The following is a 57,671-nucleotide window of genomic DNA, read 5'->3' as shown; positions in this document are numbered from 1 at the left end:
ATTGCAGGATCAGATAAAGAGTATTTTGTATCATTTTCCTACTATGCAGCATCTTTTCTTTGATAATAGAAATAGTGATATGCACGAGCAGATAAAGAAAAAAGCATTTATCGTCATAAGTGGTGATAAAGGAATGGCTGGTGCATATAACCATAATGTATTAAAGGAAGCCAAGAGATTGTGCGATGAGTCACAGGAATACAAGATATTTGCAATAGGAGAAACTGGCAGACAGTATTTTACTTCACTTGGTTATAATGTTGAGGAGTCATTCAGATTTTCAGCTAATAATCCATCAGTTCACAGAGCCAGAGTTATAACAGAAGACATAGTTGAGCGTTATAAAGAGGAAGAAATGGACGAGGTGTATATTGTGTATACACGAATGGAACGAGGAATGAAAGAAGAGGTCGAGGTTGAACAGTTACTTCCTCTTAAGACCAATCAGTTCATTAAGGAAGAGTTAGTTGATAATGTAAAAAAGGGTAAAAGTAATGGTACTCTTGAAGATTTTGAAGGCTCAGATGATTATTTTGTAATATATCCGTCACCAAAGGTTGTTCTTAATGATCTTGCATACAATTATGTAACAGGATTCATATATGGAGCACTTGTTGAGGGCTTTGCGACAGAAGAAAATGCACGAATGGTTGCTATGCAGGCAGCTACAGATAATGCAGAGGCTATGCTTAAGGAATTATCAATTGAGTATAACAGACTTCGTCAGGCAGCTATAACACAGGAGATTACTGAGGTTATAGGTGGTGCTAAGGCTCTTAAGAAGAAAAAGATGAAGAAAGCAAAGGCGGGAAAATAGCCGCAAGATATAGCAGAAAGAGGTGAATTCAGGTGGAAGAGATGAAAGGAAAGATAGTACAGGTTTCAGGACCTGTAGTCGATGTCGAATTTGAGGGCAGTTATCTTCCAGCAATCAAGGATGCACTTTATGTAATACAGGATGGGAAAAAGAAGACAATGGAGGTATCACAGCATATAGGTAATAACGTTGTAAGATGTATTATGCTTGCAGCTAGTGAGGGCCTTTGTAAAGATATGGAGGTAACAGCTACAGGAAGCGGTATATCTGTACCTGTAGGTGAGAAGACTCTGGGAAGACTTTTTAACGTCCTTGGAGATACCCTTGATAATGGAGAAAAATTAGATGAAGAAGAACACTGGTGTATACATAGAAATCCACCAACATTTGCAGAGCAGAGCCCTGTTGTAGAAATGTTACAGACAGGTATCAAGGTTATTGATCTGCTTGCACCATACGCTAAAGGTGGTAAGATTGGTCTTTTCGGTGGTGCTGGTGTTGGTAAGACAGTTCTTATTCAGGAGCTTATCAGAAATATAGCCGCTGAGAGTGGTGGTTATTCAATATTTACAGGTGTAGGAGAGCGAAGCCGTGAAGGTAATGACTTATGGACAGAGATGAAAGAGTCCGGAGTTATTGATAAGACAGCTTTGGTATTTGGTCAGATGAATGAACCACCTGGAGCAAGAATGAGAGTTGCAGAGACAGGTCTTACAATGGCTGAATATTTCAGAGATGTTAAGAAGCAGGATGTGTTGTTATTCATTGATAACATTTTCCGTTTCGTTCAGGCTGGTTCAGAGGTTTCAGCACTTCTTGGACGTATGCCATCAGCCGTTGGTTACCAGCCAACTCTTGCAACTGACTTAGGTGAATTACAGGAGAGAATTGCTTCAACAACAAGAGGTTCTATCACATCAGTTCAGGCTGTATATGTACCAGCCGATGACCTTACTGACCCAGCTCCTGCAACAACATTCTCACATTTGGACGCAACTACAGTTCTTTCAAGAAAGATTGTTGAACAGGGTATATATCCTGCCGTTGACCCACTTGAGTCAACATCAAGAATTCTTGAACCAGATGTTGTTGGTGAGGAACATTACAACGTAGCAAGACGTGTTCAGGAAGTTTTACAGAAGTATAAGGAATTGCAGGATATCATTGCTATCCTTGGTATGGAAGAACTTTCAGAAGATGATAAGCTTACTGTATACAGAGCAAGAAAAATCCAGAGATTCTTATCACAGCCTTTCCATGTAGCTGAGAACTTCACAGGTACACCAGGTAAATACGTTCCAGTTGAAGATACTGTTAAGGGCTTCAAGGCAATACTTGATGGTGAAATGGACGAATATCCAGAAGCTGCATTCTTTAATGTAGGTACTATTGAAGATGTTAAGGCTAAGGCTGAAACATTAAAGTAGCTAAAGCTGGATCTGCTTCACAAGACAGGAAAGCAGACAGCTTTCTATGTCGTAGAAGTGTAGTTTTTGCTTTGTAATAAACAATGAGGTAAATACCTCTGCTCGCCAGAGGACTCGCATTTTTACTTCGTAAAAACAAGGAGGTATGAGTTGAATACATTTTCATTGAAATTAATAGCCTGCGATAAGGTATTCTACGATGGACCTTGTGAAATTCTTATATTTGATGGTTTCGATGGAGAGATGGCTATTATGGCTAATCACGAGCCTATGACCTGTAGTGTTGAAACAGGAGAATTAAGATTCAGAGTTCCAGGAGAAACTGTATGGCAGGAAGCTATAGTTTCGACAGGACTTCTTAAAGTTGAACACAACAAAGTTGATATAATAGTGTATTCGGCTGAAAGACCTGAAGAAATAGATAAGTTCAGAGCTGAGGCGGCGCTTGAAAGAGCGAGGGAACAGCTTGCACAGAAACAGAGCATTATGGAATATCACGTATCGACAGCCTCTATGGCGCGAGCTATGGCACGACTTCGTGGTGTTAAGAACCATGATGTATAGAAAGTTAATATATTATAATATGTACAGGGCTTGCAGGGCAGAAAATGTACCAGCAGGCGGTGTATGTAGATATTAATAAAATGTAAAGACACCATTCATTAGCGTGAAGTTAATGGGTGGTGTTTTTAAATGACTAATATATTAGCTATTATTGACAAAAATTAACTAAATAGCTAATATATTAGCTATGAATAATATATTAGATTTAATGAAAACTCCAAAAGATGTTAATAATGATATTGTAAAGAGAATGAGAGCAAGAAGAAAAGAACAGAAGCTTACGCAGGCAGAGCTTAGCAGGCGTGCAGGTGTAAGTTTAGGTTCTTTAAAAAGATTTGAACAGACGGGAAATATATCACTTGACTCCCTTATTAAGATTGCTTTTGTTCTGAATTGTCAGGAAGATTTTGAAAGTCTTTTTGCTAAAAAAGGATATTCGTCTATTCAGGAGGTTATTGATGGTCAGCGTTAAGAAGCTTGATGTGTGTATTGCCATAGTGGGTAAAAGTGGAATGGGAGCACTTGAGTATTATCCAGAAAATATATTTTTGCAAAAAGAAGAACAGATGTCATTAGATGAGATAGCCAAAGAATGTGAAAGAATATTTGAAACTAATAATTCAGAAAGTCTTGATACCATATTTCAAATGGGAGGTTCATCAGGTGGTGCAAGACCCAAGGTATACTATGATATAGACGGAGAAGAATGGATAGTAAAATTTCCGTCATCGTATGATAGCAAAGATATAGGACAGCAGGAATATGAATATTCGTTATGTGCAGGAAGATGTGGTATAAATATGCCAGAGACACGTCTGCTTAATTCTTCAATAGGTTCAGGATATTTTGCGGTAAAGCGTTTTGACAGACAGGGAGATAAGAAAATTCATATGGTATCAGTGAGTGGTTTACTGGAAACTTCGCATAGAATACCGAATCTTGATTATAACCAGCTAATGAAGCTGACATTTATACTTACAAAAAGTTATGAAGAAGTTGAAAAAATGTATCGCCTTATGTGCTTTAATGTATTTGCACATAATCGTGATGACCATTCTAAGAATTTTTCTTTTATTTATAATGATAATGAGAAAGTATGGGAATTATCACCAGCATATGATTTGACATACAGTAATTCTATAGGTGGAGAGCACGCAACTATGGTAGATGGTAATGGGCGTAATCCGGGTATGAAAGAGATACTTCAGGTGGCGGAAAATATTCAACTTGATAGCAGGAGGGCAAAGAAAATAGCGGAAAATATATATGAAATAGTAGCAAATGATTTAAAAGACTATATTAATCAATCTTACAAATAAGTATTAATTCCTATTGCACAAATATAAATACAATGTTATATTAGTATTAGAAAATATTGTAAAGCGTGAGTTATATACAAATGATAAACTATACCAATGTATATAGCGAATAGGAGGTGCAGCGTATGCCAGTTATACAAAGTCCGGGACAAAGAATTAATAATATGAGAGTTATAGAATTTCCATTATGGCTCAGAATTGTCTGCTATATTATAGCGATAATATTTGTATTATGGATACTTCGTTCGGTATATAAGTACATTGTATATCAGAAGCTTATAGCTAACAGAAAGAATGAAAATGCAGTTCTGATATCCAAAGTCAAAGAAGCATACCGCGAAGTAAAGGCATATAACACATCGTTAGGTTCTAACAGACCAGCACCGGGGTATGGAAGCACATCTAATAGGGGAATAGCCTATAGATTGTATTTTGATGTCAATGGGAAAGATGTTGAACTTGATGTAGATGAGAAGACATTTGACAACATTAAAGAAGGAGATAAAGGAGTACTAGATTATAAAGGCTGTGAGTTTTATTCATTTACAAAGGAATAGAACTTTCAGGAGATGTTGATGTCATCAATGAAAAGGAGGATTTTTATGGGGAAAGCTAAGAGCGGTAAGAGCAATGTTTTAAAGGTAGTATCAATTGTGGCAGCGATAGTAGTGGCAGTCGGCATAATAGCTGTATTTGTAGCACCATTGATACCTGTAAGGAAGGTAGATGAAAGTGCGTACAAGAAGCTGGATAACAACGATGTATATGAGCGTGCATACAATATATATGGCGTGCAGATATATAAGGACAGGGATAAGGCACTTGCACAGTTTAAGGCAGATTATAATGATGCTTTAGTGTATTTGGACGAAAAGCTTGGTCTGGGTGAGTTTAACACAAGCTATGATATGCTTTCACAGTATGGCGAGAATGGATGGCAGTATACATTTTCGGCTGATGAGAAGAGAGAGCTTGGGGAAGAAAAGGTCAATGAACTTAAGCAGAAGATGGCAGGAATTTCAGCATTTTGTGATATGTATGAGAATACAAACTGGCGTTATTATGTCGGACTGCAATAAGCAAAACAGGGGGTGATGCTTATGAAGAAAGGAAAATTATCAATAATAATACCAATATGTGTATTGCTGGTAGTAATAATTGCTGTTGTTTCGTGCATTAATTTTCCAGTTAAGATAAATATTAATTCCAATATAGCAGAAATGACAATCACAAGCGGCAAGGATGGAGTCAGAAAAGATATAGATACATCTGATACTGCACAGCTGGTTAATATGTTAAATGGTCTTAATGCGAAGACTTATTCGCTTATTTCAACAATAAAAGGAGATGCTTTAAAGACAGGCTGGGTGTATAGAATAAGCTATACTGATACAGATGGTAATAAAAAGACAATTACTGTATCATCTGGTGATATTGTATATAATGGAAAGCGGTACATAGTAAGGGATAATTCGCTTGAAAATGTATTGAAAGAACTTAATCGTTTATATACAACTAATGATTAAGCTATAGATATTTTAGATGTAAATAGTCTTTTTTTGTTTCTTATAGTCTTTTTTTGTAAGGTATATTGTTATTGAATTAATGACGTGATAAATTATACCTATATAATTAAATATTCGTATTGTTATGAACATAATTTCACACAATATAAAAGCAGAGTAGAATAGATAGACAGGGGTAGATTGTGATGAATATAGCTATATGTGATAATGAGGAGATGTTCGTAAAGAATATAAGTGGGCTTTTAGAAGAATATCTTAATGAGAATAAATTGCAATATAGTATAGATATGTACAGTTCGGGCAGTGAGCTGATTGGTTTAAAAGATAAGATAGTGAATTACGACATAGTATTTCTGGATATTAATATGACGGGAATAGATAATATTAAAGTAGCTGAATGGATAAGAATGTATTCGGATAGAGTTATAATAATATCTATAACCTTAATGTCAGATTATAATATACAGGGTTATAAGTATGATGTGTTCAGATGTGTATTGAAGGATAGTATGGATTTAAAGGGTTCAATCTATGAATGTATGAATGCAGTATTATATAAGCTGAATTACATTAATTCTGATAAGAGAATTATCAGTTGTGACTCTGGCAGTAAAGAGGTTGATGTCAGTAAGATTATCTATATAGAAAGCAGTGGTCATAAAGTTACATATCATATACACGGTAAGGAATTTGGTGATTATGTTGTCAAGAGCAAGCTTGATGACATAGAGAATGAATTAAAGGAATATAAGTATCTTTTAAGGGTACATCAAAGCTATATAGTTAATATGATGTATGTTAATAACATCAGCAGTTATCGTGTGTACCTAAAGAATGGCATAGATTTGGGAGTTCCGAAATCACGATATAAAGAAGTTAAGAAGAGAATACTGGAATTTAAAGAAAATAATTAGCGGTTAAAAGTTTAAGCGAGAATATTACTTGATAATGAAATAGTGGTATTTAATATCAGATATATATTGGTCATTATAGATGACTATATATATCTGATTTTTTTGTGGTTAAATTATTCTAATAAAATGTAATAGTAAATATAGTCGTTTTTTGTCTGCTATAGTCGTTTTTTGCAAATAGGGTTGTATGAAGTAAAATAATGTGATAATTTTGGGACATAGAAGCAATGTGTGTGAGAAACGGAAGATAATAGATTAGTTGAGAGATAATAACAAGACGGAAGATGAGTCGGAAAAGGAGCAGCTTATGAAGAAATTAACATTAATAGCAGATGTATTATTAATAAGTTTATCAGCAGGTTTATTTTTGCCAAATTCTACAATCAATATGGCAAAGTATCAAAGTGATAATAATAAGAGCTTGATAACAGAGAAAGATAATATTACACCAGAGGAAGTTATGGATAATCAGATACCTGATGAGCTTTATGATGTAGGTAACGAAGACCAATGGTATATAAGTCAGGCTGTTCGCAGAGCAGTTGATAAAGAAGAAGCAGATAATAATGCAGAATTATTTAGAAAAGATGATACATCAATAGTAAATTGCAGAGAGATAAAAGACAAAGAAGACAATATATTAAGATACATATATAAATACAGTGATGGTGGATACTGTATTAGCGGCAGTGATATAGGGTACAGGAGTGCATCATATACGCAGCTTAAATATGAATATTATATTCCAACACAATATGGAATTAAGATGAGTGATGAAAGCTGGTATCAGTTAGATGAACTTGATGATTTATCAAAGGAAGATTGTTTGGCAGATGTTAGTAATATTCTTGCAGAATTAGAAATTGAAGTATGCGATGAGCCAGATATATATGTTATAGATGTTGATAGTCAAAAGAAAGTTAAAGCTAAATTACAATTGACAAGTGAATTAGACGATTGGACTAAAGATGATGAATGTTATTGTATGATATTTAAAAGAAAGCTTGATAACCAGACAATGTCAGATGTGGCATTTGATAATATTTTAAAGAGTGGTGTACCAACACAGGTTAAAGTTATATATGGAAAGCAGGGACTTATCTATCTTGATACATCTTATCAATATGATTTTATTACAAAGGAAGATGTTAAGGATAAAGTTATAAGTTATGATACTGCTGTAAATATTGCAATGACAAAGTATGATTATGTGTCAGAACAGAATATTATTCGGGCAGAATTACAATATATACCTCAGGTAACAGGTGGCGATGGCATAGATTACAATACCAGATATGAGATAGCTCCATATTGGGTGATTGTTATTGAAATACCATCTGTTATAGGAGAAAATGCATCAAAGAACGAAATTATATTTGTTAATGCGATAGATAAAACTGTGTATAAGGATACATTTTCAAATGTTATAAGGTGATGTATTAGGGGTGAAATGTTTATACCGTATTGTCATATCTAGTTAGAGGCTAGTGATAGTATATTGGGAATTGTATTCTTTTATACGAGATACAGATATAATGCAATTAATGGGGAATTCCTAAATATTGCTATTATATATCAAAATGCTATGAGAGGGGTGAATAAAGAAATAGAAATGTAGAAGGGTATTGCACAATTGCATGTGCAATCAATTGTAACTTGCCTATTTTAGGTTATGATGAGGGATAGGTGTAACTAAATTTATAGAAATTGGAGGTATTAGAATGGTTAAGAACAAGTTAGTTAGAAATGCAGTTGCAGTTGTAGTTGCATTAGGGGTAATTGGAACAATTCCAGTATTTGCAGAAAGTTATGATATGGAAGATGGACACGCTTATAATAATGCGACAAGTTCAGGAGGCATAAAGTGTTGCGATGCCGGAACTATTAATGATAGGAGTGGGGAATATGCTTCTTTGTATTTGCGTACAACATATCAGGATGGACAAGAGTCCGATTATTGGTCAGGAGTGGTACAGGGGTCGGTACACGAAAATACTGGCTGGGATTGGGCAGAAGATTATTATAGTATACATCGTTTGCACAGAACAAGTTCAGGGGAAGCAAGAGATAGAGTCGAATTATCTTCTTGCTGGTAATTAAATGAAAATATGACTTAGCTTCAATAAATAATGTATTGAAGCTAAGTTATACCTATATAAGGGAGGGGGTGGAGCTTATGAAAAAAGTATATATTATATTACTGCTTCTGGTAATGACGATAAGTGCTGGTTGTGGAACAGGAACAACATCATCTCATAATACAGAGGCAGATATAGAATTAGATAAGCCAAGTGTAACAATAACGGAAAATAATACATTGGGTAAAGATGTATCTGATATTGAGAGCGAAAAGAATTCATCAGACAACAGTGACGATAGGATTATAGATAGTGGATTTTGGGTAAATGAGTTAAAGACAGATAATGGAATGGTGTGGAAATATACTCCATTAATTAGTCCCAAAGTTGCTGGGGTATTTGATTGTGAAGATGACGCTAAATTTGTATTTTCATATGAATATTCTGGATATAATCGTCCAGATGGCACAAAGACAGCAACATTAAAGAGTTATGGATGTCAATTTATATATGTGAGCAATCCAATGTTGGGATATAATGCTGATGAAGAGGTATATCCAACACAGGAAAAGCAGATTAAAGAAACCTTTTCATTAACAGCTAATAATGGAATTAACAAATTGGGTATATATGATGTGGGATGTATAACTTTTGCGTTGTATAAAGATTTATATCCCGAATATCCAGAGATGAAACTGCAAGTGTACGGAATACCTAATAATCTGATAGAGCAGAGGTTTGGCGATATAACTAAATGCGATGGAAGAGCATATAAGGATTTTTTGGTGAAAGACTGTCCAAATGAAGATTTTGTAAGTTGTGTATATTTAGGAGAAAAATATATAACAGATACAAGTATATTTTATATAGATTATAAGAAGATGGCAGAGGAGAATGATTGTGGTCAGTTTTTACTTGTGTTAAAAGTATCTAAAACAACAGGGTTTGCTTACCTTATGAATGGTGATAATTGCTACAATATATCTGATAATGAAAAGTATCAGGTGTGGAAACAGGAACATATAGGGCAGTTCATAGGGGAGTGAGAAATATGAGAATTAGATATATATTAAAGCTTATGCTTGATGATATTTTTCAAAAAAAGATAATGATTATACTGCTTCTTGCTATGAGTTCAATATCTATATATATGACTGATGTTATAGCAACAAGATATTTTTCTAATCAGTATAGAATTAATTCAATGAGTTCGATGTTTGCGGTAAATCCGGATAAGGTTAACTATGTAAAATATCTTAATCTAATGAGTCCTGAATATACTCCTCAGATAGGTGATGAGCTTATACAATATATTCGTAATTATCAAGGTGTTGTTGCTTGTGGAAGATTTAATAACAATAAAATGATACTTAATGGTGAACTTGTAAAGACACTTGTTATAGAAAAAGATATTGCTAATATGGGTAATCTGCTGTTGGATAACGATAATCTGAAAAGCAAAAAAAATGGTAGTGAGAATATGGCATATGTGGGCTATAGTTATAGGAATGAGTATAAAACAGGAATTCAATTTAATTATTATGAGGAAAATGAGAAATCAAGTTGCGAGATTGCAGGTTATTTAAAAAAGGGAGCATCGTGGCCTTTAAAGGGAAAGTTATTTGGCGGTGTTAGTGATATAGACTCATATAATCTTGATAATACGATTGTTGTGATAACTCCCAATTATGAATATTTTGATAATATAGGAGGTATGCCGGATACACCATATTATATAGTTGATGATGAGGCAGTGGCAGATAAACTTAAGATGGACATTGTTGAATGGGCGGCAGAGCGTAATCTTGGAGTAAGTGTGATTAATGAGGCAGAGGAAATAGCAAATGAAAAAGAATTAAGAAATATAACAGCGGACAGCTCATTTAGTGCAGAAGTTTTGCTGTTTCTGCTTGCATTAATATCAATGTCTTCTGCGGCAATAGTTTCGTGTATTTTGAATAGACAACATATGGGAATTATGGTTGCTTGTGGAGTTAGCAAGCGAAGTATTATGGCAATTAATTATATGGAAAATGTCTTTGTAGTGTTAATTCCAGAAATAATTATATGGCTTATATGTCAGAAAAATATATTTGGAAAAGTATTTATGAATAACATTTCAGAGCTGGATATGATTAAATATGGTGACTGGTTTAGTCATTGTGTCGCTGTTCCAATAATGTATCTGGCAGAACTTGTGATTGTTACTGTTATAGCTGGTATTGTGCCTATGTTTATAATATCACGAATGAAAGTGGCAGAAGTTATCAAACCAGTAGATTAATTATAGAAAATACCGGGTGTGCAGATTGATGGTGAAAGCTGTTAAATCAGTAGGTTAGTGACAGAGGTTTTCAAAATATAAGATTAGCGGTGGAGAAGTTATTGAACAGCATATTCAGGGGGCATTTGAATGAGAAAAATATTTAATAAAATATTCAGATACAGGCTTGTTTCGATATATTTCATATTAAGTCAGCTTGTTATTTTAACAGCAATATTTGGAGTGCTTAATACGATTAATAAAGCTTATGCAAAAGAAAATGACAGGCTTAAGGCTCTGGCTAAGAATAGGATAGAGCTGAATATAGATACATTTGCAAAGAAAGATATATTATCATATGCGGCAGTAAATGTAGATGTAGGAAATGTGTTAGCACAAGGACGTATGTCGGTAGAAGTGGCACAAATTGGAAGTACGAACCGTTGTGAAGTGCTTTTGGCAGTTAATGAGTCAACCCCTTATCCTATGATTAGAGGACATATACCCGATAAAGAAACGGATAATGGCAGAAATTGTGTGGCATTAGGACGTGATAAATACAGATATGTATATAATAGGGATGGCAAGGATTATATAACACTTGGTCAGGAGGAATATGAGGTTGTAGGTGTTATAGGAAGTCCGGTATCTGATTATTGGGACTATAAGATTGTACTTAATATAGATTGTATGAGTGATAGTCTTAAGCAGTCATTTAGTTCACTGTCTAATATATCTTTGACAGTATATAGTAATAAGGAAGATATTATGGAAATTTATAATAAAGTATATTCAAATGTAGTCAATGTTGATAATACCTGTAATATAGTGTCATATAGCAAGAAAGATACGGGCGAAAGCACAGTGAGTGAAACTCTTCAGAAAGAAAATATTAAAACTAATGTTATGGTATATACTTTTTGCCTTATTAACAGCATAATTATATCAATATTCTGGACGGTACAGAGAAAGAAAGAGCTTGCAATAAAACGTGTATTTGGATTTAGTAATATAAGAATGATAGCCGATATCGCAGTTAATCTGTTACTGCTAATGATAATTACTGTAATAATGTATTTTGTAGGATATGTGTTATATAGCTTTATAAGGTATTCAACAATTCAGGGTATGGGATTGTGGAGTGTCAAATTAATATTATTAGCAGTTGGTTTATTTCTGATAACACTTGTTATTGCGATGATATATCCAGTTGTAGATATATATAGGGGGCAGGCATATGATAAGATTAGATAAAATAACAAAAATATATGATGCAAAGGTTGAAAATAAAAAAGCGTTAGATGAGGTATCATTAACTATAGATAATGGGGAGTTTGTAGCTATTATGGGACCATCAGGGAGTGGTAAAAGTACACTTCTTAACATAATAGGCTGTATGGATAGTGTTACAGACGGAAGTTATTATGTTGATGACATAGAAGTGTCACGATTGAATAAATTGGACATACATAGATTTAGAAAGAAGAATATAGGATTTGTATTTCAACATTTTGCATTAATGGATTATTATACAGCTTATGAGAATATTGAGCTGCCGTTGCTGGCTAACAATATAAGACGAAAAGATAGAAAAAGAATAATTAATGAACAATTGAAAAAGTTGAATATTGTGGAAGAAAAAGATAAATTGCCAAAGAAAATGTCGGGAGGACAGCAACAGCGCGTGGCAATAGCACGCGCACTTGTAACTAATGCAGATATTATTCTTGCTGATGAACCGACTGGTGCATTAGACCAGAGCACCGGACAAGAAGTCATTAATATTTTAAGAGAAATTAATAATCAGGGTAAAACGGTTGTTCTTGTTACGCACGATATCAATATCGCCAGCAGCACTAACAGAATTATTAATATATGTGACGGAAAGATTATAAGTGATGAAATGGTATAATTGACTAAAGAGTTGCCTTGCAACTCTTTTTTATTTGTACAAAATGTGGTATCCTATTATTTATTAAGATAATTTACCAAATAAAATATGAATTTTAGCCGTAGAACATAGTTATTATTTTAAAGAAGGCTATTACATATATTTATTTAATGGAAGGAAAAGTGCTATGCCAGTAACAGAATATTTAATAAGAAATGCCGAGTTATACCCCGATGAGGTTGCATTGGTTGAATTAAATCCAGATGAGAAAGACACAAGGAGAACGACTTGGAAAGAATTTGATTTAATACAGCCAAGTGCCAATATGCCATACAGGCGTGAGATTACCTGGAGCGTATTTAATGAGAAAGCCAACAGGTTTGCCAATATGCTTATAAGCCGTGGAGTTAAGAAAGGGGATAAGGTTGCTATTCTTATGTATAACTGTCTGGAATGGCTGCCAATATATTTTGGTGTATTAAAGACAGGTGCAATAGCAGTGCCATTTAATTTCAGATACGACTCAGATGAGATATACTATTGTGCTGAGCTTGCACAGGTAGATGTAATTGTATTTGGTTTTGCGTTTATTGGAAGAATAGAGGTTAATGCTGAGAGATTATTAAGAGGAAGACTTCTTATATATGTAGGGGACAACTGTCCAAGCTTTGCTGAGAGCTATCACGAACTTGTGGCAGATTGTTCAAGTAAAGAGCCTGATGTTAAGATAACAGAAGATGATTATGGTGCGATATATTTTTCATCAGGAACAACAGGATTTCCCAAGGCGATACTTCATAAGCACCAGAGCCTTACACAGGCGGCTATTATGGAACAGAAGCACCATTCTACTGGCAGAGATGATACATTTTTATGTATACCACCACTTTATCATACAGGAGCAAAGTTCCACTGGATGGGAAGCCTTGTTGCAGGAAGTAAGGCGGTTCTTCTTAAAGGAACGAAGCCGGAACAGATATTGTCAGCAGTATCAAGTGAACACTGCACTATAGTATGGCTGTTAGTGCCTTGGGCACAGGATATTCTTGATGCATTGGATTCAGGAAAGATTAAGTTATCAGATTACAATTTATCGCAGTGGCGTCTTATGCATATAGGTGCTCAGCCAGTTCCACCATCACTTATTAAGAGGTGGAGGAAATATTTTCCTAATCATCAATATGATACTAACTATGGTTTGTCAGAGTCAACTGGACCGGGTTGTGTTCATCTTGGTGTTGAGAACATACATAAAGTTGGAGCAATTGGAATTCCGGGTTATGGCTGGGAATGTAAGATTGTTGATGAAAATGATAACGAAGTCTGTCAAGGTGATGTAGGCGAGCTTTGTGTTAAAGGACCGGGAGTTATGACTTGTTACTATAGAAATGAGGCTGCTACAAAGGAAGTATTAAAGGACGGATGGCTGTATACAGGAGATATGGCTATGCAGGATGAAGATGGTTTCTATTTCCTTGTAGACCGAAAGAAAGATGTAATTGTGTCCGGTGGCGAGAATATTTACCCTGTGCAGATAGAAGATTTCTTAAGAAGATTTCACAAGATAAAGGATGCGGCGGTAATTGGTCTTCCTGACAGGCGTCTGGGTGAGAAGACAGCGGCAATTATAGAGATTAAAGACGGAGTCAGCTGTACAGAGGAAGAAATCGAAAAGTTCTGTCTTGAGCTTCCACGTTATAAAAGACCTAAGCAGATAATATTTGCTGAAATACCACGAAATGCGACAGGTAAGATAGAGAAACCAAAGCTTCGTAAAATATATGGAGCAGATAAACTTGTTGCGATGGAGAATAAAGCATAATCGTGATTATAGATTAATATGCAATATAGATATAATTATAGATTAATATGCAATACAGATATTATTATAGATAATGGAAGGAAAAGGTATGAAAGAGTTAATGTTAGGCAACAAAGCGGTTGCCAGAGGGTTATATGAAGCGGGCTGTAAGGTTATATCAAGTTATCCGGGAACTCCTAGTACAGAGATTACAGAGGAGGCGGCAGCTTACAATGAGATATATTGTGAATGGGCACCTAATGAAAAGGTTGCATTAGAGGTGGCTCATGGAGCAACACTTGGTGGTGTAAGAGCGGCGTGTGCTATGAAGCACGTAGGCTTAAATGTTGCGGCGGATCCATTATTTACAATATCTTATCAGGGACTTAATGCAGGACTTGTAGTATGTGTTGCAGATGACCCAGGTATGCATTCATCACAGAATGAGCAGGATTCAAGGCATTATGCAATTGCGGCGAAGCTTCCAATGCTTGAGCCATCGGACTCAGAGGAGTCGAGAGTATTTGCTAAGAAAGCATTTGAGATGTCCGAAAAGTTCAATACACCAGTCCTTTTAAAAATGGTCACGAGAGTAGCCCACTCACAGAGTGTAGTTGATACAGAAGAAAGAGTTGAGCCGGATAGAGTTCCTTATGTAAAAGACCCAGCTAAAGTAATGATGACACTTAATTCAAGAAATGCCCATATAAGAGTTGAGGAGAGAACTAAGGCGTTGATAGAATATGCAGAGAGTACAGAACTTAACAGGGTTGAGCTTGGAGAGGATACAAGCGTAGGAATTATCACAGACTCAACTTCCTACCAGTATGCAAGAGAAGTGTTAGGTGATAAAGCAAGCATATTAAAGCTTGGAATGATTAACCCGCTTCCAGAAAAGCTTATAAAAGATTTTGCACAGAAGGTAGATAAGGTTATTGTTCTTGAAGAGTTAGACCCTATAATTGAAAATCACTGCAAACAGCTTGGAATTAAGGTGGCTGGTAAGGATACATTTCCTATATGCGGCGAGTTCTCCCAGAACCTTGTAAGAAAATGTCTTGGTATGAAAGAACCAGAGCATATTACTATAGAAGAAAATGTTCCAGCACGTCCTCCAGTTATGTGTGCAGGATGTCCACATAGAGGAATATTCTACATTTTAAAGAAGAAAAAATGTATGGTATATGGTGATATCGGCTGTTATACATTGGGCGCAGTTGCACCGCTTAATGCAATGGATCTGAATGTCTGTATGGGAGCTTCCTGTTCAGGACTTCACGGCTTTAATAAAGCTATAGGTGAGGAAGCAGAGAGTAACAGCGTAGGTGTTATCGGAGATTCAACATTTATTCATTCAGGAATGACAGGTATAACAGACATTTCTTATAATATGAGTAATTCGACAGTGATTATCCTTGATAATTCTATTACAGGAATGACAGGACACCAGCAAAATCCAACTACAGGAAAGAACCTTCGTGGTGAACCAGCAGGAAAGGTTGATCTTGAAGCATTATGCAGGGCATTGGGCTTTAACAGAGTAAGGGTTGTAGACCCATATGACCTTAAGGCAGTTGAGGAAGCTGTTACAGAGGAGCTTGCAGCTAAAGAACCATCTATTATTATAAGCCGCAGACCTTGCGTTATGATTAAAGGAACAGTACATAAACCACCAATCAGTGTAGATGAAAGCAAATGTGTTGGCTGTAAACAGTGTATGAGCATAGGCTGTCCAGCAATTGCAGTTAAAGATAAGAAAGCACATATTGACCCTACACTCTGCATAGGCTGTAAAGTATGTTCACAGATGTGTAAGTTCGAGGCAATATAATGTTGTAAGGCGATGTATATTAGGTGTTAATGGAATAGAAAAAAGTATTAGATGTCCGATTTGTTCAAATTAGATTTGCTTGATGTGAAATTAGGCAGGGCATCTGATAATGTCGGAAATGAGGAATATGTATGAGTAATTCAGTTAAGAATATTATGATTGTTGGTGTTGGCGGACAGGGAACACTTCTGGCAAGTAAACTGCTTGGTTATGTTCTTATGCAGCAGGAATATGATGTTAAAGTGTCAGAGGTACACGGAATGAGCCAGCGAGGCGGAAGTGTTGTTACCTATGTAAGATTTGGAGATAAAGTATATTCTCCAGTTATTGATAAAGGTGAGGCTGATTATATTCTTTCATTTGAGAAGCTTGAAGCGTTAAGATGGATTGAATATTTAAAGATTGGCGGACAGATAATAACTAACACGCAGGAAGTTGACCCAATGCCGGTAATTACAGGTGCTATGCAGTATCCAGATAATATTATCGAGAAGCTTGAAGCAGCCGGTGCTAAGGTAGATGCTAAAGATTTCTTATCAATAGCAGAAGAAGCAGGGTCGGCCAAAGCGGTTAATATTGTACTTATGGGAAGATTATCAGATTATTTCAAAGACATTCCATATGAGGTGTGGGATAAAGCAATAGATGAGATAGTTCCAGAGAAATACAGAGAGCTTAATCATAAGGCATTGAAGCTTGGCAGAGGCTGAGTAAATGTAAAATAATAAAGGTAAAATGGATATACATTTGTGATATTATGGTATCATATGTATATCCATTTTGTAATATTAGTGGCAGGAGTTATTATATAGAATTAAAGAGGCTTATATGTTTAATCTAGAAGAAGAATTAAAGAAGCTCCCAGATAAGCCGGGAGTGTATATTATGCACGATAAACACGACACAATTATATATGTCGGCAAGGCTAAGATATTAAAAAATCGTGTAAGACAATATTTTCAGAGTAATAAAAATCATTCGGCTAAGGTTGTCCAGATGGTTTCACATATTGCATATTTTGAGTATATAGTGACAGATTCTGAGCTTGAAGCACTGGTGCTTGAATGTAATCTTATAAAGGAACACAGACCGAAATATAATACGATGTTAAAGGATGACAAGAGTTATCCTTTTATTAAGGTTACCATTGGAGAGGAATTTCCAAGAGTGTTATTCTCAAGAACAATGAAGCACGGAACTGGCAAATTCTTTGGACCATACACATCGGCAGGTGCTGTGAAGGAGACAATTGAACTGCTATGTAAGCTTTATAAGGTAAGAACGTGTAACAGAAGGCTTCCTAAAGATATAGGAAAGGACAGACCCTGCCTTAATTACCATATCGGACAGTGCAATGCACCTTGTCAGGGTTATGTGAACAAAGATGAATATAAGAAAAATATAGATAAAGTAATCAGCTTCCTTAATGGTAATTATTCTGAGATTATTAATGAGCTGACGGATAAAATGCAGGATTGTTCAGAGCGTATGGAATATGAGGAAGCCGCTAGATACAGGGATTTATTAATCAGTGTTAAGCAGATTGCACAGAAGCAGAAGATAACAGCAGATGATGCAACAGACAGAGATGTAATTGCGTGTGCTATGGACGCAGAAGATGCAGTTGTACAGGTATTCTTTATAAGACAGGGCAAGCTTCTTGGACGTGAGCATTTCCATATGAAGGTTGCAACGAATGACAGTAGAAGCGGCATTTTGTCAGAATTTATGAAGCAGTATTATGGCGGAACACCATATATTCCCAATGTGATAATGACACAGGAGGAGATTGAGGATGCTGGTACAATCGCCGACTGGCTTTCAAGCAGGAAGAAGCGGAAAGTTACAATTATCACGCCAAAGAAGGGCGATAAGGAGAAAATGGTTGAACTTGCCCATAAGAATGCACTTATGGTATTAACTAAAGATGCAGAGAAGATTAAGCTTGAGGAGAAAAGGACAACAGGTGCTATGAAGCAGATAGCAGACTGGCTTGGGCTTGCTTCGATAAGGCGTGCAGAGGCTTATGATATATCTAATACAAGTGGTGTTGAGTCAGTTGGTTCAATGGTTGTATTTGAGGACGGAAGACCTAAGAAGAATGATTATAGAAAGTTCAAGATTAAGACAGTCAAAGGTCCTGATGATTATAAGAGTATGAGAGAAGTACTTACAAGACGTTTTACAAGAGGAATGAGAGAGCGTGCAGGTGAGGAAGAGACAAGGGGTTTTGCTGTGTACCCGGACCTTATAATGATGGATGGTGGACGAGGACAGGTGAACATTGCACTGGAGGTTCTTGATGAGCTTCATATTAATATTCCTGTATGCGGTATGGTTAAGGACGACAATCATAACACAAGGGGACTTTACTATAATAATGTAGAAATTCCAATAGACAGGCATAGTGAGGGCTTTAAGCTTATAACAAGGGTTCAGGATGAGGCACATAGATTTGCGATAGAATACCACAGGTCATTAAGAAGTAAGAAGCAGGTAAGCTCAGTTCTTGATGAGATTGAAGGAATCGGACCTGCAAGAAGAAAAGCGTTGATGAAACATTTTCTTGATATTGACAAAATCCGCAATGCCAATGTAAGTGAGCTTATGGAGGCAGAAGGAATTACAGAAAATGTAGCGCAGAACATATACAAATATTTTCATTGATGTGTTATTTTAATGTCTTTCAATATTAATTGCACTGTGTTAAACTATTAATAATAGATAGTCAGAAGATATATAGTCTTAAGTAAGGCAATGAAATATAAAATGTGGCATAATTGCGCAGGATTGGAGTAGATATGAACGGAAAAGAAAGAGTTAATTTATTCAAGGTAATCGAGAAGATGAATCTTGTTAATCTTACACCTGATATTGATGTTAAGGGAATATGGATTCACGTTCCAGAATTTAACAGGCCGGCGTTACAGCTCACCGGATTTTATGACCAGTTCGATAATGACAGAATACAGATTATAGGTAATGTAGAATATGCTTATCTTAAGAGTCTTTCAGAAACCGAGCGTTATGAAAGATATATGCAGCTGTTATCAAGCAATATTCCCTGCCTTATTTTCTGTAGGAATTTAGAGCCGGAGGCAGAGATTATAGAACTTGCAAGGAAATATCAGATTCCAATATTAAAGTCTGCTGAGTCAACATCTTCATTTTCAGCAGAAGTTATAAGATGGCTTAAAGTACAGCTTGCACCTTGCATAGTAATACACGGTGTATTAGTTGATGTATATGGCGAAGGTGTGCTTATTACAGGTGAGAGTGGTATAGGTAAGAGTGAAGCAGCGCTTGAGCTTATAAAGAGAGGCCACCGTCTTGTAACAGATGATGCTGTCGAGATTAGAAAAGTAAGTGATGAAACATTAGTTGGTTCAGCACCAGGAGTTACTAAGTATTTCATAGAGTTAAGAGGTATTGGTATTATTGATGTAAAGACACTTTTCGGTGTAGAGAGTGTTAAGGAAACTCAGGAGATTGATATGGTTATCAAGCTTGAGGACTGGAATAAGGACAAGGAGTATGACAGACTTGGACTTGAAGAAGAATACACAGAATATCTTGGCAATAAAGTAGTGTGTCATTCGCTTCCAATAAGACCAGGACGTAATCTTGCAGTAATAGTTGAGGCTGCGGCTGTAAACCACAGACAGAAGAAGATGGGTTACAATGCGGCTAAGGAGTTATATAGAAGAGTACAAGAGAACCTTATGAGGGGTGATGATGAAGATGAGTTTATTTAAGGATATAGTTCTTGGCATTGATATAGGTGGAACAACTTGCAAATGCGGCGTGTTCACAACAGATGGCACGCTTGTATACAAGGATGAGATACCAACAAGGAAAGATGAGGGCGGAAGTCTTATTTTATCAGACATTAAAGAACATATTCCAGAGCTTGTGAAAGCGGCAGGACGAAGCTGTGATGAGATTAAAGGCGTTGGAATAGGAGTTCCGGGTGCGGTAAGAGAAGATGGAACAGTCAACAAATGTGTCAATCTTGGCTGGGGTGTATTTAACGTTGCACAGACTTTTAAAGATATGACAGGCTATGAAGTTAAAGTTGGCAATGATGCCAATATGGCGGCACTTGGTGAATACTGGATGGGAAGTGCGAAAGCATATTCAAGCGTTGTATTAGTTACAATAGGAACAGGTGTTGGCGGCGGAGTTATAATTGACGGTAAGCCAATATGCGGATACAATGGTGCTGCGGCAGAGATAGGACATCTGCCTATAGTAGAGGAGGAGACAGAATACTGTAACTGCGGTAATAAGGGCTGTCTTGAGCAGGTGGCATCAGCAACAGGCATAGTCAGAACAGCGACAAGAATGTTAAATGCAACCGATGAGCCATCGGCACTTAGGGCACTTCCTTATATATCTGCTAAGGCAGTATTTGATGAAGCCAAATCAGGAGATGCGTGTGCCATAAAGATTGTTGATTATGTATGCAGATATTTAGGAAAAGGCATTGCCTGTGCTTCTGCTATGACTGATACAGAGGTTATATGTATTGGTGGCGGAGTATCAGCGGCAGGTGATTATCTTATAGAAAGAGTTGCTAAGTATTACAAAGAATACGCATTTCATGCGTGCAAGAATACTAAGATAGTTAGGGCTGAACTTGGTAATGATGCAGGTATGTATGGAGCTGCCAAGCTGGCATTAGGTTAATATAAAAGATTGGAGAGTAAGAAGCTTATGGATAACAATGAGCTGTTAGATAATCTTAAATTAATTGTAGGTGACACACAGGTAAGAACTGGTGAACCTATGAATATTCATACTACATTTAGAATTGGAGGCTGTGCAGATTATTATGTACAGCCATCTTCTATTGAGGAGTTACAATCATTAATTCAATTTTTGAATAAATCAGACATCGAATACTGCGTTATAGGTAACGGAAGCAACCTTTTAGTATCAGATAAAGGAATAAGAGGAGTTGTAATACAGCTTTCAGATACATTTGACGAGGTAGAATATATTGATGATGTTACTGTAAAGGTTATGTCAGGAATGATGTTGTCAAGACTCGGTAACAAGCTGGCAGATAAGGGACTTGCAGGCTTTGAATTCGCAACGGGAATACCGGGAAGCGTAGGCGGTGCAGTTAGAATGAATGCAGGTGCATATGGTGGAGAGATTAAAGACATAATAGTTAGTGCCGATGTACTCGACCGAAGCGGCAGGCTTATAAGCCTTAGCAGGGACGAACTTGAGTTAGGTTATAGAACAAGCTGTATAGCGGCTATGGATTATATAGTTGTCAGTGCTGTGTTCAGATTACAGAAAGGTGATACTGACACAATCAAGGCACTTATAAAGGAACTTGCTGTTAAGAGAAGAGCTAAGCAGCCTTTGGAATATCCTAGTGCAGGAAGTACATTTAAACGTCCACAAGGCTTCTTTGCAGCTAAGCTTATAGAAGATGCAGGACTTAAAGGAGTGTCAGTTGGCGGAGCAATGGTTTCAGAGAAACATTCTGGTTTTGTTGTTAATACAGGCAATGCAACAGCAAAGGATGTGTGTATGCTTACTGATATGGTTAAGGATAAAGTTAAACAGCAGTCAGGTGTAGATCTTGAACTGGAGGTTATAAAGCTCGGAGATTTTAGTTAAATGCCGTGGAGGAACTTATGAAGATAGTTATTGTAACGGGAATGTCAGGTGCAGGTAAATCAACAGCATTAAATATGCTTGAAGATGAGGGATATTATTGTGTTGATAATATGCCTATATCGCTTATACCTAAATTTGCGGAGCTGGCAGACTGTCAGGAACAGGATAACGGATATAATAATATAGCATTAGGCGTTGATATAAGAAGCGGACATTCTCTTGCAGAGTTCGAGTCCGTACTTGATTATATGAAAAAACGCCAGTATAACTATAAAATATTATTCCTTGAATCTAGTGACGAAGTGCTTGTAAAGCGTTATAAAGAAACGAGAAGGACACATCCGCTTGCGAAGGACGGACGAGTTGACAGAGGTATTGAGCTTGAGAGGAAACAGTTAAAGTTCCTTAAGCAGAGGGCAGATTATATTGTTGATACAAGTACGCTTCTTACAAGAGAATTAAAGCAGGAGTTACAGAAGATAATTCTTGAACGTAAGGAGTATAACAATTTATTTGTAACTGTGCTGTCATTTGGCTTTAAATACGGAATACCAGTAGATGCAGATATTGTATTTGATGTAAGATTTCTGCCTAATCCATATTATGTTGAAGAATTAAGGCCGCTTACAGGCAATGACAAACCAATACAGTCATTTGTAATGAAAGCACCAGAGGCGAAAGAATTTCTTAATAAGGTAGATGATCTTATACAATTTCTTCTTCCTAACTATGTAAAAGAGGGCAAGTCAAGCCTTGTTATAGCTGTTGGCTGTACAGGAGGAAAGCACCGTTCAGTAACACTTGCCAATGAGCTGGCGGCAAGAATAGCAAGTACACCATATGGCTGTAAAGCTGAACATCGTGATATAGACAAAGATGCTAAGAGAAAGGGAGATAAGTAATGTCGTTTTCTTCAGATGTTAAAGAAGAATTAAGCACCAGAATTGATATGGCAAGACACTGCCAGATAGCTGAATTTGCTGCGATTATGGGAATGTCAGGACGTATCAGGAGAGCATCGGGCAAAAGAATGCAGATAGAGATGTCTACTGAGAACGAGATTGCAAGATACAAGTTTATAGTATTATTAGAGCAGATATTTGATATTGATACAGGCGATATAATATATGTTTCAAAGAGCAGTCGTGACACAACAATCAGAATAGAAAATCAGGAATATGTCGCTAAAATATTGCAGACACTTAAATGGGCTGATGAAACATTTGATAATATTGAACCTGTATTTGTTGACCCAAGAATAGTGCAGAAGGACTGCTGTAAGAAAGCATTTATAAGAGGTGCATTTATAGCGGCAGGTTCTATAAGCGATCCTAATAAGTTCTATCATTATGAAATAGTATGCGACTATGAAGAAGATGCACAGTGCCTGTGTGATATGCTTATATTCTTCGGGCTTGATGCTAAGATTACAGTCCGCAAGAATGATTATATAGTATATATGAAGGAAGGCAGTAATATAACAGATGTGCTTAATCTTATGGGAGCATATGTTTCGCAGATGAATCTCTACAATGTTATGATTCTTAAAGAAATGCGTAATGACGTGAACCGTAAGGTTAACTGCGAAACTGCGAACCTTAACAAGACGGTTGCCGCTGCGGTAAAGCAGACTAAGGACATAATATATATAAGGGATACAGTTGGTCTTGGAAGCCTTAAGGACAGCTTAAGACAGGTTGCCGAGGTAAGGCTTGAACACGAGGATATGAACCTTAAAGATATAGGTGCATTGTTAGACCCGCCTGTTGGCAAGTCGGGTGTCAATCACAGACTCAGAAAGATAAGCGAATACGCAGAACAGTTAAGACTTGAAAGAGGGGATTGACAACAAGCGTATAATAAAAATTAGGTAAGGTAAATTATTAGTTAAATGTATAGACAGAATGGAGGATAATATGACAAAAGTAGATATTATATCAGGATTTTTGGGAGCAGGTAAGACTACTCTTATTGCAAAGCTTTTAAAAGAAGGACTTGCTGGTGAGCAGGTTGTGCTTATAGAAAATGAATTTGGCGAGATAGGTATTGATGGCGGTTTCTTAAAGGAGTCAGGCGTTGAAATCAGAGAGATGAATTCAGGCTGCATATGCTGTTCTTTAGTTGGTGATTTCGGAACATCTTTAAAGGAAGTTGTTGAGAAGTACCACCCAGACAGAATTATTATCGAACCATCAGGTGTTGGAAAGCTTTCAGACGTTATTAAGGCTGTAAAGGATCTTCATATTGAGAATGAAATCCGTTTAAACAGTGCTTCAACAGTAGCCGATGCTTCTAAGGTAAAGGTATATATGAAGAACTTTGGTGAGTTCTTTAACAACCAGATTGAGCACGCTGGAACTATTATTCTTAGTAGAACACAGAATGTGTCAGAAGCCAAGTTAAAGACAGATATTGAACTTATCAGATCACTTAATAAGGATGCTCATATTATAACAACTCCTTGGGATGATATTGATGGCAAGCAGATACTTGATGCTATGGAAAATGTTACTAATCTTGAACTTGAAATGCTTGCAGAGGCAGCAGCAAAGGTTGCAGAGGAACACGAACATCACCATCATCACGATGGCGAGTGTGGCTGCGGACACGACCACCACGATGAAGAGCATGAACATCACCATCACGATGGCGAGTGTGGCTGCGGACACGACCACCACGATGAAGAACACGAACATCACCATCATCACGATGATGAATGTGGCTGCGGACATGACCACCACGATGAAGAGCATGAACATCATCATCACGATGGCGAGTGTGGCTGTGGACATCATCACGAGCATGGTCATCACCACGCCGATGAAGTATTTACAAGCTGGGGCGTAGAAACTCCTAACAAGTATGATAAGGAAGAACTTTCAGAGATATTAAGAAAGCTTTCTGAGACAGATGATTATGGTAACATCTTAAGAGCTAAGGGTATGCTTCCTTGCACAGATGGTAAGTGGATGTTCTTTGACCTTGTACCAGAAGAATATGAAATCAGGGAAGGTAAGCCTGATTTTACAGGAAGAATATGTGTAATAGGAGCAGAATTAAAAGAAGCTGCTCTTAAAGAATTATTTAATGTATAATTGCGGAAGTTAAAGTACTGGACAATCCGCAGACATCACAGACTGGGGGCATAAGCCCCCAGTGTTATATATAGTTAGAATAGATGGAGGACATATAATGGCACAGGAAGAGTATCAGATTCCTATATTTTTAATAAATGGCCAGTTAGATAGTGGCAAGACCAGATTTATCTCAGATACTATAGCAATGGGACAGTTTGCAGAGGCAAAGAATAAGCTCCTTATCGTATGTGAGGAAGGCGAAGAAGAATACAGCGAGAAGCTTTTAAAAGATAATGGTGTGGATATGGTAGTTCTTGAAAAAGAAGAATTAACAGAAGCCAAGCTTAATGAACTTGATAAAGAGTATGACCCATGGATAGTAATTGTTGAGTATAATGGTATGTGGGATCCAGCCCTTCTTATGGGAACAGCTAAGCCAAGAGGCTGGGAGATATACCAGTCAATAACACTTATTGATGCTACAGCATTCAATCTTCAGTGGAACAATATGAGATCAATAATTGCAGAGACTGTTAAGTATACAGATATGGTTATATTTAACAGATGTAAGTCAGGTATGGATCTTGGAAGCTACAGAAGAAGTATGAGAGCACTTAATAACACACTTCAGATTGTATTTGAGGACGATAAGGGAGAGATGATGTCGATTGCAGAACAGCTTCCTTATGATGTTAATGCGGATATTATCGAGGTTGATGATGCTGATTACGGAATATGGTATATGGATGTATCAGAAAGACCAGATGTATACGTTGGCAAGAAGGTAAGATTTAAGGGTCAGGTATTAAAGAACAAATATTTCAAAGATAAGAACTTTGTACCGGGACGAAAGGTTATGACCTGCTGTGCTGAGGATACACAGTTTATTGGCTATATAAGCTTTTATAATAACATTGCTTCTTTAGAGAATAGACAGTGGATAATGGTTACAGCAACAATCAAGAATGAATTCCAGATGGCATACAAGAAGAAAGGACCTGTTCTTTATGTAGAAAAGGTTGAAAATGCAGAGCCACCAGTGGAAGAGATGGTTTATTTCTAGGATTGCAGGTGTAGAGAAAATGGAATGTTATATTATACATTTTTGAATAAATCGGACATATATAACAATTAGTAATACGGCTGGAGAGAACAATGATACAGGATATATTTCCTAATAGACTTGATAACCAATATGTAGAATGTAGTCCGCAGGATAATGATGTAATCTTCTTCTTTGAGGGTTCATCACTTCTTGCGAAGTATATTAAAGAAGATACATTAACTTATCCACTGTACAAGCAGTTCATACAGGGGATAAAGACAGGCATATTAAAAGATTCTGTTGATAATTATTCATTTACATACCTTTTATCTGTAGATGATACGAAATATTTTCTTGCACAGAGAAAAGGCGAATTATTAAGAGGTCAATATGCTGGTGAAATGGCAGATTCCAAAGTGCATAAAGAGTATACATCGGTAGTGGAAGGATTTTCATTTGTCGGGGTAGATTCATTTAGGAAAGCTAAACCGAAAGCCACAGCATTTGCAGCAATAACGGCATATCATCTGTATGGCTGGTACAGGGACAATCATTATTGTGGAAGATGTGGCAGACCTACAATACACGATAATAAAGAGCGTATGGTAAAGTGTCCGGTATGTGGCAATATGGTATTCCCAAAGATAAGTCCTGCGGTTATCGTGGCAGTTACAGATAACGACAGAGTACTGCTTACAAAGTATGCAGGAAGAACATATAAGAATTATGCTTTAGTCGCGGGCTTTAATGAGGCTGGAGAGACAATAGAGCAGACAGTCAGGCGTGAGGTAATGGAAGAAGTAGGACTTAAGGTCAAGAACCTTAAATATTACAAGAGCCAGCCTTGGGGACTTAGCGGTTCACTGCTTTCAGGGTTTTTTTGTGAGCTTGATGGTGATGATAAAATCACATTGCAGGAAGATGAATTATCACTTGGAACGTGGGTTAAGGCAGACGACCTTGACTTAGAAGATGATGGAATAAGTCTTACAAGAGAGATGATATTAAAATTCAAAAAAGAACATTCAATTGTTCCGTCTAATTAGAATAATACATTATTATTAAGCATAGAATTATCCCAAACATATGTGGGGTGGTTCTATGCTTAATTGGTTATGGGGCTTTATGATTATCATAGGAATAGTATACGCCCTTATCACAGGTAATATAGAAAGTGTCACGCAGGGGGCATTTGTTTCCGCCAAGGAAGCTGTCACATTATGTATAACTATGTTCGGTATTATGTCATTCTGGTGCGGTCTTATGGAAATAGCAGAAAAATCAGGACTTATAGACAAGTGCAGATACATGATAGAGCCTCTTATAAAATGGCTGTTTCCGGGGGTTCCAAGCAGCTCCAAAGCATTTGGCTATATAGTTACCAATATGATATCTAATTTTCTTGGACTTGGCTGGGCGGCTACACCAGCAGGTATAAAGGCTATGAAAGAGATGGCAGTGCTTAATCAGAATAAGAATATAGCAAGCTGTGATATGTGTACATTTCTTGTGATTAACATTTCTTCAATTCAGTTAATTCCAGTAAATATAATAGCATACAGAAGCCAGTACAAAAGTCCCGACCCGACTGCAATACTATTTCCCTCAATAATAGCAACAACTATAAGCACGCTTGCGGCTGTTATATTTTGCAGGGTTATGACAAGGAGGGAGCGATGATGACTAAGATTTCAGCGTATATAATGCCGCTTGTCATATTGATTATTGTTGGATATGGAATGTACAAAAAGAGTGATAATTACGATAACTTTGTAAATGGTGCAGAGGATGGAATGAGGACAGTGGTTTCAATAGCACCTACACTGATTGGGCTTATGGTTGTGGTCGGAGTATTAAGAGCTTCTGGATTTCTTGATTTTATAGCTGGACTTTTAAGCGGTGTGTGTGGAAAGCTTGGAATACCGGCAAGCATAGTGCCGCTTATTATAGTAAGGCTGTTCAGTTCGTCAGCTGCAACCGGACTTAGCCTTGATATATTCAAGCAGTACGGAACAGACTCATATACAGGACTTATAACGTCTATACTTATGGGGTGTACAGAAACAGTATTTTACACAATGTCAGTATATTATATGGCGGCACGCATTAAAAAAACGCGCTGGACACTTGCTGGTGCATTAATTGCAACAGCGGCAGGCATAGCTGCGAGTGTCATTCTTGCGCGTTATTGTTAATTATTATTTTTTCAGATTTTTCATAGCAATATTGATGTCTACATTGCCTGATACACCATTTATTGAACCTGTGCTTGTATACTGCCACATAGCGTATTTGTAGGGATAATATGGAGAGGCAGTCTGATAACCGGCGAACCATTTATCATAACCTTCAAGTCTTTCAAGTTCAACATTATCCATAAAATACAAAAGATTACTGTAGATTAATGGAGTATATCCAGCAGCTTTAATTGTGTCGCAAAATGCGATTATTACGTCAGTTAATTCACTAGCTGAAAGATTTTCCTGACGGAAGCTGTCATTTTCTATAGCTTCTACGTCAATAGCGATTGGGTATGTAATATTATAAGGCTTTACAAGAGTAAGTACATAGTTGGCTTCTTCGATAGCTTCCTCTTTGTTAAGAGCCTGTGAATAGAAGTATACACCGACATCTATATTATTCTTGATAGCATTAGTTGTGTAAGTATTAAATGAACTATCTTCCACAAGAAGTCCTGAGCCATAAGCCCTGTAGCCACATCTAATCATAGCAAAATCCACACCGGCGGCTTTAACCTTGGCAAAATCCACATCAGAATTGTGCTTTGATAAATCAATTCCTGTATATGTCTTGGCATTAGTTCCTGAATAAGTCATCAATCCCTTATCATTGCGGGCAAAGGCTGATTTATCATATTCGCTTGCGGCAAGCTTAGGGTTAATATCGGCAAATACATAATTACCACTTCTATTGACATATACTATGTTGTCAGGATAAAGTTCTTTTAATAATGAGAGTGTAGATGAACCGCTCTCAAATCTGCTTCGGATAAGGTTAAGCATATCGTCTTTCTCAGTATTGCGTGCAGTTTCAATGTCCTTGTCCTCAATTCTTGCTACAGTATCAGCAGTTCTCTTGGAGTCGGTAACAAGCAGGACAATATTGGCTATTATTGAAGCGATGGCAGTAACAAGCAGAACAATTGTCAATACAGATAATTTGCTTTTGCTGCCAGTCCTGCTTTTATTCTTCTGTCTGGAATTAGATTTCCAATCTGAACTGTTATCAGATTGGCTGTTGAAATTATTATCCATAGGTATCCCTCTTTTCTTTATAGTACATTAATGTGTAACCGCATATAAATAAATGATAACTACAGTGTAAACGAGCTGTATTTAAAAGTCAAATAGTAAAATGTAGTAATTGTATTAGAAAAATATAAAAAATATAACAAAACATATTGACAATATACTAAATAAATAGTATATATAATGTACACCATATTTTTAATATACATCACATATTCAGAATATATCAGATGTCTGCATAAGATATATGTTAGGTGCATATATTTCTGATTCTTTAGCCTTTTGAAGAAGGTATTTATAGCGTTTCTGCTCAGAATTCAATTGATATATATAACAATCTATAAGGTCTGGGTCAGTTGCGTTATCAAAGTTGGCATATGCGGCACTAAGCGCAGCCTTTGTCATATTAATTTCCTCAACAAGATATTTTTCATCATATGTAGCAGGATTTTTTTTCTTGCTGAACATTTTCAATAGAATTACCTCGTTTCCTCTTTTTTTATAAGTATAGTCAGTAATTGGTAATTCTATACATTAAACAGAATAATAGAATTAAGACAACTATATTGCGGTGGCAATTCATATATAAAGCTGTCTGATAAGATATGGGAGAATTAAAGAGAATATGACAGAGCAGTACATAAGATACGCCGCTATGTTTATTATCATAATGATGGCGGTGATTGATGATTACAGACGTTTTAAGGTGTCGAATAGAATTATAATTGCAGGAATGGTTATTGGTGTTGTTATTAATATGGGAAGCCTTATGTATGGAGGTGATGTGAGAGGGTATATATATGGCGGTATGGCAGGTTTTGCAATTATGTATATGGTGTATATATTTGGCGGCGTAGGTGCAGGAGATGTTAAGCTTCTTGCTGTGTGCGGACTGCTGATTGGTGTTACATATATTGTGAGGTTAATATGTGCGGCTATGGTATGCGGTGTATTAACAGGTGTATTAGAGAATGTTGGCGTAATTAAAGGCAGACAGGGTGTATGTATAAGAGATAATGTTTTAATAAAGCAGGGAAGACATACAATACATAGATTTCATTATACATATGCCTTGTGTCTTGGAGCGGCAATTATGGTGGTATTAAATATTAAAGCATAAAGCTGTAGATACTGTAATTAAGATTATATAGTGTATGGAGGAAAGTGTATTTGGCAAAAGATAATATATGCGTGATATATGACGATGATGAGAGTTATGCCAAAAGGCTTATGGGAATAATTAACGACAGTAAGGATATTCCCTACAGGGCTAAAGTGTTTACCAAAGAGGAGGAGTTTAACAGATACATTTTAGCTAATAAGACAGATGTGTTAATGGTTAATGAAGAACAATACACATATGGCATTAATCATGAGGATATTAAGACAGATGATAACAGCGTTATTGTTCTGTGTGAAGATGAGAAAGAAGCAGGAATTATTAATGATAAGAAAGAGAAAGGGCTTATCGGTGTGTGCAAATACCAGCCAGCTTACCAGCTTTTAGGGTCAATTACAAGACAAAGACCAGATAGAACGCAGAGGGTTGAGGATATTACCAGATATATCGGAGTGTATGGCTTTAATTCGACTTTAAGAGTGACTTTGGCAATGGTTATTGCAGCGGCATATTCTAAAAAGGGACGGACACTTTTTATCAATCTTGATGAATTCTCAGGCATTGAGCATATTATGATGTCTGACGGGTGTAGTAATCTGTCAGATGTATTCTATATGTTTAAGCAGGCAGGAGAGCATTTTACACAGCAGATTAGAGAATGTATAAAGGCGAATGAGTTATTTGACTATATACCGGCTGTGGTATGTGCTGATGATATATCGTATGTTAATGACAGGCTTATAAGTGGTCTGCTGGATGAGCTGGCACATAATTTAAAATATGATTATATTGTTGTTAATATATCAGAGGGAATTAACAAGCCTTGGAGCATTATGGGAAGATGCAGTAATGTATATATATCTGACAGTGGAGATTATATAGAGAATTGCAGATTTAATAATCTGAAAAGATATTTTATTGAAAGCGGGAAGGAAGCTATTGTTGACAGAATGATGAGAATTAATCTTAAGATGAAGGATACAATGGATGAGGGTTTTCTTAAAAGAATTATGTATACAGATGCGTATGGTTATGTAAGTTCTTTATTAGATATGGTGTAGAAATGACATAGAAGAAGTTAAGCATAGCATAGGGAGTAAGTATGAATAGCAGGCATTATGGAAGAATTATTCTTTGAATTAAAACAAAAAGTCTATGAAAAGCTTGATATTAATCTGGACGTGTCCGATGAGGATTTGTATAAGGTAATAGATGTATGTATATATGAGATTTCACAGCATAGGGCTATATCTGTCCATAACAGGGAACTTTTAAGGCAGCAGCTTTATAATTCAATTAAACGTCTTGATATATTACAGGAGTTACTGGAAGATGATGATATAACAGAGATAATGATTAATGGGTATAAAGATATATTTATTGAGAAGAAAGGCAGGATAACTAAATGGAATAAACAATTTGAAAGCAGAGAGAAGCTTGAAGATATAGCACAGAGAATAGCGGCGATGTCGAATAAGACAATTAATGAAGCGATACCTATTGTAGATACAAGGCTGGCTGATGGTTCAAGAGTGAATATGGTATTATCGCCGATAGCCATAGATGGACCAGTCATAACGATAAGAAAATTCTATGATACGCCAATAGATATTGACAGATTAATTGAGTTAGGTTCTATAACTAAGGAAGCGGCAGATTTTCTTGAATTACTTGTAAAATGCCGTTACAACATATTTGTTTCTGGTGGCACAGGAAGTGGTAAAACAACATTTCTTAATGCACTGTCTAATTTTATTCCCAAAGATGAGCGAGTTATTACAATTGAAGATTCGGCTGAATTGCAGATCCAGGGGGTTGGCAATCTTGTAAGACTTGAAGTAAGAAAGTCCAATATGGAATGTGATAATGAAGTCTCAATAAGAGATCTTATAAGGTCAAGCCTAAGAATGAGACCTGACAGAATAATTGTAGGTGAAACAAGAGGTGAGGAGGCTCTTGATATGTTACAGGCAATGGGAACAGGACACGATGGCAGCCTGTCAACAGGACACAGTAATAGTTCTAAGGATATGCTTACAAGATTAAGGACAATGGTTCTTATGGGAATAGATATGCCAGCAGAAGCTATTGACAGGCAGATTGCTTCTGCAATAGACATAATTGTCCATTTAAAAAGAATGAGGGATAAGACAAGAAAGGTATGGGAGATTACAGAAGTATGTGGTTATAAGAATAATGAATTTGAACTTGTTCCATTATATAAGTACGTTGAGGAGGGCGAAGATAAAAATGGAAAGATTATTGGCACACTTAAAAGACAGAATAACAGCCTTAAGAATACTGAAAAGCTTGAGTGGTCAAAAGACACAGGAACAATGCAATGTAAATCTTAATAAATTTATTAAACGGGCACATCTATCTGGTAGGAATGATTACATTTATCTTTTGCAGGCAGTATTGATAGTAACTGCTGTTTCTTATGTATTTTATGATAGTTTAATTCCAGTAATAATATTCAGCCCTTATGTTATTTATCATATTAAAAAGCAGAGGTTTAATGAAAGGTATCAGAAGGATAATGAGCTTATAAGACAGTTCAGAGATGGGATGCAGGCAGTCTCATTTGCGTTGAATACGGGTTACTCAATTGAGAATTCATTTGCAGAGGCATTGCAGGAACTGGTTATGCTGTATGGACAAAATGCAGTAATTGTTGCAGATTTTAATATGATTGTGAACAGAATAAGAAGAAATGAAAATCTTGAAGATATATTAGACGATTATGCAGCAAGTACCAATCTGGATGACATAAAATATTTTGCTGAAATATTCAGATATGCGAAAAGGAGCGGAGGTGATGTAATAGGAATTATAAAGCAGACCTCGCATATAATTCACGAAAAGGCAGAAGTCCAGCAGCAGATAGATACAATAATTACAGGAAAGAGGCTTGAGCAAAGAGTTATGGTATGTATGCCGCTGGTGATTACATTATATCTTAGATTAACATCTCCTGAATATATTGATGTTCTTTATGGCAATGTTATGGGAATTATAGTTATGACAATATGCCTTCTGATATATGCCGCCGCAGTTATGCTGGCACAGAAAATAACAGACATAAATATATGATACATATGATACGGCAGGTGGATAATATGAGGAGTGATTTAATATATAAGATAAGTGGAGTGTACAAATGGAAATAAAAAGACCAGAGCCGGGTGAAGAACCTGAACAGATAACGCTTGACGTTAAAGATGAGAATAGTGGAACTACTATAAGCATAGATACAGTTATTAGTCCAAGAAAGATGACTTATGAGGAAACGATGTCCTGCTTTGACAGGGCATATGATGAATTGCTGGATATTTTGCAAAAAGATAATGATTCACTGGATAATATTGTTATGTCAATTCAGTTCCCTGACAGCTTATGTAATGGGATTGTCAATATACATATATATCCGGAAGATTACCGGATTATAGATTATGACGGAACGGTATATAACGAAAATATTGGTGCAGGTGAAAGTGTAGAAACAGCATTGAATTATGTAATGTCGTATGAAGATTATACAAGAAACGGAGTAATAGATATTAATGTTAAATCATTAGGGGAAAATCCGCATAGTATGCTAACGACAGATAAGCAGACACTTAAAAGAATTATAGACAACGCATTAAATGAAAATGAGGATAAAGCTGTTATAGAACTGCCGGATACAATAAACAACACCAGTGTTACATATGCCTATGTGCAATCACAGACAGGAAGTAAGAATAATCTTTTATTTGCAGCTATGATTGTAATTGCTGTTATAGTGCTTATTTATTACAAGAAGAAAACCAAAGCTAAAGAGGAACAAAAGCTTAGGCAGAAGCAGTTACAGTATGACTATTCAGAGGTTATATCCAAGCTTACGCTTCTGCTTGGTGCAGGAATGACAGTACGCAGGGCGTGGGAGAAGATGATAGAAGATTATATGAGGAAAAAGAAAAGTGCTAAAGATGAGAGAATTGTGTATGAGCAGATGTATATAACAGATTGCCAGATAAAGTCAGGTATAAGTGAGTATAAGGCTTATGAAGAATTCGGACATAGATGTCAGACAAGAGAATACCTGAAATTAGCATCACTATTACAGACTAATATAAAGAAAGGAACAAAAGAGTTAAAAGAATTATTATATCAGGAATCCTATGATGCATTTGAACAAAGAAAGAGCCTTGCAGTTAAGAAAGGAGAGGAGGCAGCAACAAGATTATTAATGCCTATGTTTATGCTGTTGATAGTGGTAATGATAATTGTTATGGTGCCAGCAGTCATAAGCTTTCAAGTGTAAAAATGCAGGACAGGTCATAAGAATAAGTTACAAGAACAGGTAGAAGTTCTATTTATATGAAGATTGGTATCGTTGCGTGCAGGATACTAATCTTTCAGGAAGCAATACATATCTTTAAGGAGAAAATGTATGCCTTGTAGGAAAATGTATAATTTTTGGGAGAAAATGTATGCCTTGTAGGAAAATGTATAATTTTTAGAAAGAAATGCACGCAGAAAAGAGGATAAATATGGGAAATAGAATAGCACAAAATGTAATAATAAAGTCAGTTAAGAAATTCTGGAATGAAGAAGATGGAATGGGTGTTGTGGAAATAGTTCTTATTACAGTTGTTCTGATTGGCCTTGTAATAATATTTAAAAGCCAGATAACATCATTAGTCAATAAGCTTTTATCAAAGATGACTTCCCAGGCTAACAAAATATGATAGCTGTCAGTAGGGGTAATAATGCTGTTAGTTATGGTGTCCATAATATACATAATGCTGTTAATTGTGATGTCCATAATATATATAATGCTGGTTGTGGTATGAGCAGTGATATGTGTAATAAGGACATTTTACATATATCATTGCCGGCACAATTGACAGTTATGGCGGCAATGGTATTAATGGTTGTGATTTCCCTGATTACAACGTGCATTAAGTCATCACTGCAATCAGGGTATTATACTGTTGTTAAACAGAGTTGCAGGTTGTCGGAGGAGTCAGTATTTGCAAGTTATAATAACCAGCTTCTTAAAGATTTTAATATATTTGCATTGAATAAATCGGACATACTCAATAATAAGCTGTGTAGTTATATTAACGAAAATATAAGCAGTTATTCATCAGATATAAGTTTATCAGATTGTGCTTTTAATACGTTTTCGTATATGACAGATAATGAGGGATATGGTGTCGAGGAGCAGATTGTTAAGGCTATGGAATATGGAATGTATAGCAATGTGCTTGATAAAGAACAACAGTCTATTCTAAGTGGCGAAGAACAGGAGAATGTCCAGAATGATAAAGAACAAGAGTCTGTTCAAGCTGATAATGAATGTAAGTATGTTAGATGTGGTGAAAATTTAAGTGAGGCACAGGCATATTCTGAGCAGTTTATGGAAGATAATGAAAACTTAAAAAAGGATCTGGCTGATATGTTAGAGCAGTCTGATGATGGTGATATGCAGTATGAAGATAGACAGAAAGAACAGATTAATACTTCGTTAAATGCAGTATGGCAGTTGTATGAATACCTGAAGTCAGGAATTTGTGAGACTGTGACAGAAGGCAGGATTTCTAACAAATATATAGAAATACAGGAGCTTGCAGATGAATACATTAAGAGCCGTGACATTTCTTTTATAAATAAAGATGAAATAAAAAGAAGCATCGAAGCAAGCAGGAATGAAGATACATTAAAGAAAAATGTATTAAGCACGGAATATGTTGCGAAGCATTTTATCTGTTATACGGACACATCACCGGGTGATAATGACAGAGCAGGAAGCAGTGCTTTATTAGATTATGAAATGGAATATATTATTGGAGGTGAACATAATGACAGAAAGAATGTATACAAGGTAATTAATCAGTTAGCTGTTATAAGAGAGGGCGTTAACCTATCTTATCTTATAAGTTCACAGGATAAGATGTCAGAGGCTTATATGCTGGCGGCGGCACTGGTGGGAGTTACTGGCTGTGATCTGGCAGTCAGGCTTGTGCAGTACATTATTGTTTCGATATGGGCATACGCTGAATCTATAGTTGAGTTAAGAAAATTGCTGGCAGGAGAAACAATAGCTCTTATTAAGAACAGGGATAACTGGATATTACAGCTAAGTTCATTAGTAGATGAAAAGCTGAATTTGCAATCCCTGATAAATAATATTACATCATATGAGGCTGTGAATAATAATAAAGTTGAGGAAAATGGCAGGGATAATGGTATTGGTTATAAAGAATATTTAAAGCTGTTAATTATGTTTATGAACAAATCGGACAGAAATTACCGCATTGCAGCATTAATGGAATTAAGAATGATTATGTATGGGCACAGCGGATTCAGAATGAAGAATTACATATATGCAGCTTTCGGAGCTGCACATTTTAAGATGAATGGAACAGGCAGTGTGTACAGGCAGAAGCTGTCATACAGTTATATTTAGCAAATGTGCCTTTCTACACAGAATAAGTTGGTTGATTATATTTAAGAAGGGAGGAAAGATAAGATTTACCCGCAGAAAAAAGAAAATGGAGTGCATAGTATTATGCGGACAATCCATAACTACAGGAATTTAATAACGCCAGTAATTAATAGAATATTATCAAGAACCATAAAGTGTAGCAAGGCACATAACTTAAATGCTTCGGCAAGTGTGGAGGGAGCAATTGTAATTCCTCTGTTTATATATGCTGTTATGTCAATTATGTTTATTATGCAGGTTATAGCAGTGCGAATCCACATCAACAATGCCTTTTATGTGACATTAAGAAAATGTGCAGGCTATGTATATGTTTATGAAAATAGTGGAAATGTCCCAAAGGGAATGGTGGCAGAGACAATAAGACGACTGCTTATAGACGAGATAGGAACAGATTATGCTGCTGACCATAACATAATGGGTGGTAATGCCGGAATTATGTTTATGAGTTCTAAGATATTAAATAACAATTCAGTTATAGATATAAAGCTTACATACAGTATCAAAAATCCTTTTGATATATTTGGTCTGTCTACAATAAGAGTTACCGACAGAAAGAGGATAAATGCGTGGCTTGGGGAGGATAAAGATAATTTTGCAGGAAATGTGTCAGATAAAGAATATGTGTACATTACAGCCGGGGGCGAAGTATATCATACTGATAAGGAATGTACATATTTGTTAAGATACATATTGGAGGCTGACAGGTCATGTATGGATGTTTTAAGGAATGCTTCGGGTGCTAAATATTATTCGTGTGAACATTGCGGACAGACAAAAGATACAACATCAATTTATTATACATTATATGGGACAAGATACCACAGCTCGCGTAATTGTACAGAACTTAAAAGAAATATTCAGAAAGTCAGTAAAGACAGTGTCAGTGACCGCAGGTTGTGCGAAAAGTGTCAGGAATAAGACAGGGGGGAGCAGATGTTAAAGACATTATATTTGATTATATGGCTTGCGGCGATGTCATACGCAGATATAAAAAGAAGAAAGATTAACATTATAAGTATTGTGGTTATGGGAGCTGGTATTATTATGCTGCATTTAGCAGACGTTATTGATGGAAGTGAATTAGAGCTACATTTATTGATTAGAGATTATTATATTCCGGCAGTTATTATAGGAGCAGGTCTTTATATTATTGCACGGATCACACATATAACAGGTGAGGCTGATGCAATAGTAATAGCATATATAACTGTGCTTAAAGGAATGTATATAACGATACAGACAGTGTTGTTATCTATGTTTCTAATAATTATCGCCGGGGGAACGTTGATAGCAGGAGGAAGAATGAAGCTAAGGACGTCTATGCCATATATACCATTTTTGTTGGTGTCATTAGTGTGTTGTGTTATTGGTGGTGGAACTATATTAAGAACTTTATTACAGTAACAGTTGTCAGTGTTTAAGAAATGGAGAGATGTATGAAAGTAGTAGAAAATGCAATTATTGTTCCGATATTTACAATGATAATTATTGCACTGATAAGTGTTGGGATTTATATGCACGATAGGATAATCATAAGGAATATGGTGAGTCAGATATCGATAGAGTATGAAAAGGAAAGTGATATTACTGCAAGGAAAGAGCTGATAAAAAGAGGAGAGAGGTATGCGGCAGACAGGACTATGTTCCTTCGGGATATAAATATATATGATGACAGGGTATATCAACAGGACGAAAGCATAGTGTGTAGTGCCAGTTTTCCGGTTATAGGAAGTTACGCAGGTATGTCAGATATATGTAATATTAGTGAAAATGTAAATAAAATAGATAATGCCCGGTTGATACGAAAGACAAATGCTCTTATGGAGGTGGTTGGATAATGAGCCAGTATTGTGGTGAGGATTTAAGCATTAAATATGAAAGAAATAATAATATAAGTTATGCGGTGGTTGATATAACTGATAGCAATGAGCTGGTTGAGTATGAGATGAAAATGCTTATGCGAAACAGGCCTGATTATTTTCTTCAATTTTCCATTAACGAGATTAATTCAAGAAAATGTATATATTATGATATAACTTCAAAACAGCAGTTAAGCACATTGCTTGAATATGGCAAGGTTAATATGTCTGATGTGCAGTCATTGCTTGGCAACATATCTAAGATGGCAAGAGTTGTAAATGAATATATGCTTAATCTTGATCGTGTAATATTAGACCCAGGATGTATATATATTTCTTTAGTAGATAAGAAAGTGTATTTTATGTATTCCCTGCTGGATAATAATACGGATTTTTATGGGAAAATGCGAAGCCTGTATGAATATATATTAGAAAGATTTGACCATTCAATTGAAAAAATAAGACTTGTAAAATTCTATGAAGCGTACCAGAGAATTCTCGTAAGAGATTACACACCATATAATCTTATGCAGTTATTTGAAGATAATGAAGATGAAAGTAATTCGGTGGATAAAAGTGGTTCTGATAATACGGCGGAGGGTGGTGAGTATTCTAATATTATCAATAATACAGAGGGAATGGCAGGCTCTAAGGTTCTCAATAATGCTGATAGTGTGGTAAATTGCAGGGGTGCAAATAATAATGAGAGCACCGTCAATTCTAAATTCCGAAGAAAATCGGATAGTGTACCGGATTTTAGTTCCCAAAGAAATATTAATAAGGGAAGCAGTGCTGATGAGCCGCATACAGATATTAATGATAAAAGACCATATGCTAATGGGAAGATATTATCAGCGGTAAGACCGGAGCCAGTTGGTGTTGAAGAGCATAATAAATGCATTGACAAAAAGACACAGCTTATATTAAAGGCAGTGGCAGTTTTATTGTTATATAACTCAGCGGCAAGTCTTTTGTTTCGTAGTTATGCGGTTGTAAAGCTGGATACAGTTGTATCGGCAGCATTACTTATAGCTGGAATTGTGTTGTTCTATATTGCAGATAAGGCGGGTGTGCTTGTTGGAGATTTAAAGCAGGCGAAGTCAGAAAATGTCAACGAAATTCCGTATCGTTTTGATCTTAACGAGGAGATTGATAATAAGCTTGTAACGGCAGAGGTTATTAAAGATAATGAGGGAAATGTAGATAATAGGGCAGAAGAATGTGAGCATACAATTCTTTTAAGTGACTATCTTAAATCACTGGCAGAAGAAGATAATAAGAATAATAAGCTTTGCCTTCAAGGTCTGACAGATGATTTGTTTCCTGATGTAAGACCTGATAATGGAGAATATGATAATGTTAATAATACCATTGGTCTGTGTAAGTTTCCCTGCACAGTTGGAAGCATCAGGGAAGCTTCTGATGTATACATAGACAATCCGGTTATAAGTAAGCTTCACGCCTGTTTTTCGTATGGCGATAAAGGTTTCTTTGTAGAGGATATGAATTCGACTAATGGTACTTATATTAATGGTGAGAGACTGAAGGTGCATACAAGAGTTAATATTAATAATGGAGATATATTAAAGTTTGCGGTGTATGAGTTCAAAGTAAGTATAGTATAAAGTAAGTGTATAAAGTCAGTACAGTAAATGTCGCCAAAATCTAATACTTGTGTTACAATTATCGGAAAGCTTAATTGATAACAGGTATATTTGGGAGGATATTAATTATATGAATGTAAACATATATTATGGTGGACGAGGTCTTGTAGATGACCCGACAATTGTCGTTATTAACAGAATCCAGGAAGTGTTAGAGGAACTTAATGTTCACGTTACAAGGTATAATCTTTATGAGATAAAGAATACAATTACAACTCTTTCGCAGTCAGTAGTTGAGGCAGACGGAGTTGTGTTTGCTACTACAGTTGAGTGGGTTGGTATGGGAGGCTATATGCAGACACTTCTTGACTCCTGCTGGCTATATGCAGACAAGAGCAGAACATCATCTACGTATATGTTTCCGGTGGTTATGTCAAGAGCATATGGAGAACGTGAAGTTGTTACAGCACTCAGCAATTCGTGGGAGATAATAGGTGGAGTTGTAGGTGAGTCATTAAGTGCTTATGTAGACGATACAACAGATTTTGAATTTAATAATGAATATAAAGAGATAATCGAAAAATATGCTGAAAATATATACAGAACCATATCAAAGGGCTTAAGAAATCTTCCTTCAAGCAGTCAGACTATAAGAAAGAATGTTATTAAAGAGGTTGTTAATTTCACACCTCAGGAGAGTGAACAGCTATCTAAGTATGCATCTGATGATGAATTTGTTAAGACACAGAAAGAGGATATAGAGTCACTTGCAAGCATATATAAAGAACTTCTTAGTGATGAACAGAATGGTGGAGATGATTATTATCTTAGCGTATTCAGAAATCATTTTAAGCCACAGCTTAATTATAATGGCAGGTATATGTTTATGATAAGCGATAAGGATAAGAATATTATAGTTAATGTTCAGGGAAGCAATCTTACAGTAGAGTTTGGTCAGGATATGGAAGCTGATGTTATTGGTAAAATGTCTAAAGAAACCTTTGACCGCATAGTTCAGGGGAGAATTACATTCCACAGGGCATTTATGACTGGAGATATGACAGCCAAAGGTAATTTCAGAACATTAAGAATGTTAGACGAAGTATTTAATTTTGAAGATTAAAAGCGAAAACTGTAGTTACTACATCATTATCGGATATGATATTCCAGTCAATGCCGCTTAAAAGGCATATCTGGTTCACAATTGAAAGACCAAGACCAGTGTGCCCCTTGTGTGTTGTGTAGAAAGGCTTGCAGAGCTTACTTTTAAGTCCAGGTCTGTTACAGTTATTATCATTAATGTCATTGTTAATGCAGGAGCTGATATTGTCAGGCTGGTAAATAGAGCTGCCGTTATTGGTTTTATTACTTCCTATTGAAAGAATCAGCTTATCTTTAATGTCAGGTGACATTATAGCGGACAATATAAGTATACAATTGTTACAGTTACGCTCACTGGCGGCTTCGTAAGCATTATCAATGATTTCTTTTAAGGCAATATTAAGATAATGAGAGCTGGCATATATTGAAGCTGAACTACATTCCAGGCTGATATTAGAAGTATCAAGGGCTATAAGACCATTGTATCTTGATTTGATATATTCGTTAATGTTGTTAATGATATCAGATAGAGTACAGCTTACCGTTTCGCTTTGCTTGAAGCTGTATCTGTAGATAGATGTTCTTTCAAGATAATTAACAAGTTCATCTATTGTTGAACCCATATTATTCCAGAATTTGTTACTGCGAAGTTCATCATTGCGGCTTGAAAGAAGCTGGTAGCAGGTCTTTAAATAGGCTGCCTGGTTCTTGATTTCGTGAGAGATTACAGAGCTTTCTTCAAGGGCGGCACTGCATACGCTGTTAATTGCATCAGATAACTGTTTATTATCACTACAGTTATTGGATATAGTTGTATATTCGTTAAAAGTTAGCATTACAATCCCCATTCTGCCATTTGGCTGTACTTTTTTGTCTTTTAAAGCAAATAATATTGTAATCCACCTTGCTTTAAGTTATTATACGAGTATATACTGAAACATAAAATAAGTAAATAATAAATGGGAGGAGATATGCTCTATGAAAAAAGATGATTGCATATTCTGCAAGCTGGCTAATGGAGACATACCAACTAATTCATTATATGAGGATGATATTGTAAAAGTTATATTTGATGCAGGTCCTGCATCAGATGGACACGTTTTAATTCTTCCAAAGAACCATTATGATGACATATATTCTATGGATGAAGATACAGCAGCTCATATATTTAAGGTTGCTACAAGGATTGCCAAAGCATATAAACAGTCATTGGATTATGAAGGACTTAATATAGTACAGAATAATGGCGAGGCAGCAGGCCAGACAGTATTCCATTTTCATATGCACATCATTCCTAGATATAAGAATGATACAGTTAATGTAGGCTGGAAGCCGGGAGAAGCTAAAGAAGATGTTATTAATGCTATAAAGAATAAGGTTACACCTTATTTATAAAATATAAGCATATAATTAATAGCTAGATGTTTAATAACATATATAATATTCAGGAGGAACAATAATCAATGGTTAAGTTAAGCAAAGGTGGGGCATATCTCATTAATGGAACAGAAATTATTGAAGATAGCCAGACAGCATTAGCACAGGTAGCTGCTAAGACAGGCAGTAATATCACAAGTGAAGAGGCGGCAAAGAATACAATTGCCTATGGAATTCTTAAATCACATAATACCTCAGATAATATGGACAAGCTTAAGATAAAGTTTGATAAGATGACTTCACACGATATTACATTCGTAGGAATTATACAGACAGCAAGAGCATCAGGACTTGAGAAGTTCCCAATACCTTATGTACTTACTAACTGTCACAACAGTTTATGTGCAGTAGGTGGAACAATTAACGAAGATGATCATATGTTTGGACTTACATGTGCTAAGAAATACGGCGGAATATATGTACCTCCACATCAGGCCGTTATTCACCAGTTTGCAAGAGAAATGCTTGCAGAAGGCGGCAAGATGATACTTGGTTCAGACAGCCATACACGTTATGGTGCACTTGGTACTATGGCAATGGGTGAAGGTGGACCAGAGCTTGTTAAACAGCTTCTTAATAAGACATACGATATTAATATGCCGGGTGTTGTAGCTATCTATATGACAGGTGAGCCAATGAAGGGCGTAGGTCCTCAGGACGTTGCACTTGCAATTATAGGTGAGGTATTCGCTAACGGATATGTTAAGAATAAGGTTATGGAATTCGTTGGACCAGGTGTGTCTAACTTAAGTGCTGATTTCAGAATTGGCGTTGATGTTATGACAACAGAGACAACTTGTCTTTCATCAATATGGAGAACTGATGAAAAGATTAAGGAATTCTATGATATACACGGAAGAAGCGAGAGCTACAAGGAACTTAATCCTGGCAGTGTCGCATATTATGACGGAGTTGTATATGTTGACCTTAGTAAGATTAAGCCAATGATAGCAATGCCATTCCATCCAAGTAATACATATACTATTGATGAACTTAATGCTAACCTTGAGGATATTTTAAGAGATGTAGAGAAGAAGGCACTTGTAAGTCTTGACGGACAGGTAGACTTCAAGCTTACTAATAAGATTAAAGATGGCAGGCTTTATGTAGATCAGGGAATTATCGCTGGTTGTGCAGGTGGTGGATTTGAGAATATCTGTGCGGCAGCAGACATATTAAGAGGCCATTCAATAGGTGCAGACGAGTTCACATTAAGCGTATATCCAGCAAGTACACCTATATATATGGAGCTTGCAAGAAATGGACGTCTTGCTGACCTTATGGAGACAGGTGCAATTGTTAAGACTGCATTCTGTGGACCTTGCTTTGGTGCTGGTGATACTCCTGCAAACAACGCATTTTCTATCAGACATTCTACAAGAAACTTCCCTAACAGAGAAGGTTCTAAGTTACAGAATGGACAGATATCATCAGTTGCACTTATGGATGCAAGATCTATTGCAGCTACAGCAGCTAATAAGGGCTTCCTTACAGCAGCTACAGATTGTGATGTAGAATTCACAGGACCAACATATCATTTTGATAGTGCTATATATGCTAACAGAGTATTTGACAGCAAGGGTGTAGCAGACCCAGAACAGGAAATACAGTTTGGACCTAATATTAAGGACTGGCCAGAGATGGTAGCACTCCCAGAGAACTTAATCATTAAGGTTGTATCAGAAATTCACGACCCAGTTACAACAACAGATGAACTTATCCCATCAGGAGAGACATCATCATACCGTTCTAATCCTTTAGGACTTGCAGAATTTGCTCTTTCAAGAAAAGACCCAGCATATGTTGGACGTGCTAAAGAAGTACAGAAGGCAGAGAAAGCAAGAGAAGCTGGCGAATGTATGGGAGAAGCACTTCCAGAGTTAAGAGATATTATGCATAAGATTAAAGAAACTTATGATGTAAGCAAAGAAAATGTTGGTGTTGGAAGCACAATATTTGCAGTTAAGCCAGGTGATGGTTCGGCAAGAGAGCAGGCAGCATCATGTCAGAAGGTTCTTGGCGGATGGGCTAATATAGCTAATGAGTACGCTACTAAGAGATACCGTTCTAACCTTATTAACTGGGGTATGCTTCCATTTATAATAGATAAGGGAGAACTTCCATTTACTAATGGAGATTATATCTTTATACCTAAGATAGCTGATGCGGTTAAGAATAAGGCTACATCAATGAAAGCATATGTAGTTAACAAAGATATGAAAGAATTTGAACTTAAAATGGATGAGCTTACAGATGATGAGCGTGAGATAATTCTTGACGGATGTCTTATTAACTACTACAGAAACCATTAATATAAAATAGAGGCAGATAATGGCAGAACAGAATATACTCAATGGTGACCAGCAGGTTTTAGAGCAGATTCTTGGCGATATTAATGAACACGCTGAAAAGAAAGAACGTCTTGAGCGTATGTCAGTAAGTATCAGGGATATAACCAAGGAGATAGATAGCACCACTAAAGCTATGGAAGATGAGATTTCGTCAAGAATAAGTGAAAGTACGGACTCTATATGTGCAGGTTATGATAAAGCGGTTTCACAGGATAAAGACACAATTAAGCAGGTTCAGGCAGACAGAGATAAAGCTAAGATGCAGGGGATTAAAGAGCGAATAGCTTCTGAGACAGCATCTTTAAGAGCTGAGAATAAGAGCCTTCAGAATGAGATTAATGAAGCATTTATTCAGGAGAATATACCTCGTATTGTTAATAATTCATTTTTTATGGCATTATATATTTCAAGAAAAGTCAGAGATGTATTAGTGTATACTTTATTTCTGCTCATAGTATTTGCATTAATACCTGCGGCATTATATTTATTACCAGTCATACCAGCATATGTACCGGTTATATATGCTGGCGTGATGGGAATATTACTTCTTATAATTGGAAGAAGCGTATATATTAACCTTATACTTGCACATAAGGATACTATTATGGCGGCAAGGGATACCAGGTATAAGATAAGGGATAATAAAAGAATAATCAAAAAGACACAACATTCAATCAAGAAAGATAAAGACGAAGCTATGTATGGGCTTGAAAGCTTTGATAACAGAATTAATTCTATCGGTGATAATATTAAAAAGACCGAGGAAGAGAAGCAGAATGCTTTAAGGGAATTTGAAGAAACTGTAAAGCCGGACCTTGTTAAAGAGGTAGAGGGCAGATACTTAGATAAGCTTAATCTTATGAGAGAAGAACTTGCCAAGAAGAAAGATGAATATATGAAGTTAGATGACCTCATCAAACAGCAGAGAATATATATATCATCTAATTATGAAGCTTATCTTGGTAAAGAATTTGTTAATGTCCAGCGCTTAACAGAACTTGATAATATTATCAGTTCAGGAGAAGCACAGACTATTTCGCAGGCAATGGCTGTATACAAGAATAGGAAATAACCATCAGGCTATAGTTTTTGGGGTAATAATTAATATATTGCCCGATATAAGCAGTGCATTGAGTGCGTTAAATATTACATCAGCAAGCTGGATTATAAGGTAAAGACGGGTTGTCTGAAGTATGGAGTGATTAGAATTACTGGAAGAATTAACGATTCCGGTAATGTGAACAGCTCCGACTTCAGGCAGCTTTTTTTTGACCCCGAGTCCAGGTTTTAAAGGACCTTCTCCTAAAGTGATAAGTCCGATATGTTCTTCACGTCCAAGAGAAGCATCAATCGCAATAATAAAAGGATCAACAAAGGTTTCATTGATTTTGTCTATATATAGTTGAAGATTGCCTGCGTGTACAGGGTGCATTAAATCTCCATATATGTAGAATCCACATTGAGGTGCTTTCTTTAGCTTGTACCCAATAAGAGGTCCAAGACTGTCGCCGGTTGAGCGGTCACTGCCAATACATAGAATTATGATTTCCTGATTAGGCTTCTTCTTAGTGTTTATTATTGACTTAAGTCGTATGCTTAATAATAAAGCAGCTTTTTCGCTGGAAGAATCAAAATAATAATTCATAAGACCTCACTTCTTCGCACAATTTGCAATATATTTTTAAGATAATATATTTAGTGGCATCAAAAAATATTACAAAAAATAAAATTAAATTATCCAGCCGACATATTATGATAAAATTCTTAAGTTTATGGTGCTATTATGCAAATATCAAAAGTGGACATACCTAATGCGGCAATACATATGTGCGCTGTCAGAATGTATTGTTGTGTGTCTATTGCTTAATATCAGCGCAGGAATGAGGAGGGTATGATTGAGATTATATGTAATAAAGATGAGTCGGATAAGAATTCACACCATGTAAAAGAAGGTGTGACAGGCATAAGAAGACCAAAGAATATAAAGCAGATAGGTGATGTAAGCTCTGATAAGAAAATATACATAGAAGATTATGCGTTTACATACATCAATTCTATTGCATATAATAATCCAATGATAGAGCAGGCTGGCGTGTTATTAGGCGAGCTGCAGAAGGACAGTGAGGAAAAATGCGTATTTGTAAAGGGGGTAATTAAATCTGTTGTAGAGGATAAGGGGGAGAGAATACGTTTTGATGAAAATGTATGGAACAGAATATATTCAGATACAGAGAAATATTTTCCAAATCTGTCGGTTGTGGGCTGGTTTGCAGTTGTGCCAGATTTAACAAGTGAGAGAATGGCAAGGCTTAAGAAAATCCATCTTGATAATTTTGCGGGTATGATGAAGACATTATATCTTGTGGATACGGCCTGTAAAGAGGAGCATTTTTACCTGTATGAAAATGGAAGTCTTAGAAAACAGAAAGGATATGTGTGTTTCTATGAGCGGAATTATGAAATGCAGGAATATATGCTTGAACGCAATGGAAAGAAATCCTGTGAGGATTCCAGGACTGATAAGGTTATGCAGACAATAAGAAATGTAATCAAAGAAAAAGATGAGCTGCACGAACAGAAGAAAAGTAATTCATTTATGTATGTTATGAGTACATTTCTTGTTGTGGTCATAATTGTTATTGGAATTAATCTTATGAACAGCTATGAGAAGATGAAGCAGTTCGACAAGTCGATTAATACTCTTATGAATCAGATGTCGGGAAATGATACAGACCAGTCAGACAATCAGGATGACACGGTTACAGTGAACAAGTTGTCAGGAGATGTGTATCCAACTAAAGGCGATACAGACACATCACAGAACGAAGATAATATGAAAAATGCGGATAACTACAGTAACACAGGAAGCAATTCCGGCGGCACAGAAAGAAACTCCGGCAGTGTGAACAGTTCGGAAAGTTTGAATAACTCAGACGATGCGAATGGCGTGGGCGATGAGAACAGCTCTGACAGCAGCACGGATACTAAGACAGCACAGGGTGTTTCGTCTGGTGATGATACGGCGGCTTATGCAGCTTATGTATATACGGTAAAGACAGGGGATACGCTTATGAGCATATGCAAGAAGCATTATGGAACTACAACTAAATATACAGAGGTTCTTAAGTATAATGAATTAGATGATGCCAATGTTCTATATGTCGGACAAGAAATAAAACTTCCTTGAATATTTATGGGGATAATGTATAATAAAATCAGCTTTTAAGCCTTGATTATAATAAAGGGGACAACAGATGGCTGATATAATTTCAGGAAGTTCAAGATTTAATGGAGATAAGAACGCTCCGGCAAGAAAAGTAATACAGATGAATAATGTTTCGGAGGCGGCGACGCACGAAACGGAAGATGATGAGATTGTCAAACACAGAATAAAGAAGCATAGAAGACATATGCTAATAATAGCTGCTATTGGCGTGATTGTAATCGCAATTGCGGTAGTGCTTGTTATGAGGCTTATTGATGGATATGTATTTACCTCGTATTCAGTTACAGGTTCTCTTAACAGGGAAGATATTGAGTCTTCTGGCTATATAGCATATGGTGATGGTTATATAAGATACAGTAATGATGGTGCAGCATATTATACGGCCAAGGGCAAGGCACTGTGGAACCAGACATATTCTATGCAGAAGCCGCAGGTTAAGATATGTGAGGACTGTGTTGCAATAGGAGATATTAACGGCAATACGATATATATTTTTAATAAAAATGGCAATATAGGAAAAGTAGATACTTCACTTGTCATATCGCAGATTGAGGTTGCAGCTAATGGAGCAGTTGCGGCAGTGCTTGAAGATAATGAAGCTAACTACATCAATATGTATGACAAGGAAGGCAATAAAATCTACAGTGTAAAGACAACACTTGCAGGAGATGGATATCCGCTTGATATAAGTATTTCCAACGACTCAGCCAAGCTTATCGCCTCATATGTATATGTAAGCGGTGAAGAGATTAAGACTAATGTGGTGTTCTACAACTTTTCGGAGGTGGGACAGAATGAAACTGAGCGAGTTGTTGGTGGTTTCAATCATTATAATGACGTGCTTGTTGGAGATGTCCAGTTCTTAAGCAATAATATAGCGGTAGCAGTTGGAGAAAATGTAATAAGCATATATAAGATAAAGGAATATCCAAGTCTTGAAAAGGAAATACAGATAGATAATACAATAGACAGGGTATTCTTTGGCACAGATTATATTGGCCTTGTGCTGGATAACTCAGACTCAGGAGAATTATACAAAATGGTTGTATACAATTTTTCTGGTTCAAAGGTGTGTGAAGCTGAATTTGGAACACAGGTTGATAATATACAGTTTGATGGTTCAAGTGTAGTTATGAATAATTCGACTTCATTTTCTGTATTCAATCTTAAAGGAAAGAATGTTGCTAATATGAGCTTTGATATGCCGGCTAGTAAGGTACTTCCAACAGGTACAAGAGGTGAATATATATTAATTAACACCAAGTATATCCAGAATATTAAACTCAAGTAACTACAATTTAGATAATAAATAATGTCTGGAATGACTCAATGACGGATAATGAATTATATGAAATATAATGGTAATTTTATAATATTTAACAGGAGATGATATGGTACTAATATGCGTTGCGGCTATTTTATGTATAGCGGCTTTTAATGGAATGAAAAAAGGTGCAATAAGAATGGCGGCATCACTCGTTGCTATGATTATAACAATAGCTGTCACAACATTTGCATCACCAATAGTAAGTGAAAAAGTAAAGAATGATACGGATATGGACGAGCGTATTACACAGAGTATATATGAAAATATCATAAAAGACGGCAGGAAATATGGAGAAGATGATTCACAGGTTATAGACAGCAGTACTGTTGTATACAAGGATGCGATACAGTCAAAGGTTGATGCCATAAGTGAATATATGAAGCTTCCACAGAGCCTTTCTGACAATATAACAGAGTCAGCAGCTATGAAAATACTAGACTCAGCTGGAACATCGGCTGAGGTTACAATAAAAGAGATGGCGGCACAGATATTTGCGGCACAGCTTAGTACTATCATAATTAATGCAATATGCTACTGCATAGTATTTGTTATATTATACATAATTCTTAAGGTGTTTATTGGAGTGACAGGCGTAATAAGCAGGCTTCCGGTTATTCATCAGGCTGACAAATTGTGCGGAACAATAGCAGGTATAGTTGAAGGACTTATTATAGTGTGGGTAGTATTTGCAATAGTTACAGCATTTGGCAATAATGTATGGGCTTCGGATATACTTGCACAGATTCATAGCAGCAGCTTTTTGGAATTTATATACGATAATAATATTATAATGAAGATGATAATATCATAGACAGAGGAATAATATGCGTATAGCTATATGTGAAGATGATAAGATACAGGCGGGAACATTGGAACATCTTCTTGATGACAGATTGAGGGAAACAGAATGTGAAGCAGAAGTAGATGTATATTTTGGTGTAGATGACATAAAACGAGAACTTAACAATAAGCATTATGATGCTTATTTTCTTGATATTGAACTTGGGGCGGATAATGGTGTAGAGCTGGCAAAGAATATTAAACAGTCAGATATTAATTCAATAGTAGTGTTCACGACAAGCCATACAGATTATATGGCGGAAGCATTTGATGTACACGCTTTTAATTATATTGTGAAGCCTGTTACAATGCAGAAGGTGGACAAGATTGTAACACAGCTTGAAGAGGTTATTAATTCAAGAGATGACAAGCTTATATTCAGATGTAACAGAGAGTTAGTCAGCACATACTATGACGATATCGTGTATATGGAGTCGTCCAAAAGAATAATTAACCTTATAACCACTAATATGGAATATCAGTTCTATGGAAAGATTAATGATGTATATAATAAACTTCCAGAGCTGATATTTGGAAAGACAAGAAGTGGCTGTATTGTTAATTACAGATATGTAAGCAGGGTTGATAAATCCAATGTCTGGTGCAGGAGAGGCGTAGATGGCAAAGAGATAAGACTGGACTTGGGACGTGGAAGATATAACGATTTTATGACAGATTATACGAGCTATATAACATCAGAGAGAGGCAAAAGCAGAAGGCTCTGGTAGTTTAATATTAAGAGGTGCACTTAAGATATGTTAGATAATCATATGTTTTTATTGTGTATGCTGGCAGGTATAATAGACTATATTATATATATTGGGTATCAGAAGAATTATATATATGTGGAACATTTGAAACCAGCAGATAGTTCATATGGGCTTAATGTACGGCTGTTAAGTTATTTTAAAATAGCTGTTTATTATGTATATAATATTCTTCTGGCGGCAGTTGATATATTATGTATGTACAGTTTTCTGATTAACAACAGCTATACGATGTATATACTTCTTCTTGTTATTATGCTTGCAGGTTTTAAGTATAGTGCTTTTGATGTATACACGGTAACAGCCAGTACGGCATATCATATAAGTATGTCGGTTACTGTTAATATTCTGGTTCGTCTGATATTGGAGAACTGTTCTCTTACGAGAATTGAAAAGTACAGTTCAGACATTAGTAGAGAAATTAGCTGTATTATTATGGTAAGAATACTGATTGTAATACTTGTTGATGTATATGATAAATATATAGGCATAAAGCTTGGAAGGCTTGCAGGGACAGCTATAGCTGTGACGTCACTTGGCATAACTGTGGCAGGTATTATGGTAAGCAAAATGGCATATAAATATGTTGACACAAGACCAATTGTGCTGGCAGTTCTTATTATTCTATGGTGCATAACTAACATAATAGCGATGCTTATTAATATGATTGAACAGAACAGCCGTCATAGTTATGAGATTATTATGCTTGAACGTGAGCGGCAGACTAACAGGGAAATATACGATAATATCAAATCAGGACAGGAAGAATTAAGGGATATAAGGCACGATATCAAGAACAGGCTTAGTTCCTTAAGGAGTGTTATAGTACAGAATGACAGCAGTGCGGCACTTGATTATTTAGACGGAATGATAGGAAGTGTCGATATGGTTAAGGGGAAAATATACTGTAATAATCTTGTCATCAATAACATTCTGACATACAAGCTCAGTGGTGTTGCTGATAACATTTCGGTGGAATGTGAGGCGGAAGTTCCAGAGCAGATTAGTGTGGATATGGGAGATTTAGGAGTTATAATAGGTAATCTGTTAGACAACAGCATTAAAGCTGTGAATAATATTAATACAGGTGGTTATATACATATAATTATAACAGAGAGCATAGGAAAGCTTATAATAATAATAGAGAATAATTACCTGAAAGATACAGAAAAGAAGCCAGCCATATATTACATAGATCACGGCAGGGGCATTAATAATGTGCGCCGTATTGTTAAGAAATATGGAGGAAGTTATAAGGAAAATGTGTCTGAAAATGTGTATCAGACCAAGATAAGCATTTGATGTGCAAAAAGTTACATTAATGAATACAACTTTTTACATTAACCGAATATCGCAAAATGCGTATGATATAATCCAGTGCATAGAGATTAGAATCTATGTGCTGGATTTTTTTATGCGGCTGGGCTTAACACAGGAATGGAGGATATTATGAAGCAGATGTTAAAAATAGAGCTGGAGAGGGCGTTTAAAAGTGCAGGTTTAAAAGTGTCGCTCCTGATAGGTATAGTTATAAGTACATTACATTTTTTTCAGAAGGTATTACCAACGGCACTCGATCCATTACATTTTTATAAAACAGGTAATCTTGAAACAGTAGCCAATGTTAATAATATGTGGATGGCAATGGGCGAAGGCTGGCATTACACATTGTATGTCAGGCTTATTCCGTTACTTGCTGTTGTGCCTTATGCCGTTACATATTATACAGATTATAAAAAGGGGATTGTAAAGAATTATTATACAAGAACCAAAAAGATTAATTACATATCAGCCAAATATATTGCAGTGTTTCTTACAGGTGGAACGGCGGTAGTTGCTCCGTTAGTACTGGATCTGATTGCTACATCAGCAGTGATGCCATCTTTTATAGCAATTAGTCATACTGTTCCCTGTAATGGCAATGGAATATGGTCATATATATTATTCTCACATCCGTATATATATTATTTGTTATATTTTATTCTCCAGTTTATATGTGCAGGACTGATGGCAACAATGTCTCTCGTTGTATCGCTGTATGTTAATAATGCATTTATTGTACTGTTGTTTCCAAGTGTATTATGTGAATTCATTAATGCAGTTTCAACATGGATTCCTGTTAAATATAGATATATAAAAGGGGCGGCTCCATGGAGATTGTTCAGGATTGATCAGGTGGCAATAAATTACTGGCAGAGTTATGTGATATTTATATGCGTGGTTTTGTTGTTTGATCTTGTTATATATGTGTGGAGAGGGGTGAAGAATGATGCACTCTAAAAAGAGAATTATAAAGCGTGTTGTTATAGCCTGCCTGATATTAGTAGTATCTGGTGTGTGGCTTGTAGGTTACATAGATGTCAATAAAAGATTTCCAAAGCCAGAGCAGCAGGTGCATTCAATTGGAGAATGGGTAAGGACGGGCGATACGAGCATAAAAGTTAATTCTGTAGAATATATGCCGCAGAAAGAAGCAAACAGCCAATATGGATCAGAACTTCTCCCTGATAACGGGAATAATAGTAATACTTATTATTTTATAGCGAAGATTGATGTCAAGAATGAAACAGATAAGGAAATCAAATTATCAAAAACACTTTTAGAGCATCTTGGATTGGAGATATATCCTGTTGGCGTATTAATATATGGAGAAGTGATGGAAAATGGAGAATTGACAAGCATAAAGCTTAAAGCACAAGAACAAAGGGAAATTGTATTGCATTTTATAATGTCACAAGGAGTGTTGCGGGATGATAGAAGATGGATGTTGAAAAAGTCACAGATTCGTATTGTACTGTCTAATTATCCTGTACACGAAATTATAGTTCTTGATGATATTAAGGGATTGTAAAGAGGAGTTTATTTATGAAAAGAAAAAGTATAATATTTGCTATTTTATGTGTATTAATGCTGGTATCAGGCTGTAGCAGCCAAAGTACTGATGATATATATCAGATGATGGAAAATGCATCATCAAAATCAAATGGCAGTGAATCATCTGGACAATCAGATATGGTTTCTGACAATTCACCACGCGTATATACAGAAGATTATAAGGAGTGCAATAAAAATTATATGCCGGAACTGGTACAGACTGGGGAGACGGCTAAGGTTACAATTGGTAGTAGAAATGATACGTTATCATTTACAGTTACAGATGCCCTTATTACAGATGATTTTAGTGATTTAAGACAGCTTACATCACAGGCGGCATATGATAATATAAGAAATTTCCTGCTTTATGTAGAAACAGATGATTATATAGATGAACAGGGGAATATATTAGACAGTGAACGTGGGGTTGAGAGGAAAGCGCTTTTTGTAAAGCTTAGTATAAAAAATGAGAATAATAGTGAATACACATTGCCTATACACAGCCTGAGTCTGTATAGCATAAAAAAGGAGAATTCTGTGATGAAATACAGACGCTTGAAAGGGACAAATGATGGAGGACCTATTTGTGCAAATGCACCAGATGCATTTACTTTGAAATCGGCTTCTAAAATTACATTACAGCCGGGCGAGGAAAAAGAAGAAGTGTTAATATATTTTGAAGAAGATAAGTGGGTTGAACAGTATACATATCGTTATGATAAGGATATAGGAAAGGGTGTATATGGAGATCTGGTGTATGGAGATGATATTTCATATGACAATATATATTTTTCAACTTCATTTATGTACGAAAGTAATAATCAAAACAAGGACAGAGGCTACTTTGAGAAGATTAAGAGTCTTATTAAACTGGATATAAGACAGGAATAATGGAACGTGAAGAATTGCAATAACAGGTGGTATGATGAAAAGATTAGTTGATTTATTGCGGGTAAATGAGTCAAGGTTTACAGCTATTATATTAGGTGCAATGACAATTGCTGCTGTTATTAATTTTAATGGGCAGCTTGGGAGCGGCGGAGGAGTGCCGTGCTTATATGATGTCTATATAATAGGTATTTTGCATGTGGTGGATACATTTGGTGTTCCATTGCTGCTGTTTTATACATTATTTGTCGAAAGGCATAACCAGAGAATAATGCAGGTTGTCAGGGAACGCACAGTTAATGATGTATGGAAAAGATGCGTGATAGATTTACTAATTTTGTGTACGTTTTTTACGGTATATGTCTTTGCTTTAACCACGATTGTAGGTTTATTGCGGACAAATACATTTTATAATTGGGGAGAACAATATAGTCGCTGTGCAAAATGGCTTGGAAAAGTATGTGAAGAACAGCCATCATTTGTTATGCTGCTGGTGGCATATGTAATAGAGACATTTCAGTGCTTTTTAATAACGGGAATTGTAATGATCGGAGTATGGTGGTGCACCAATAAAGAATGGGCAGGATATATATCTGCAATAATATTAATTACTATAGACAGAAGCTTTGAAAGCCATGGCTTAATATTTGGCAGTTATCAGGTATCAAGCTATACATACAAGGTTGGCTTAAACTTAGGTGTAAATATAATATATCCGCTGATAGTTATGGTAATAATATTTGTCCTTGTGAACGTGGCAGTAAGATTTAAGAAAAAGGAATTCTTAGGGACATAGATTGTGCAGAAAACTTATAACTTTGCAGAAAAGATAAGGGAGAGAGTGTGGATGTTGTGGTGGCAGATAAAAAGCGACATAAGAGAGGGCATTGTACAGCAATGGAAAAGATTTGCAATGCTTGGAATAATATATGCAGTATGTGTAATATATTTTATTATGATATGCAGCTTTAGCAGACATATTGACTCGTATACGTGTGGAGATATGATTTTATGGGTGTTAAGGGGTGTTAAGAAATATGATAGTGGTGTGATTAAAACCGTAGACATATCCTCTGTGTATATGCTTCCTAATATATTTGTAGCTTATATTGTCGGCAATTATGTCATCAAAGACCTGTATGGCTTTGGAAAGAATATTATCGTCAGAACAGGAAGTAGGTTTAACTGGTGGATAAGCAAATGTATATGGGGCATATTAACAGCAGTGCTAAGTTATGCAATATTGTATGCTGTAATAATAGTGGCTGGAATATGCACAGGAGGCGTTAAGCTTGCACCGACACCAGAAGTATGCTATTCGGCTATTTCTATGGATAAACAGATTATTATACAGAACACTAATCTGACAGGTCTGGTGATAAGTCTTATGGCTATGAGCCTGCTTATGACAATAACCTTCTGCATTATCCAGATTACAGTCGGACTTATTATATCACCAGTCATTGGATATGTTATTGTGATGTCATATCTTATTATAGGTGCATTTTCAGATAATCCATTCATTATATCCATATATTGTATGGCTTTAAGAAATGGAATATACAGCCCAGAAGGATATAACATATTATTGGGAGTAATTATTATGGCGGCAATAACAATCTTCTGCATAGTAGCAGGCTCATTATATATAAGAAAAATGGATATAATTAACCAGAAACAGGAGTGACAGGGACACGAATAATGCTTAAATGCATTATAAATTGGGAAAGATTTCAATTTATTGCAAAAAAGAAAAGGATATTTTAAGCCATAAATATAAGAAAAACAGATTAAATTGAGGTAAAAAATAAAAAAATCTCCAAAATCAAGGAAAATATTAAAATGCTGCAAAGCTAGTAAATACGCGGCTTTGCAAAGAATTAGCTTTGCCAAATCAACAAAAATCTCAAAAAAATTAAAAAAAATTGAAAAAAGTTGTTGACATATGTGATGGGTGGTGCTATTATAATCAAGTCGCCGCGATACGACAGCGACACAAAAGCTTCTCAAACACAGATAAATACTGGATTTGAGAGCGATGAACTTTGATAACTGAACAGAAAGACAACCTTGAAAATTCTTTTTAGAATTTCGAGATGAGTACAGAATTCAATAGAATTAAGTATACATCTTTTGTGAACATCATTCAAGCAATTGAATGAATCCTTAAACACAGTATAAGGAAACTATTATTAAGCTAGTTAGTTTGTAACTGACAAGGCAAACTTTTTATGAGAGTTTGATCCTGGCTCAGGATGAACGCTGGCGGCGTGCTTAACACATGCAAGTCGAACGAAGCATTTAAGACAGATTACTTCGGTT

The 57,671-nt window shown here is 36.1% G+C and carries 58 protein-coding genes and 1 rRNA gene (1 of these 59 running past the window's edge); 55 read left to right on the top strand and 4 right to left on the bottom strand.

Going from position 1 to position 57,671, the window contains the following annotated elements; all coding sequences use genetic code 11:
* The 29 genes from atpG to C7390_RS12155 all read left to right on the top strand — a co-directional run.
* Positions 1-817, top strand: the 3' portion of a protein-coding gene (gene atpG, locus C7390_RS12295) for an ATP synthase F1 subunit gamma (RefSeq protein WP_022502496.1). 143 nt of this gene lie to the left of the window's left edge; only the last 817 of its 960 coding nucleotides appear in the window; its start codon lies beyond the left edge, outside the window; the stop codon is at positions 815-817.
* 32 nt (positions 818-849) lie between these two features.
* A complete protein-coding gene (gene atpD, locus C7390_RS12290; RefSeq protein ID WP_318295695.1) occupies positions 850-2,244 on the top strand; it encodes a F0F1 ATP synthase subunit beta in 1,395 nt (464 codons plus the stop codon).
* A gap of 150 nt (positions 2,245-2,394) precedes the next feature.
* Complete coding sequence (atpC, locus tag C7390_RS12285; protein WP_022502494.1) at positions 2,395-2,808, top strand: ATP synthase F1 subunit epsilon; 414 nt, start codon at positions 2,395-2,397, stop codon at positions 2,806-2,808.
* Positions 2,809-2,995: 187 nt separating this feature from the next.
* On the top strand, positions 2,996-3,280 hold the full coding sequence (locus C7390_RS12280; RefSeq protein ID WP_022502493.1) for a helix-turn-helix domain-containing protein: 285 nt from the start codon (positions 2,996-2,998) through the stop codon (positions 3,278-3,280).
* Positions 3,267-4,127, top strand: a complete 861-nt coding sequence (locus tag C7390_RS12275) for a type II toxin-antitoxin system HipA family toxin (protein ID WP_022502492.1) — start codon at positions 3,267-3,269, stop codon at positions 4,125-4,127. Before C7390_RS12280 ends, C7390_RS12275 begins: the two co-directional genes overlap by 14 nt.
* A gap of 125 nt (positions 4,128-4,252) precedes the next feature.
* Complete coding sequence (locus C7390_RS12270; protein ID WP_022502491.1) at positions 4,253-4,684, top strand: DUF2500 family protein; 432 nt, start codon at positions 4,253-4,255, stop codon at positions 4,682-4,684.
* A 45-nt stretch (positions 4,685-4,729) separates the two neighbouring features.
* Positions 4,730-5,206 carry a hypothetical protein gene (locus tag C7390_RS12265; RefSeq protein WP_022502490.1) on the top strand — a complete coding sequence of 159 codons (477 nt, stop codon included), beginning with the start codon at positions 4,730-4,732 and terminating at the stop codon, positions 5,204-5,206.
* 21 nt (positions 5,207-5,227) lie between these two features.
* On the top strand, positions 5,228-5,653 hold the full coding sequence (locus C7390_RS12260; protein WP_055177473.1) for a hypothetical protein: 426 nt from the start codon (positions 5,228-5,230) through the stop codon (positions 5,651-5,653).
* 185 nt (positions 5,654-5,838) lie between these two features.
* Positions 5,839-6,567, top strand: a complete 729-nt coding sequence (locus tag C7390_RS12255; RefSeq protein WP_055177477.1) for a LytR/AlgR family response regulator transcription factor — start codon at positions 5,839-5,841, stop codon at positions 6,565-6,567.
* 307 nt (positions 6,568-6,874) lie between these two features.
* Complete coding sequence (locus tag C7390_RS12250) at positions 6,875-8,002, top strand: hypothetical protein (protein ID WP_156333771.1); 1,128 nt, start codon at positions 6,875-6,877, stop codon at positions 8,000-8,002.
* Between the two features lie 286 nt (positions 8,003-8,288).
* Entirely contained in the window at positions 8,289-8,663 is a 375-nt protein-coding gene (locus C7390_RS12245) for a hypothetical protein (protein ID WP_055177484.1), read from the top strand.
* Positions 8,664-8,743: 80 nt separating this feature from the next.
* On the top strand, positions 8,744-9,691 hold the full coding sequence (locus C7390_RS12240; RefSeq protein ID WP_055177486.1) for a hypothetical protein: 948 nt from the start codon (positions 8,744-8,746) through the stop codon (positions 9,689-9,691).
* A 5-nt stretch (positions 9,692-9,696) separates the two neighbouring features.
* Positions 9,697-10,929, top strand: a complete 1,233-nt coding sequence (locus tag C7390_RS12235; RefSeq protein WP_055177489.1) for an ABC transporter permease family protein — start codon at positions 9,697-9,699, stop codon at positions 10,927-10,929.
* 129 nt (positions 10,930-11,058) lie between these two features.
* Complete coding sequence (locus C7390_RS12230) at positions 11,059-12,162, top strand: ABC transporter permease family protein (protein WP_055177493.1); 1,104 nt, start codon at positions 11,059-11,061, stop codon at positions 12,160-12,162.
* On the top strand, positions 12,146-12,820 hold the full coding sequence (locus tag C7390_RS12225; protein ID WP_055177496.1) for an ABC transporter ATP-binding protein: 675 nt from the start codon (positions 12,146-12,148) through the stop codon (positions 12,818-12,820). Before C7390_RS12230 ends, C7390_RS12225 begins: the two co-directional genes overlap by 17 nt.
* A 166-nt stretch (positions 12,821-12,986) precedes the next feature.
* Positions 12,987-14,621: a class I adenylate-forming enzyme family protein gene (locus C7390_RS12220; RefSeq protein ID WP_116444278.1), complete on the top strand. Its 1,635-nt coding sequence runs from the start codon at positions 12,987-12,989 to the stop codon at positions 14,619-14,621.
* Positions 14,622-14,709: 88 nt separating this feature from the next.
* Positions 14,710-16,431: an indolepyruvate ferredoxin oxidoreductase subunit alpha gene (iorA, locus tag C7390_RS12215; RefSeq protein ID WP_116444277.1), complete on the top strand. Its 1,722-nt coding sequence runs from the start codon at positions 14,710-14,712 to the stop codon at positions 16,429-16,431.
* Positions 16,432-16,562: 131 nt separating this feature from the next.
* Positions 16,563-17,141 carry an indolepyruvate oxidoreductase subunit beta gene (locus tag C7390_RS12210; protein ID WP_116444276.1) on the top strand — a complete coding sequence of 193 codons (579 nt, stop codon included), beginning with the start codon at positions 16,563-16,565 and terminating at the stop codon, positions 17,139-17,141.
* Between the two features lie 118 nt (positions 17,142-17,259).
* Positions 17,260-19,098: an excinuclease ABC subunit UvrC gene (uvrC, locus tag C7390_RS12205; protein ID WP_116444275.1), complete on the top strand. Its 1,839-nt coding sequence runs from the start codon at positions 17,260-17,262 to the stop codon at positions 19,096-19,098.
* 134 nt (positions 19,099-19,232) lie between these two features.
* On the top strand, positions 19,233-20,186 hold the full coding sequence (gene hprK, locus C7390_RS12200; RefSeq protein ID WP_116444274.1) for an HPr(Ser) kinase/phosphatase: 954 nt from the start codon (positions 19,233-19,235) through the stop codon (positions 20,184-20,186).
* Entirely contained in the window at positions 20,167-21,120 is a 954-nt protein-coding gene (locus C7390_RS12195) for an ROK family glucokinase (RefSeq protein WP_318295694.1), read from the top strand. Before hprK ends, C7390_RS12195 begins: the two co-directional genes overlap by 20 nt.
* Positions 21,121-21,147: 27 nt before the next feature.
* Positions 21,148-22,068 (top strand): UDP-N-acetylmuramate dehydrogenase, encoded by a 921-nt coding sequence (gene murB, locus C7390_RS12190; RefSeq protein ID WP_116444273.1) that lies wholly within the window; start codon positions 21,148-21,150, stop codon positions 22,066-22,068.
* 17 nt (positions 22,069-22,085) lie between these two features.
* Positions 22,086-22,970, top strand: coding sequence for an RNase adapter RapZ (gene rapZ, locus C7390_RS12185; protein WP_022502476.1), 885 nt, complete (start codon positions 22,086-22,088; stop codon positions 22,968-22,970).
* On the top strand, positions 22,970-23,914 hold the full coding sequence (gene whiA / locus C7390_RS12180; RefSeq protein ID WP_022502475.1) for a DNA-binding protein WhiA: 945 nt from the start codon (positions 22,970-22,972) through the stop codon (positions 23,912-23,914). The genes rapZ and whiA overlap by 1 nt, the downstream gene beginning before the upstream one ends.
* A gap of 70 nt (positions 23,915-23,984) precedes the next feature.
* Positions 23,985-25,163, top strand: coding sequence for a CobW family GTP-binding protein (locus tag C7390_RS12175; protein ID WP_022502474.1), 1,179 nt, complete (start codon positions 23,985-23,987; stop codon positions 25,161-25,163).
* A gap of 97 nt (positions 25,164-25,260) precedes the next feature.
* A complete protein-coding gene (locus tag C7390_RS12170) occupies positions 25,261-26,208 on the top strand; it encodes a TIGR03943 family putative permease subunit (protein ID WP_055177505.1) in 948 nt (315 codons plus the stop codon).
* A gap of 92 nt (positions 26,209-26,300) precedes the next feature.
* Positions 26,301-27,236, top strand: a complete 936-nt coding sequence (gene nudC, locus C7390_RS12165) for an NAD(+) diphosphatase (protein WP_116444272.1) — start codon at positions 26,301-26,303, stop codon at positions 27,234-27,236.
* A gap of 55 nt (positions 27,237-27,291) precedes the next feature.
* Positions 27,292-27,870 carry a nucleoside recognition domain-containing protein gene (locus tag C7390_RS12160; protein WP_022502471.1) on the top strand — a complete coding sequence of 193 codons (579 nt, stop codon included), beginning with the start codon at positions 27,292-27,294 and terminating at the stop codon, positions 27,868-27,870.
* Positions 27,867-28,385, top strand: a complete 519-nt coding sequence (locus C7390_RS12155) for a spore maturation protein (RefSeq protein WP_116444271.1) — start codon at positions 27,867-27,869, stop codon at positions 28,383-28,385. The genes C7390_RS12160 and C7390_RS12155 overlap by 4 nt, the downstream gene beginning before the upstream one ends.
* A gap of 3 nt (positions 28,386-28,388) precedes the next feature.
* On the opposite strand, the gene C7390_RS12150 is transcribed toward C7390_RS12155, so the two are convergent.
* Entirely contained in the window at positions 28,389-29,465 is a 1,077-nt protein-coding gene (locus C7390_RS12150; RefSeq protein WP_090140387.1) for a glycoside hydrolase family 25 protein, read from the bottom strand.
* A 210-nt stretch (positions 29,466-29,675) separates the two neighbouring features.
* A complete protein-coding gene (locus C7390_RS12145; protein ID WP_022502468.1) occupies positions 29,676-29,927 on the bottom strand; it encodes a YaaL family protein in 252 nt (83 codons plus the stop codon).
* A gap of 157 nt (positions 29,928-30,084) precedes the next feature.
* Between C7390_RS12145 and C7390_RS12140 the strand changes: the two genes are divergently transcribed.
* The 12 genes from C7390_RS12140 (at position 30,085) to C7390_RS12085 (ending at position 41,661) form a co-directional block, all read left to right on the top strand.
* On the top strand, positions 30,085-30,579 hold the full coding sequence (locus C7390_RS12140; protein WP_055177515.1) for an A24 family peptidase: 495 nt from the start codon (positions 30,085-30,087) through the stop codon (positions 30,577-30,579).
* 50 nt (positions 30,580-30,629) lie between these two features.
* Positions 30,630-31,640 (top strand): P-loop NTPase family protein, encoded by a 1,011-nt coding sequence (locus C7390_RS12135; protein ID WP_022502466.1) that lies wholly within the window; start codon positions 30,630-30,632, stop codon positions 31,638-31,640.
* A 57-nt stretch (positions 31,641-31,697) separates the two neighbouring features.
* Positions 31,698-32,933: a CpaF family protein gene (locus tag C7390_RS12130; RefSeq protein ID WP_055306953.1), complete on the top strand. Its 1,236-nt coding sequence runs from the start codon at positions 31,698-31,700 to the stop codon at positions 32,931-32,933.
* Entirely contained in the window at positions 32,830-33,672 is an 843-nt protein-coding gene (locus C7390_RS12125; protein WP_116444270.1) for a type II secretion system F family protein, read from the top strand. The genes C7390_RS12130 and C7390_RS12125 overlap by 104 nt, the downstream gene beginning before the upstream one ends.
* Positions 33,673-33,739: 67 nt before the next feature.
* Positions 33,740-34,885 (top strand): type II secretion system F family protein, encoded by a 1,146-nt coding sequence (locus C7390_RS12120; RefSeq protein ID WP_022502463.1) that lies wholly within the window; start codon positions 33,740-33,742, stop codon positions 34,883-34,885.
* Between the two features lie 229 nt (positions 34,886-35,114).
* The gene (locus tag C7390_RS12115; protein ID WP_022502462.1) at positions 35,115-35,312 is read left to right on the top strand and encodes a Flp1 family type IVb pilin; all 198 of its coding nucleotides are present in this window, start codon (positions 35,115-35,117) and stop codon (positions 35,310-35,312) included.
* Entirely contained in the window at positions 35,309-37,036 is a 1,728-nt protein-coding gene (locus tag C7390_RS12110; protein WP_116444269.1) for a DUF5702 domain-containing protein, read from the top strand. Before C7390_RS12115 ends, C7390_RS12110 begins: the two co-directional genes overlap by 4 nt.
* Positions 37,037-37,138: 102 nt before the next feature.
* A complete protein-coding gene (locus tag C7390_RS12105; protein WP_116444268.1) occupies positions 37,139-37,993 on the top strand; it encodes a hypothetical protein in 855 nt (284 codons plus the stop codon).
* 15 nt (positions 37,994-38,008) lie between these two features.
* Positions 38,009-38,479: a hypothetical protein gene (locus C7390_RS12100; protein WP_022502459.1), complete on the top strand. Its 471-nt coding sequence runs from the start codon at positions 38,009-38,011 to the stop codon at positions 38,477-38,479.
* A gap of 32 nt (positions 38,480-38,511) precedes the next feature.
* Positions 38,512-38,913 carry a TadE family protein gene (locus tag C7390_RS12095; protein ID WP_022502458.1) on the top strand — a complete coding sequence of 134 codons (402 nt, stop codon included), beginning with the start codon at positions 38,512-38,514 and terminating at the stop codon, positions 38,911-38,913.
* Positions 38,913-40,559: a DUF6382 domain-containing protein gene (locus C7390_RS12090; RefSeq protein WP_116444267.1), complete on the top strand. Its 1,647-nt coding sequence runs from the start codon at positions 38,913-38,915 to the stop codon at positions 40,557-40,559. Before C7390_RS12095 ends, C7390_RS12090 begins: the two co-directional genes overlap by 1 nt.
* Positions 40,560-40,668: 109 nt before the next feature.
* Positions 40,669-41,661, top strand: a complete 993-nt coding sequence (locus C7390_RS12085; protein ID WP_022502456.1) for an SCP2 sterol-binding domain-containing protein — start codon at positions 40,669-40,671, stop codon at positions 41,659-41,661.
* Here the strand turns inward: C7390_RS12085 and C7390_RS12080 are convergent.
* Positions 41,645-42,475 (bottom strand): ATP-binding protein, encoded by an 831-nt coding sequence (locus C7390_RS12080; protein WP_022502455.1) that lies wholly within the window; start codon positions 42,473-42,475, stop codon positions 41,645-41,647. The genes C7390_RS12085 and C7390_RS12080 overlap by 17 nt on opposite strands.
* 142 nt (positions 42,476-42,617) lie before the next feature.
* On the opposite strand from C7390_RS12080, the gene C7390_RS12075 reads away from it, so the two are divergent.
* The 3 genes from C7390_RS12075 to C7390_RS12065 all read left to right on the top strand — a co-directional run bounded on the left by C7390_RS12075 (position 42,618) and on the right by C7390_RS12065 (position 46,499).
* Complete coding sequence (locus C7390_RS12075; RefSeq protein ID WP_022502454.1) at positions 42,618-43,034, top strand: HIT family protein; 417 nt, start codon at positions 42,618-42,620, stop codon at positions 43,032-43,034.
* A 68-nt stretch (positions 43,035-43,102) separates the two neighbouring features.
* Positions 43,103-45,388: a hydratase gene (locus C7390_RS12070; protein ID WP_022502453.1), complete on the top strand. Its 2,286-nt coding sequence runs from the start codon at positions 43,103-43,105 to the stop codon at positions 45,386-45,388.
* 19 nt (positions 45,389-45,407) lie between these two features.
* Positions 45,408-46,499 carry a hypothetical protein gene (locus C7390_RS12065; protein ID WP_055306944.1) on the top strand — a complete coding sequence of 364 codons (1,092 nt, stop codon included), beginning with the start codon at positions 45,408-45,410 and terminating at the stop codon, positions 46,497-46,499.
* A gap of 3 nt (positions 46,500-46,502) precedes the next feature.
* Here the strand turns inward: C7390_RS12065 and yyaC are convergent, their stop codons facing one another.
* Entirely contained in the window at positions 46,503-47,072 is a 570-nt protein-coding gene (gene yyaC / locus C7390_RS12060; RefSeq protein WP_022502451.1) for a spore protease YyaC, read from the bottom strand.
* Positions 47,073-47,318: 246 nt separating this feature from the next.
* Here yyaC and C7390_RS12055 point away from each other — a divergent pair, with 246 nt between their 5' ends.
* The 11 genes from C7390_RS12055 to C7390_RS12005 form a co-directional block, all read left to right on the top strand.
* Positions 47,319-48,614 (top strand): LysM peptidoglycan-binding domain-containing protein, encoded by a 1,296-nt coding sequence (locus C7390_RS12055; RefSeq protein ID WP_116444266.1) that lies wholly within the window; start codon positions 47,319-47,321, stop codon positions 48,612-48,614.
* Positions 48,615-48,681: 67 nt separating this feature from the next.
* Positions 48,682-49,944 (top strand): DUF5711 family protein, encoded by a 1,263-nt coding sequence (locus tag C7390_RS12050; protein ID WP_116444265.1) that lies wholly within the window; start codon positions 48,682-48,684, stop codon positions 49,942-49,944.
* A 100-nt stretch (positions 49,945-50,044) separates the two neighbouring features.
* Positions 50,045-50,791, top strand: coding sequence for a CvpA family protein (locus tag C7390_RS12045; protein ID WP_116444264.1), 747 nt, complete (start codon positions 50,045-50,047; stop codon positions 50,789-50,791).
* Between the two features lie 13 nt (positions 50,792-50,804).
* Entirely contained in the window at positions 50,805-51,548 is a 744-nt protein-coding gene (locus C7390_RS12040) for a LytR/AlgR family response regulator transcription factor (protein ID WP_116444263.1), read from the top strand.
* A 27-nt stretch (positions 51,549-51,575) separates the two neighbouring features.
* Positions 51,576-52,889, top strand: a complete 1,314-nt coding sequence (locus C7390_RS12035) for a GHKL domain-containing protein (RefSeq protein WP_116444262.1) — start codon at positions 51,576-51,578, stop codon at positions 52,887-52,889.
* Positions 52,890-53,036: 147 nt separating this feature from the next.
* Positions 53,037-53,867, top strand: a complete 831-nt coding sequence (locus C7390_RS12030) for a hypothetical protein (protein ID WP_116444261.1) — start codon at positions 53,037-53,039, stop codon at positions 53,865-53,867.
* A complete protein-coding gene (locus tag C7390_RS12025) occupies positions 53,854-54,438 on the top strand; it encodes a DUF4352 domain-containing protein (protein WP_116444260.1) in 585 nt (194 codons plus the stop codon). Before C7390_RS12030 ends, C7390_RS12025 begins: the two co-directional genes overlap by 14 nt.
* A gap of 14 nt (positions 54,439-54,452) precedes the next feature.
* Entirely contained in the window at positions 54,453-55,352 is a 900-nt protein-coding gene (locus tag C7390_RS12020) for a hypothetical protein (protein ID WP_055177594.1), read from the top strand.
* Between the two features lie 34 nt (positions 55,353-55,386).
* Entirely contained in the window at positions 55,387-56,145 is a 759-nt protein-coding gene (locus C7390_RS12015) for a hypothetical protein (protein ID WP_055306940.1), read from the top strand.
* Between the two features lie 3 nt (positions 56,146-56,148).
* On the top strand, positions 56,149-57,036 hold the full coding sequence (locus C7390_RS12010) for a hypothetical protein (protein ID WP_318295693.1): 888 nt from the start codon (positions 56,149-56,151) through the stop codon (positions 57,034-57,036).
* A 540-nt stretch (positions 57,037-57,576) separates the two neighbouring features.
* Positions 57,577-57,671 (top strand): 16S ribosomal RNA (locus C7390_RS12005); the annotation flags it as partial.

The organism is Bacteroides galacturonicus (assembly GCF_003096855.1).
GTDB lineage: Bacteria > Bacillota > Clostridia > Lachnospirales > Lachnospiraceae > Lachnospira > Lachnospira rogosae.
This window is presented reverse-complemented; position numbering and strand designations above follow the sequence as displayed.

Bases quoted from the DNA above. Each gene is read 5' to 3' on its own strand.
- C7390_RS12070 (WP_022502453.1), top strand. From the start codon at position 43,103: ATGGTTAAGTTAAGCAAAGGTGGGGCATATCTCATTAATGGAACAGAA.
- C7390_RS12120 (WP_022502463.1), top strand. From the start codon at position 33,740: ATGGAAATAAAAAGACCAGAGCCGGGTGAAGAACCTGAACAGATAACG.
- C7390_RS12035 (WP_116444262.1), top strand. From the start codon at position 51,576: ATGTTAGATAATCATATGTTTTTATTGTGTATGCTGGCAGGTATAATA.
- C7390_RS12080 (WP_022502455.1), bottom strand. From the start codon at position 42,475: ATGCTAACTTTTAACGAATATACAACTATATCCAATAACTGTAGTGAT.
- C7390_RS12265 (WP_022502490.1), top strand. From the start codon at position 4,730: ATGGGGAAAGCTAAGAGCGGTAAGAGCAATGTTTTAAAGGTAGTATCA.
- C7390_RS12050 (WP_116444265.1), top strand. From the start codon at position 48,682: ATGGCTGATATAATTTCAGGAAGTTCAAGATTTAATGGAGATAAGAAC.
- C7390_RS12115 (WP_022502462.1), top strand. From the start codon at position 35,115: ATGGGAAATAGAATAGCACAAAATGTAATAATAAAGTCAGTTAAGAAA.
- C7390_RS12275 (WP_022502492.1), top strand. From the start codon at position 3,267: ATGGTCAGCGTTAAGAAGCTTGATGTGTGTATTGCCATAGTGGGTAAA.
- C7390_RS12220 (WP_116444278.1), top strand. From the start codon at position 12,987: ATGCCAGTAACAGAATATTTAATAAGAAATGCCGAGTTATACCCCGAT.
- yyaC (WP_022502451.1), bottom strand. From the start codon at position 47,072: ATGAATTATTATTTTGATTCTTCCAGCGAAAAAGCTGCTTTATTATTA.
- C7390_RS12195 (WP_318295694.1), top strand. From the start codon at position 20,167: ATGAAGATGAGTTTATTTAAGGATATAGTTCTTGGCATTGATATAGGT.
- C7390_RS12260 (WP_055177473.1), top strand. From the start codon at position 5,228: ATGAAGAAAGGAAAATTATCAATAATAATACCAATATGTGTATTGCTG.
- C7390_RS12175 (WP_022502474.1), top strand. From the start codon at position 23,985: ATGACAAAAGTAGATATTATATCAGGATTTTTGGGAGCAGGTAAGACT.
- C7390_RS12110 (WP_116444269.1), top strand. From the start codon at position 35,309: ATGATAGCTGTCAGTAGGGGTAATAATGCTGTTAGTTATGGTGTCCAT.
- C7390_RS12015 (WP_055306940.1), top strand. From the start codon at position 55,387: ATGAAAAGATTAGTTGATTTATTGCGGGTAAATGAGTCAAGGTTTACA.
- C7390_RS12145 (WP_022502468.1), bottom strand. From the start codon at position 29,927: ATGTTCAGCAAGAAAAAAAATCCTGCTACATATGATGAAAAATATCTT.
- C7390_RS12270 (WP_022502491.1), top strand. From the start codon at position 4,253: ATGCCAGTTATACAAAGTCCGGGACAAAGAATTAATAATATGAGAGTT.
- C7390_RS12140 (WP_055177515.1), top strand. From the start codon at position 30,085: ATGACAGAGCAGTACATAAGATACGCCGCTATGTTTATTATCATAATG.
- C7390_RS12150 (WP_090140387.1), bottom strand. From the start codon at position 29,465: ATGGATAATAATTTCAACAGCCAATCTGATAACAGTTCAGATTGGAAA.
- C7390_RS12065 (WP_055306944.1), top strand. From the start codon at position 45,408: ATGGCAGAACAGAATATACTCAATGGTGACCAGCAGGTTTTAGAGCAG.
- C7390_RS12255 (WP_055177477.1), top strand. From the start codon at position 5,839: ATGAATATAGCTATATGTGATAATGAGGAGATGTTCGTAAAGAATATA.
- C7390_RS12100 (WP_022502459.1), top strand. From the start codon at position 38,009: ATGTTAAAGACATTATATTTGATTATATGGCTTGCGGCGATGTCATAC.
- C7390_RS12240 (WP_055177486.1), top strand. From the start codon at position 8,744: ATGAAAAAAGTATATATTATATTACTGCTTCTGGTAATGACGATAAGT.
- C7390_RS12095 (WP_022502458.1), top strand. From the start codon at position 38,512: ATGAAAGTAGTAGAAAATGCAATTATTGTTCCGATATTTACAATGATA.
- C7390_RS12030 (WP_116444261.1), top strand. From the start codon at position 53,037: ATGAAGCAGATGTTAAAAATAGAGCTGGAGAGGGCGTTTAAAAGTGCA.
- C7390_RS12055 (WP_116444266.1), top strand. From the start codon at position 47,319: ATGATTGAGATTATATGTAATAAAGATGAGTCGGATAAGAATTCACAC.
- C7390_RS12280 (WP_022502493.1), top strand. From the start codon at position 2,996: ATGAATAATATATTAGATTTAATGAAAACTCCAAAAGATGTTAATAAT.
- C7390_RS12160 (WP_022502471.1), top strand. From the start codon at position 27,292: ATGCTTAATTGGTTATGGGGCTTTATGATTATCATAGGAATAGTATAC.
- murB (WP_116444273.1), top strand. From the start codon at position 21,148: ATGGATAACAATGAGCTGTTAGATAATCTTAAATTAATTGTAGGTGAC.
- C7390_RS12045 (WP_116444264.1), top strand. From the start codon at position 50,045: ATGGTACTAATATGCGTTGCGGCTATTTTATGTATAGCGGCTTTTAAT.
- rapZ (WP_022502476.1), top strand. From the start codon at position 22,086: ATGAAGATAGTTATTGTAACGGGAATGTCAGGTGCAGGTAAATCAACA.
- whiA (WP_022502475.1), top strand. From the start codon at position 22,970: ATGTCGTTTTCTTCAGATGTTAAAGAAGAATTAAGCACCAGAATTGAT.
- C7390_RS12155 (WP_116444271.1), top strand. From the start codon at position 27,867: ATGATGACTAAGATTTCAGCGTATATAATGCCGCTTGTCATATTGATT.
- C7390_RS12075 (WP_022502454.1), top strand. From the start codon at position 42,618: ATGAAAAAAGATGATTGCATATTCTGCAAGCTGGCTAATGGAGACATA.
- C7390_RS12020 (WP_055177594.1), top strand. From the start codon at position 54,453: ATGAAAAGAAAAAGTATAATATTTGCTATTTTATGTGTATTAATGCTG.
- C7390_RS12040 (WP_116444263.1), top strand. From the start codon at position 50,805: ATGCGTATAGCTATATGTGAAGATGATAAGATACAGGCGGGAACATTG.
- uvrC (WP_116444275.1), top strand. From the start codon at position 17,260: ATGTTTAATCTAGAAGAAGAATTAAAGAAGCTCCCAGATAAGCCGGGA.
- iorA (WP_116444277.1), top strand. From the start codon at position 14,710: ATGAAAGAGTTAATGTTAGGCAACAAAGCGGTTGCCAGAGGGTTATAT.
- C7390_RS12230 (WP_055177493.1), top strand. From the start codon at position 11,059: ATGAGAAAAATATTTAATAAAATATTCAGATACAGGCTTGTTTCGATA.
- C7390_RS12225 (WP_055177496.1), top strand. From the start codon at position 12,146: ATGATAAGATTAGATAAAATAACAAAAATATATGATGCAAAGGTTGAA.
- C7390_RS12210 (WP_116444276.1), top strand. From the start codon at position 16,563: ATGAGTAATTCAGTTAAGAATATTATGATTGTTGGTGTTGGCGGACAG.
- C7390_RS12090 (WP_116444267.1), top strand. From the start codon at position 38,913: ATGAGCCAGTATTGTGGTGAGGATTTAAGCATTAAATATGAAAGAAAT.
- C7390_RS12250 (WP_156333771.1), top strand. From the start codon at position 6,875: ATGAAGAAATTAACATTAATAGCAGATGTATTATTAATAAGTTTATCA.
- hprK (WP_116444274.1), top strand. From the start codon at position 19,233: ATGAACGGAAAAGAAAGAGTTAATTTATTCAAGGTAATCGAGAAGATG.
- C7390_RS12125 (WP_116444270.1), top strand. From the start codon at position 32,830: ATGGAAAGATTATTGGCACACTTAAAAGACAGAATAACAGCCTTAAGA.
- C7390_RS12170 (WP_055177505.1), top strand. From the start codon at position 25,261: ATGGCACAGGAAGAGTATCAGATTCCTATATTTTTAATAAATGGCCAG.
- C7390_RS12235 (WP_055177489.1), top strand. From the start codon at position 9,697: ATGAGAATTAGATATATATTAAAGCTTATGCTTGATGATATTTTTCAA.
- C7390_RS12085 (WP_022502456.1), top strand. From the start codon at position 40,669: ATGAATGTAAACATATATTATGGTGGACGAGGTCTTGTAGATGACCCG.
- nudC (WP_116444272.1), top strand. From the start codon at position 26,301: ATGATACAGGATATATTTCCTAATAGACTTGATAACCAATATGTAGAA.
- C7390_RS12130 (WP_055306953.1), top strand. From the start codon at position 31,698: ATGGAAGAATTATTCTTTGAATTAAAACAAAAAGTCTATGAAAAGCTT.
- C7390_RS12245 (WP_055177484.1), top strand. From the start codon at position 8,289: ATGGTTAAGAACAAGTTAGTTAGAAATGCAGTTGCAGTTGTAGTTGCA.
- C7390_RS12105 (WP_116444268.1), top strand. From the start codon at position 37,139: ATGCGGACAATCCATAACTACAGGAATTTAATAACGCCAGTAATTAAT.
- C7390_RS12025 (WP_116444260.1), top strand. From the start codon at position 53,854: ATGATGCACTCTAAAAAGAGAATTATAAAGCGTGTTGTTATAGCCTGC.